Source organism: Paenibacillus sp. P4_A7, from assembly GCF_056402455.1.
Window position 1 is genome coordinate 1 of sequence record NZ_JBFUHJ010000016.1, and the last position, 50,135, is coordinate 50,135.

The window sequence follows — 50,135 nt, forward strand, 5'->3', positions numbered from 1 at the left end:
GGGCATTTGTCCGATATGCAGCTTCAATCTTTACGTTTGGAAAATGTAGCTGTGTATCAACTACTTGATCCGTACAATTGCTGAGACGTACAAGAATTCCTTTACCTTCTTCAGACGGTTTCACATCGAATAGTTGAACACCCTTACCGCTGATCTGAATGAATTGACCGGATGTCACTTCCTTACAATCTATGACTGGTGTTGTCAGTATAGGGGATACAGCCTGGATGGCAGACTGTATCACATCAGCGGGATCAAAGAAACTAAATGTAGACAATACGTAAGTGAATGAGACAAATCCGGGCTGGCGTGCTCGAAAATTTGTATCCCAGTAATTATTCATCGGCCACGCTAATAAGAGCGGATTCTCATGTCTTGGAACACTCTCTTGTTCTTTGCCGAAGTTAAAACCCCCTACTTGCACAAGCGGAGCATCCGGGCAAACCAAGGTTACTCCGTGCTGTCCATCATATACCGAAACACTCTTATCTACCGTCAAATAATCTCTACATACTCCCGGTAATTGCTGTGCATCCAACTCAACAAATTGACCAGCAGTATCATAGTGACACTGCCACTCCCGAACGTTTAATGGAATAGCAAAATAGGTACCTTCGGGAGTCGTAATATCTTGTTTCTGGAAAGAAGCCGTCATCTCAATTTCTGCGCGATAACTAAAAAAGGTAAACCGTTGCTCCAGATTATCCACACCAGGCGCTTCCCAGCAAATGATCAAAGTAGCACTAAGCGCGCCTCGCTCAACCTGGCAAGACTTCATTCTTGAATAGGTTTGTCTTTTAGCCTTCCAGTCATGGTTCCATRCACTAATACCATTATTGCCTTTCTCAACATCTCTCGGAAAAATGGCGCTTCGGTTATTAGGATGATAGTTTGAATCGACAGTCTCCTGTACGTATTGAAACAAGCTCCATGGACTTGTTAGATCAAGCACTTCCCAATCTTGCTGTTTATCATATAAACTCGTAATTCGACCTGTTGAAGGGTCAAAGCTGCATATATGAAATGGGGTTTCAATTCTCCCCTCTTCAGTAGTAACTTCCCTAAACAAAGGGCCTTCTCCAGCCGCTTTAATTATGCCTGAATGTGCATGTATATCTGTAGATAATTCTGCTTCTTGCATAGTAAGATACGGAATTTTTCTCCAACTAAAAGGCGCCAGCTCTACAGTGCCATAGCTTACCCCTGTATGATTTCTTTCGTTGTTCATCAGTACTTGGCGCATTCTGTCTGCGCTAAGATGCTTCCCTTTTGCAGTAAAACTTGAATGAACTCGAATGTCATGCATAATAGGAACAGAAGACGGGTTTACCAATAGTATTCCCTCAGGTTCATCTGATTGCAGTGGATTATTCGCTAATATCTCCATTTGTGTCCCTAATAAGTAACCCGTTAAGCTGTTGGCTTGATAAGCATAATGAGCTTTGTGCATCCATTGAATATCCACATTCAGATGGTCGGGCTCGCTAATTGCGTTGAACACGCCCCAAGTGTGTTCATCGTATAAATGAATTTGTTCCCAGGCTTGTTTCTTCAATTGCATATAGGACGGGTCTTCCTGAGGATGGAAAGCTTCTATGAGTTCTACTGCCTTCATACCTTGCTTCGTTCTCCGATTAAGTTTGCCTTCTTTGGCTGAGCTGCCTGAACCGAAGTTCCAGTAATCCGTCCAATCGCCAGAGTGTACTTGTAATTGCTTCTCATGCTTCTTCACCCTTGCATATAATTGCTCCGGTGTGACAAAGGATATTTTCTGTTCCCGTTGCTCTTCATTCCAAGCTTTAATTAAATACGCTAATTCACGATCTGGTGGATTGTTGTCGTATAACGGCAAATTCGTCGCAGTCAAATAAACAAAATCAAATGGATAGTCTGGATCTGCATCGATCTTCTTCAAATATTGGGCTAAGCCTTCGGCCATAATATTCGTGTCTTTAGCATTAACATGACAAATTTGACTAAAAAGTGAATAATGCTCACCATTAAAAGTTAACAACTTTCTGCCATCCGGCGCTTGCCAATGGAACGCTTTTGGACGAGTTAATGGAAATCCTCCAAAATGAATATTAATGCCCATAATGAAAAACTCCACACCCGCATCTAATAACAACTGACTATAAGGCCATGGTTGGCCGTTTATATCATGATTAATAGCCGTTTTTATCTCAATACCAAATTCAGTACGTAATTGTCTAATCGGATACAGCATCTTTGCTATTTCTTCAGCAGTACACAAAGGTGTGGTGTGCAGATAAGAAGCTGTGATGCTCATTTGACCGTTGTGTAGAAATCTGGTGAAATCTTCTAATTGTTTTGGATTGGCTGTCCTAAGCCAAAGTAATACAGGATAAACGGCTTCACAGGTCCAGCGAAATTTATTCTCTTCTGACCATTCCTCTGTTAATTCGCACATCTCCAAGGCTTGATCAATATACTTTTTTTGCATTTCGAGTAGTATAGGCTGCGCATGCGTATAGCCAACATCCAAATGACTATGATGAAGTACTAGCACTTCTTTTATTTTTGACATCTCTCTTCTCCTCATGCAGTTACTGACCAAAAATCGGGAACTACTCTCACCATCTATTCGATGGATTCCAGTTCACTACATTTAAGGGTATACAGTTTCCCCGTTTCCGTTGCAAAAGAAATAATGTTGCCAGACAACTGCCATTCGATTTTGCGTTGTGTTTCTCCATCTGTTTCCATGATATAGAATTCTCCGGTTGACCATGGGTTAATGATGTGACACATTTTTCCTTTCTCGCTATGAACATTCACATATGTTACATTTTTATCTGTTAGCTCACTAGATACAAGAAAAGCCCCAACTGCTCTTAAGTTTGTAAAGCTGGCATCTTTCTCACGAGGCCATACAGGAAACAATCGAATGACATGCTCATGGCTTTGAATCAGCATCTCGTTAATTGCTGAAGGAACAGCGCTGCAGCACTCGATACCGCCTCCACCGAAGAAGATAAATAAGTTTGGATAACTGTGTTCGAGACACTGACGACGAAGCTCCTGCAAGATAACTTCAGGGTTATATCCGACCCTTGCTGCAGCTGTAAAAATCGTTGGGAAACCGTTATAATCCGTCCATCGATTTATTGTAGTTATTGTATCTTTTGCAACTTCAAGCAACGCCGGGTCTGAATTTAGGCCTATCGCTCCAACTGGCCAAATATGCTGAACGGCAAGTGTATTATCATCGTACCAATCCAGTCCTTGCTCCGTTAACCGGAATATCTTCTTTCCATCACGTTCGTATGTCGGAAAATCACTCATATGCTCAACGATATGTGTCCATTTTTCACGACGATTCTCATCGATACTGAGCTCCCTTGAAATGTCGAGTATCCCTTTGAAGAGCATCCGAACAACTCCTAATGAAAGGATCGGATTCATATCCTCAAAGCCTTTCATCCATTCATCATCGGTATGTGAGTCTGACCATGAGGGAACTTCGTGAACAGCATCTCGGTAAATAACGTACCTGTTATCTTCAAATTTCAAATAATCTTCCCAGAAATTCGCTACCTCAATTAGAAACGGATAAGCAACCTGACCGGCATATTGTAAATCATAGGTATAGTAATAACGCATCAGCATATTAACTGTGCAAAGAGCAGCATTGCTTTTCTGCCCTAAGAACAAATGACCATCCTCATACGATGTATGAACCACCTCTGCTGTCGGCAATCCTTTTGGTCCTATACCTACCTCGTAATATAGCCCTCTGCATTCTAAATACTTTTCAGCATTCTTGCGTCCGGTTGACATATATTCAAGCAACGGCGTATCATAGGGCTCGCTCAACTCGATATGATTGGATGAATAGACTCCCCACCAAGGAGCTTGATAATTATAATTCAAGTGATAATCACCGGCCCAAGCAGGTCTGTCAGTCGTTATCCAGCTGCCGAACAGGCCCGGTGGAAACTGTTTGTTGCGACTGCAACAAGCCATAATGTAATGAGAGCCATACCAAAATTTCTCCAGTAATTCATCGCCGATTTCAATTGCTGACTTTGCCCAGAAGTGACTCCACCAGTCATCATGCTCCGAACGGATCGAAGCAATAACAGTCTCGTCGCAACGCTCTATTCTTCCAATTGATTGTTGTAAGTAGTTTTCCTCATCATGATTCGTCAGTACATAGGCGACGATATATGTTTTTTCCCCAGGCTGCAGTGTAAATTCTCTGTTCCCTTCGGCTAAGCTGCGCATAGCAATGACGCCTTCAGTCGACCATTCCAAATCAGAGCCGATAAACTTTCGTGTCGCCCATAAGCAATCGCTATTATGTCCATATTCGTTATCTGATTCGTTACCTGACTGCGTCCACAAATCCACCTTAATCGGTACAGCCTCACCTTCGCAATTCAGTTCCACTACCACCACATTTTCAATTGCCGAAACCCACGAACGCATGGAGACTGACGTTTTCTCAGTCTGAAATGTTGAGAAAACCTCTGCTTCGAGCAGTCGTTGTTCACAATAATACGAAGCATTGTCCAGTGCAGGGATTTGAATGTCGATTCCCCCTAGTAAACAAGGGCTTCCGTTTTGGTATATTCGTTTTGCTTTCCAAAAGTCGGTCTTCGATATCCATAGACGCTGCTGCACAGGTGAACCGCTAATGACAACACCGACATCACCGTTTCCGATTAAAGGACCATCGACCACCTTGTCCGAAGGTACGTTTTTTGGCGGTTCTGTAAAGATTCCCTTATAACGCTCCATTCTTTCTTTCCATCCATATTCAGCTTGCATTTGGTCATCCTCCTATTGGGTCCCGCTAAATCCCCTTTGAAAAAAGGGGATTTAGCGGGATATTCACTATTAATTAGCTGACTTTCTATCTTGATATCTTAATAGGGCATCATTATAGATTTGGAGAACTTTATCGAGATTGCCGGTCTTCTTAATTTTTTCTTGAAAGGCAGTCCAGGTTGCAAAGGTTTCTTTCCCATTGATGAATTTATTTTGCATCTCTGCTACATAAGTGTTTATCGGTGTCATATTCGTTGCAATCTGTTCTTTTTCATCATCTGTAAACTCAAGATAGGGTTCTCTTACCCAAGGAGGAGTGTAGTCATTCGGGTATGACATATCATTGAAAGCAGTCTCCCAAGGTTTTTCAACAAATGTACCATTCAATATACTAGGGTCTTTAGGAGCAAAATCAACGAAAGCCCAAGTGTCGATTGCCATTTGAAATCCAGGACGGAATGAGGCGCTTGATCTCATTCCATATTTATCACCTTCTGACCAAGGATTAGCTGCATTTTTTATCGTATCAACAAAAGTAGGTTTGCCATTTGTATCTCGAGTAAATGATTCGCCTTCAATTCCCCAAGTAATCAATTCAATTATTTCTGGTTTGTACTGTAGATCTAATAATTTAACTAATTCTTTCACGTTCTTCGATTTGGGATTTACAACCATAGCCGCGTTAAGTTCAACAGTTACTGAATTGAAATCACTTATGCTTTGCCAAGCTGTTCCATATTTCGGGTTGTCAGGAAAAAGTGAGATTACAAACTTTTCTCCTCCCGTTGCCGTTCGACTCCAATCACCAGCTAAGTTAAACCAATTTTGTAAAAGGATGAAATTCACACCTGTCAATGCTTTCTTCTTCGTAGCATCATCGCTATCAGAAAACACCTCAGGATCTAATAGCTTTTCTGAGAATAGTTTATTTGCAAATTGCAGTGATTCCATATAAGACTCTTCTAAAGCTCCATAAACATATTTTTCGCCATTCCAGTATATTTTAGGTCCACCGTTATGATTAGCAAGAAAGATAGGATCAAAGGATTTCCATTGCGAGTTTATTGGGTATGAGTTTGGATATATTTCTTTCAACTTTTTTGCTACTTCATATAACTCATCTAACGTTTTCGGAATTTCCAAAGCATTCTTTTCGAAAATATCATATCTATAAGTTGCTGGGGTATACACACCCATTCCTTTATCTTTCGCCTGTCTAGGCAACGCAATGTTCCATAATCCATAAAACTTTCCATCTGATCGGATAGCCTTAATCTCCCCGTCGGTAGCCTGATCAACTAAACTCATATAATTAGGTAGAAGTTCTTTATATTGGCTTAAATCTAGAAAAGAGCCATCCGTTTCAAACTGTTTATAAATGTCCTGACTCATAATCATAAATAAATCCGTAGTGTCACCACTTGCAAGCAAAAGTTTTGTCTTATCAGCGTATTCACTAATTGGAATATAATTAAATTTAATATTAAGCTTTTTACCCATCAGGGACTCCATCTCACTAAGCCATTTCTTCTGCACAATGGCGTCTTCCATTTTCCCACCAAATGAAGGCAAAGTAACTGAAAAGCTTAGTGTTTCACCTGATTTTGTCGTACTTTCGCCGTTAATCGCTTTTTCTGTATTTGAGGCAGAGCTGCATCCTGCAAGAATAGTTCCAATGATTAAAATGACCGCAAGACAGAGTGAACTTAATTTAGCACGAATTTTCATGTTATCCCTCCAAATTTATATTCATCATTCACTAACCGTTAGCCTTTAATAGCTCCAATCATTACACCTTTCACAAAATATTTTTGAAGAAATGGATATATTAACATGATTGGAAACATAGCTAAGACGACTATGGCCATTTGAATATTTTTAGGGTCCATTTGCATTTGTGCGAGCATCGCTTGCATGCCTGATGTGCCAGAACCTGATTCAAATGATAAAGTAAACAGGTATTTTCTAAGAATTAATTGCAGCGGATATTTGTTTTCGTCATTAAGGTATATAAGAGCCTCAAACCAGCTGTTCCAGCTTCCAACGATACCAAATAGAGCAAAGGTTGCCAGAAGCGGCTTTGATAATGGTACATATATTTTAAATAAAATTTGTATATCGTTAGCTCCATCGATTAACGCTGATTCACGCAAATCAGACGGTAATGATTGGTAAAAAGATCTAAACAATAATACATTAAACGCAGACACACAACCGGGAAGGATCATAATCCAGTAAGTATCAAGTAAATGAAGGTTGCGAGCAAGTAAGTAAGAAGGAATCATACCACCGCTAAAGAACATCGTAATGACTAGAAATATTGAAATGCCTTTTTTTGCCATGAAGTTTGAAATTGTTAGAGGATAAGCCATGAGTGAAGTAAATGTTAGCATAAATAAAGTAGATCCAACCGCGTATACGATGGAATGAAAGTAACCTGAATAAAGAAAGGGATCTTTAAATATGTAACTATAACCATTTAGGCTAAATCCTTTTGGAAAAATCGTAATATCGCCTTTAAGAATATGTTCAGCATTACTTAAAGAAACTGCGATAACGTTCAAGAATGGATATAGCATGGCTACACATAGAAGAAGCATTATAAAAATATTGACTAGGTCAAATATTTTCGAACCCAGACTCTCCTTACCTACCATTTTCGACACCTCCTACCAGATGCTAGTTTCCGAAACCTTACGGCTTAACTTGTTTGCAATGACAAGTAATATAAAAGCAATTACTGACTGAAAGAGCCCAATTGCCGTTGTATATTCAAATCTTGCACCCATGATACCTTCACGGTAAAGAAACGTTCCAATTACATCAGCTACTACATAGGTATCTGGATTGTACAGTAAAAGAACCTTCTGAAAATCAGTTCCTAGAATACCGCTAACAGATAATATTAACAAAATAATCGTAGTCGATTTGATTTGTGGCCAGTTAATATTTAGCACCTTTTTCCATCGACTGGCTCCATCGATACTTGCAGCGTCATATAGTGTTGGATCAACACCGCTTAACGATGCCAAATATAGTATTGTACTGAAACCAATTCCCTGCCAGATACCTGTACTAATAAATATGGACCTGAACCAACTCGGTTCTGAGAGGAAAACAATCGGATCATATCCAAATAAGGATACAATTTTGTTGAATAAACCCTCTCGCTCTGTAAATGACCTAATCATCCCCACAATTATCACTGTAGATATAAAATGAGGCAGATAAGAAATGGTCTGTACAACTTTTTTGAAAACAGAGTTTTTTATCTCATTAAATAACAATGCGAGAATTATTGGAGCTGGAAATCCCCAGAACAAGGAATATATGCCGAGCAATAAAGTGTTCTTAAGAACCCTAAGTGCCATCGGATCATTAAAAAATAAAATGAAATATTTAAACCCTACCCATTGGCTGCCCCAAATACCTTGAGCCGCACTATACTTTTTGAAAGCAATCTGTATTCCATACATAGGAAAATAACTAAAAACCAATACAATTAGCAAACCAGGTAACACCATCAGAAATAAATACCGTTGATTCCAAAACATTTCTGAAAACTTGCGTAGACTCAACACATGGCTTCACCTTCCCCCCCGAATAACATTGATTCGCGAAAAAGTAATCGCTTTCACCACTCCAATTAAGAACCTTTTATTTCACAAAATTCATATTATACCCAACTTCAAACTGTGTCAATACTGTATTATTATGACATCATTTTAACGCATATTTTTGAATACAGAAAGTGATACAACGATTAGTGTGGTTAACTTACGGCTTCACAATGAAACGGGAAATAGGCATACCATATCACTCGGGAAAGGGATGCCTGTTTTGTAGAATGAATGATCACGCTTAGCCCATGAGGCTCAGACTGAAATAGGTTTAATTGAATCACCAATATGTATTTTTGATTTACATATTTGTCCGAAAATATGTTGATCTTCTTTACCATCAATCAAGCTGAGCAATTGTTTTGCAGCACACTGCCCCATCTCATAAAAGGGTTGTGAAACTCCAGTTACATTAAGATTTATTTTACGATTTAAATTCATCGCATCATAGGTTACTAGAGATACATCACCAGGTATATTATATTTCAATTTTGCAAATGAACTGATAGCAGCTTCAGCAATCTGATCATTCGCTGTAAATACAGCCGTAAAATTCATATGTTTCATCTTTTGCTCAAAAACCTCACAATACTCGTCAAATTCTTCCGAAAAATCCTCCTTCCTAGTTGGAATGAATACGTCGAACTCCTCGGAATAATCTAGATTCGAGTCGATAATTGCCTGTTTAAATCCCAAAAACCGCTCATTCATCGTACTCAAATTCGAATTTCGGATAAATAAAATACGACGATGTCCTTTATCAATCAACAACTTTGTAAGATTATAAGCTCCAGCAAGATTATCGCTAGTTACATATGGAATATCCGTATTGTAAACAATTCTATCTAAGAACACGACTTTAATTCCATTATCTTGCAGCATAGAAAAGATTCGATGGTTAATATCTTCATGACCTTGTCTCATAATGGGACATAAAATCACCCCTTCAACTTTCCTTGCAACCGCCCCTTTAACCAGCATTTCCAACTTCTCGAGATTCCGTTCATCACTTGAAGTTAATAGTTGAAAGCCCTTTAGGTACAAGACATCCTCAATCCCTCTTAACGCAGACGACCATAAAGGATTTTCAATGCCAAAAACAAAAGCAGCCACCAAGTGAGTACGATCAAGACTAGTAACCATTTTATCTTCCATGAAAGYACCTCTTCTGCTATCTCTGTTGAGCCATCCTTCCGCCGTTAATTCTTTAATAGCTTTCTCCACCGTATTCACACTTGAATTATAATGTTGAGCAAATTCTCTACTAGACGGAATTCTATTGCCTTCCGTCCACTCTCCGCTTTTAAGTCTATTTTTAATGTCTTCTTTGATAACCATATATTTAACCGCCACACAGCATTCTCCTCAACTGATGTAGTTTCATAACTTTCACTTTAACCAACTGAAATAACTGTGTCAACTTTTTTAATACAACTCGGATGCTGTCGAGGCGTTTTATGCTCTTGTTTTATTCCATCCTGCCATCTTTCGCCATTGCCCAGGGGTATATCCGGTAGCTTGTTTATAGGCTTTGGTGAAGTGATGGACTGAATAAAACCCGGTTAATTCTGAAATTTGTGCCAATGAGTAGCTTGATGTTTCCAATAGAGATGTTGCGATAGTAATTTTGGTCTTCCGATAATATTCCGAAAAGGTTTCACCTAACTCATCTTTAAATAGACGAGAAAGCTGCCTAACTGAGATATGTAGGTGCTTCGCTAAATCCTGAAACTTAATTCTTATCGATACGTTATCTACAATATATAGCTTGGCTTGGTTCAAGATCATGGATTCATTTGTTCTAATCGAAACGATATCCACATCGTCTTCTTTATCGAGAAATAATTCAAAAATAGAAAAGATCAGGGTAAAAGCCATATGCTTTAGCATCTGTCGATTTGCTACGCCATTGTGTCCCGTATTCAATATTGTTTTCCATAAAGACACCATTGTGGATGGGGTTTCTGCTTTTACTACGACGTGTTCCGTTTTAAGCAATCGATGATACCCATTTATCACTTCCATAGATGACCTTTCTTCTAATAACTCAAAAGCAAGATATGCGATTCCAATTCCTACCTCGGAATTACCTTCTATTTGATGCCATATACCCGGCTTAGAAAGAAAACTGTCTCCTTCATGCAAATCATAACGCACACCATTATCGATGTAGTATCCAGACCCGCTAGTTATGTAACAACATTCAAAAAAAGAATGTTTATGAAGCTCGTGAGTATAGTGTTTCTCTAAATAACCCCAATAAAAAACATGAATTGCTGTATCTTCATTCTGTAGATCTAGAGCTATTGTATTAAGTTGATGAATATCCATATACAATTCCTTTCTCTTTTTCATACAGGATCTTAATAAGATGGCAGACTGATATAAAAAAAAGGCTCAGTCATACAAAGACAGAAAGCCAAGTATTTTTGTACATTTGAGTTAAGAATTACATTCATACATTTAAAGGAGACGATTGAAATGACAGCGATAATAAATTCAGCAATGGTAGAGAAATACGATAAAGAGGGCTACCTCATCTTTCCTGATGTACTTGATAGCGATCTAATGAAAGAAGCACAGGAGCATATTCAATGGTTAATAGAAAAAAATCCAAATCTTCGTCCTGAGGCGCTCCATAATGATTTAGTTAAGAATGATCCATTCTGGTTACGACTTGTAAGTGATAAACGTTTATTGGATATCGCAGAAACATTTATAGGTCCTGACATTGCCCTCTTTGCTTCCCATTATATTAGCAAGCCTGCTTTTAATGGTCAACCAGTCCTATGGCATCAAGATGGCAGCTATTGGCCGTTAGAACCCATGAAGGTCATTACCTTATGGTTAGCAGTTGATGATTCCATCGTTGAAAATGGTTGCTTACGTGTTATCCCTGGATCACATAAAATTAAATTACAAGAAATGAAAGGCAGCTTCGAGGTTGAGAACGTACTGAGCTCAGAAATTGAGAAGGAATTTGTTGATGAATCCAAAGCTGTAGACCTCATTTTAAAATCTGGGAGTGTATCCATTCATCATCCAAACATCATTCATGGCTCAAAAGCGAATCACTCCCCGCACCGTCGTGCAGGCTTAACCATTCGTTATATCCCAACAAGCACTCGAGTCTTGAATGAAAATCACAGTATACATTTAATGCGCGGTAATATGGGCGAAGTTAAAAATTCATATCTGCCATTTCCTAAATTTGACGCATCGATTCATTTCAACTTCAAGGATAGCACTAGCTTTAGTAAATAAGGTCTAAATCAATACAAAGAACCGGCGTGTCCAGTCAATATGGACACGCCGGTTCCGATTATTCATTATACGATTATGCCAGTGTAAGCTTAGTTACACGTCCATCGAAAATCCATTCAGCAACATAAACTGAGCCCTTGGAATCTACACAAATACCATGAGGTGAGCTGAATTTATTATCTTTGTAGTAAGGCTTAGGTAAATTCGGCCAGCCTGCTTGTTTGTAAGCCTGTTGGTCTTCACCTAAATGACAGATCAACCGATCATGTTTATCGAAAATCGTAATTCGGCTGTTTAAGTCTGGGAAGAAGAGATCATCCCCATGATAATAAAAGCTGCAAGGCTGGTCCATATCATCAACGATAACTCTTTTGAAATCACCCTGTAAGGTAAAAACTTGAATCCGATGATTGCCACGATCCGCAACATAAACTTCTTCTATACCACTGCGAACATCAATGGAAATACCATGTGGACAGTTCAATTGTCCCAATTCCGTACCTTTTCCGCCCCATGAACGGATATATTCCCCTGCTGCCGTATAGTGGTGAACCCAGCTTTGGCCATAGCCATCGGATACATAAATATCACCATTTGCCGAAACCGCTACATCGGTAGGGATATAGGTAAGCTCCTCATTGTAAATATCAGGACGATCAGGTGTTCCCAATGTCAGCAAGTGGTTTCCACTTAGATCCATTTTCACAACATTATTTCGAGCGGTGTCTGTAATAAATAGGTATTCTGTGCCTTGGTCCATATGGAGATAAAATCCGTGTGCGCCACCTTCGAACTCTTCGCCCCAAGCCGCTAAAAATTCACCACTCTCGTTAAATTTGAAAATGGATGGTTTTCCTGTATGAAAGACATAGACGTTATCCTGTTGGTCAACGACAATTCCATGTGTATAGCCAAACTCTAAGTTTGCAGGTAGCTTTGCCCAGCCTGGAACAAGATCATAGCTGCGTACCGTATTTCCTAATTGCGGAAGTTTGTTAGTTGTCATATTTAATTCCTCTATTCTTTAGTTAAGTTAGTGGTAAGTATTTGTATTAACTATTCTACACTAAAACTCAATTAGTGATAGCGCATTCTTTTATCATATACTCCCAAGAATCACTAGTCTTTGAAATAATAAGACTTAATTTTGCACTATATGGACATTTTAGATCTCAGATGGTCGAAAGAAAAAATCGTTCTTGTTGAAGCAAGAACGACTTTCAAAAAACTATGGATATACAATAGGATTAAGAGGACTAGCGGCAACATCTCCCGGTTTAAGTCCTGGAAACCAATTTGCCAAGTCATTTCTTCGTGCATTACTATCCGGTTCAGCAATAGGTAGCCCATCCGCAATATAAATAATGGTCATTACCTCGCGCATATGTTCCGTTGGATTGCCTGGTGCGCTGTGGAGCGTCCACCCCGAGTGAAACGTAGCGTCTCCAGCTGCCATTGCTCCATAGTTTGCCTGCTCTATACCTTTACCCTCAACGTAATCCTTGAAGGTGCGATGCGATTCATCCGAAATCTCTTGCTTCGTAATAATGCCATTGCCATGAGTAGCGGAAGCAAAGGTCATAGATCCTACTTCCTCCGAAATGGGAACAAGCGGCATCCATAGCGTTATTGTTTTGTCCGTGTCCAATGGCCAATAAATTTGGTCCTGATGCCATGGCGTATGTCCGCCTCCGGGCTCTTTGAATAAGGCTTGATCATGATATATTCTTACTGATGGAACTCTCATCAGATCAGCGGCGACTTTTGCAAAACGACGCGCCATAACAAATTTTTCAACAGATTCGCTCATTCTCCATAGGTTTGAGATCTGAATAAAAGCTTTACCATACGTATCCCGTTCTTCCAACGGTTTTGTGTTGTTGTTTTGTTCTTTTACGATCTCACTGATTACATCGCGATAGATGGAAACTTCGTCGTCTTTCGCTAATGCTCTCACTATTGTATGTCCATCGCGCTGGTAGTTTAGAATTTGTTCTTCAGGGAGATGGTGCTCCTCGGTCAAATCAGGAAGGTTGTTTATTATGCTCATTCAGAATCCGCTCCTCTATATTCATTCTTTCATTACATAGCTAATTGTAAGAGATTTTGACAGTTTAGTCTTTGTGTGTAATGATCGTTTTAGTTGTATAAAATGACTGAATGTAAAGGTGGCTATTATGAATCTGTTTTCATTTACTAACACTCACCCTATTGTCCCCTACATAAGAGAGAGCGATTTCGCGGTACGTTCCGCCTATTATTCTCCTTTCCGGAAACTTCTAGACTATTTGCTTATCTATATACAAAAAGGAGAACTAACGGTCGTCGCCGATGGAACTAAATATCAGCTCCAAGAAGGTCAATTCTGCTTGCTCCAACCCGGAACTGTGCATGATTTACAAGCTTTTGCTGATAATGCAACACCATTTGCTCATATGGACTTTTTCTTCCAAGCTGACAGAGACAAGAGCTTTCCGACAAAGCCAGGACAGATCGATCTACATGCCTTCCAGCATCTCATGCAGCCAAAACTTAACGACTTCGAAGGTTTATCAATCCCAGTTCTCCTAGAGCCCAGCAAGTCTTATCTTTATCGTAATTTGTTATTGGATATGATAGAAAGCTGGCTTAAACCGAATCCTTTATCCAAGCTAAAGGCGCAAACAATAGCTACCCAGCTCCTTCATCACATCATTCAAGACCACTCTAATCCTGACAATCTCAAATCAAGCCATTCTCACGATCTGGATTGGATTCCGTCTTATTTTTCGTTTCATCTTGCCGAAACACTGTGTATAGAGGACTTGGCTAAGCGCACAAACCTTTCCCCTTCTCGATTCCGGGCGGTTTTTCGTGAGCGTTACGGTGCTCCTCCACATCAGTTCCTAATAAACCTTAGGTTGGATCACGCGAAGGAACTGCTGTCCACTTCCACATATTCGATCGCCAAAATAGCTGAATACTGCGGATTTTCGGATGTCAGTCATTTTACAAATATGTTTCGATCACGCGAAGGCTTGTCTCCAGGGGCTTTTAGAGGGAAATAATCCAACTATTCATTACCGCAGTAACAACTTAAGAACCCCTTCTCAGTTTAATTTCTCTGAAGAGAGGTTTTCATAAATCGTTTCCCATTACTTTAATAGCATTATAATATTAATTCCTTTTCTCTAAGTAGCTTTTTTAAAACTTCGCTTGAAGCAAACGTGGCAACTGGCCCATAGAACGTTTGATAAGTAAGTAYGTCACCTAGTAGTGAATATTTTGCGAAGGCCAAGTTCTCATATTCATCCGTTTTAAAAACTAATTCCCATCCCCCCTTATTGTAAGGGATAAATTCACCTTTCTTAACTTCTATTAACCAATACTGATTTGTTGCCAACTTATGTTTTAAATCCTTCATTAACTCTGTTATGACTTTGCTATCTTCCGTCAAAAGGACTTCTTCTGTTTCAATATTTATGTACACTTGCTTTACTTTCTGAAAATCTTGATCTTGCCAAGCACGTTGTCGTTCAAACAACACCTTTCTTACATCATCATCGACATAGTTCCAAATGGAAAATAAAATAATTCCGAATCCTAACAACAAAAAAGTAATAACAACCTTTCTTACCACAGGAACACTTCCATTCAGAATTTTATATGAGTAATTTACCCATAATAACAGACGTGAATAATAACCATCAAGTTGCAGAATCCTGCCAGTCTGCTCAATGAAAGAATGGAGAAGTTACTTCAAACCTTTGAAATAATTCAATTCACAGCTCAAACAGCCGCTGTGCAATCAGTCAGTTGTTAGGGTTTACCTATCGTTTCCTTTTCTTATAAGATATATAATAGATAAGTTATGTCCTTAATCACTTAAAAAAAGACGGATTCTCACTCCGTCTTGATTAAACCTACCAAATCCGCTATTTTCTTGTTCTCCAGATACTGTTCCATCTGACGTTCGGCGTCGATTACAACCTGCTGGATCAGACATTCACTTCCGTGATCCAGGCTGCATTCGAACAACGAAGCGGTTCCTTCGATCGCATGGATGATATCAAGAAAGGAGATATCCTCCTGCTTCCGTCTGAGGCGGTATCCACCGTTTGCGCCTGGCGAGGACTGAATCAGGCCTGCCTTGACAAGCTTGGTCATCATCTTGGAAAGATAGGTTGGCGAAACGCCTAGCCTCTCAGCAAGTATTTGAACACCAACAGGCTTATCAGGCGCCGCTGTTACCAGATAGAGCATCGCATGCAGCGCATAGTCGGTAGCCTGAGAATATTTCATTCGGCACCTCCATTAAAGACTTTATGAGTCCATAATAACTCTAACATTTCTAAAAGGCAAGCAATTGATCCGTACATTCGCTCATTTCATCAGTAAACAAACAGCTTTGTCATAGCGTTATCATTCCTCTATTAGAAGGTCCTTCTCTTTACACCATTCAATAACTAATGCCTTTAGCTTTTTTTCTTTAAATTCATACCATTGTTTATCGACGTCATGTTCTATGATCCTATCTTTAAATCTTCTAAACGCTCCTCTTCCTTGTATAGCTCCAAACAATTCTTCTCGGATCTCAGTTTCACTTAATGTACCGATAAATTCTTCTATTATTTCATACTCATGGTACTCGTTTTTTAATGTGAAATCGAGGTATACCTCATCTTCATCCTCTATAATATTTATTGCTTGTTCAATGTTCTCTCTTTGCCATTCTGGATAATTTTCAAGTGGCTCTTCATCTTCAGCCGCTCTCATCTCTTCTCCCGATAATGTTATAACTTCTCCTGTCTGGGTGTTTATATAAGTATCGGTCTCATCCATTTGCATTTCAATTTCATTAATAAGATCATCTAATTTTACCGCAGCTTTTTTCTTCATTTCATACCTGTCCTTTCATTGATATTAATTCTTCTAAAGCTTTATTAAATGTAATTCCTACTCAACTATAGATAACCGTGAGCGTAATGCTAGTCCGAAGATGGACATCCTCCTATTAATAATAATGAGACCATCTCGGCTACTTCCTCTTTATTATTAGTTACGTTCCCAGAAGCCCATTGAAAGGCACCTTCATGGATGACTTGTGCAAAAATAGGTACATAAATACTCTTCTCGTTATCTGTATACTTGTTTTCTAGACTTTTTAACAAATATGCTTTCAACTCAGATACTATCTTTTCTTGCAATTGCGGTACGACTAAGCCTACATAGCTACTGCGACATTGTATTTTCGGTTGATGATAAAAATCGCATACCGCTAAAACGAGTTGCTTAATACTGTCTTGATTAAATATCATTACACCAGTAGTACGGTTTACGATAGCAGCCGATGCGGAATCTCCCATAATGTGGTCCAATAATTCGTATTTGTCATTGAAGTGCGCATAGAATGTAGCCCGATTAACTTGTGCACCTTTTGTTATATCCGCAACTGTTATTTTTTCAAAATCCTTTTTTGATACTAAATGAAAAAAAGAGTTAATTAACGACTGCTTAGTTGGTGTCATTCGTACATTCATTACTTTTGTTGCTATTTTCTTCACCCCTTACCCGACAATTTATCAGATTTGTCGCTATAGCAACATTCGTACATCGTTTGTTGGTTGTTTCATTAATTTATTGGCTGTATATTATCCATTAAAGCAACAGACGTTACTTTAATATATCATAGACAAGGAGTTCATGAAAATGAAAACTGTTTTAATCATTGGTGCGGGTACTGGATTGGGTTTATCACTAGCCAAAAAATTTGGAAATAACGGCTTTAAGGTAGCTGCCATTTCTCGTAACCCTGAGAAATTATCAATTATTGTAAGTGAACTTAAAGAACTAAATATTGAAGCACAGTCTTATGTAGCGGATGTAACGGATTTAGCTGCTTTAAAAGAAGCCATTCAAACAGTTAAGAAAGATTTCGGTTCTATCGATTTGCTAGAATTCAGCCCTTATGCAGGATGGGATAAATTCACAAATGTGTTAGAAACAACACCTGAAAGTGTATCAGAACAAATAAACAGCTATTTACTGCCTGCGTTCTTTCCGTCAATGAGGTATTACCAGATATGATAAATAACGGTTCAGGTGCAATTCTGTTTACAACAGGAATATCTGCTATATTCCCTTTACCTTTTGTCGGGAATGGAGGCATCGTTATGTCGGGTATTCGTAATTATGCTTCAAACCTATACAATCAGTTGAAAGAGAAAGGTGTATTTGTCGGACATCTTTCAATAGGGACCATGGTACAAGTCGGAACCACAGGGGATCCGGATATCATTGCAGATGCATGGTATAACCTATACGTGAATAAAGACCGCTTTGAAGAAATATTCCCTCAAGGGTTTGATCCGACTCAAATTCCTAATTAATAAAAAAAAGCGATAAGAAAACCATTAAGATGGTGATTGTCTTATCGCTTTTATATGGTTAAAATCATATCCTGAATGAGTTGGTACTGTGCCCACAGCAGTTGAAGCTCCGTCTGAGCTATATCCTTGCCCTGCTTAATGCCTAAAAAACGATTAGTCTATTGCTTGGCCGGTCACCCATTTGTCCACAATCTTTAGCTCTTCCCCGCCTAACCAAAGTTCGTGCGACTGCTGGTTACTATCGCGAAGCTCGTAAAAGTATTGATCCGCTTGCTCATCGTAGCCCTTTGATACTACCTTTACCGAGCTCAGACCAAGTGATTCTTCGTACTTCTGAAGCATCCGCTCCATTGCCGCCTTCGTTTCCTTGTTGTCATCGTACATGCCCAAATGAAGCGCCAGGCTCTCAGTGTCCTTCTGCATCAGCGCCTGCACGTAACGCTCAACTTCCAGCAACGTATAGGGATATTGCCCGATCAGTGGAGAGTTGTACAGCGGCTCGCGCCTGTCGTCATCCTGAATCTGCTCCATCCCCTGGGACTTGGCATATTTAATTTGAAAAGGAATAGAGCGCGCCTTACCGTCCTTCGTACCTGCGATAGTGTAATGTTCAACATAATACTCGTCATTTTGCACGTTAGCCTCGAAAAGCAGCCTCAGGTTCTCCAAGCCGTCAAAGTATAGCAGGAATCCTTCCAACACCTTTGCCATATCAGCCTCGGTATACTCATTCTCCGCATGCGCCATGAGTCCGGACAATGCCTTGGTATCCTGCTGCTTCAATACGCCCAGGAATTTTTCGCCATCCTTCGCGGAGATTTCTTCCAGTGATTGCGTATCATCCTTCGAAAGACTTGCATCATCCAGAAAGATCGATGCCCCTGTCTCTCCAGGTTGTTCCAGCTTCGACACCACCTTTGACGCAGGTGTTACGAGATCCAATGTCGAAGACTGCTCCTTGCCACACCCCACTATTGCCATCATAAACGTTACCGGAATCGCAAGCATCAATGTTACCCTCTGGATTTTCTTCCCCAAATTCAAATCATCCACTCCTATCGGATAAGGTACGTCTAATTGGACGCCATTGCCTCCCGAAAGGTTTCACAACCGCTGAAATATCGTTCCCCATTATGTGATTTTTATTGTTTCTTTCGTACAGGAAAACAAATATCTGTAAATGATTCGTCAGACTCAGGACCATGATTTCGTTCATCGTAGATTTCAATATTGTAAAGACCAGATAGTTCATATCCGCTTTGTTTTAACCACGTAGAGTATAAATAAGCATGCACAGCACCTGCATTATCAAACGGACCTTTGAATGTAAATAAAACATAAGTGTTTGCTGGAATCTCTCTAAAAACCATTCCTACTGGGATGTCCTCATTTGATGAAACTTCAATACCAATGAAGAATTCGAATTGGTCAGTTTCAGGATCATAATCATCTGGGTCCGTTGAAATCCCAAACACTTCGTTTTCATTAACACTATTTATAATTTCTGCTCTTCTTTCGAGAAAGCTTGACGCTAACTTAAGTGTCGTCTTATTCTGTTGCACATCATATAGTGTAATTTTTGTAGCTAAACCCATTAATTTCATTACATGCTTTTCTACAATCACTGCCTCCATATTAAACCTCCATAAAGATATTTTTTCATATAACCATATAAATCTATAAATATCCATATATACACTAATTGCCCATTCATATTATACGAATGTTAGTTCGTACTGTACAGTATTTATTTTAAGCAGTACCACGCTAACCTGTCCGTCAGCTTAACGTCAAGGCTGAGACTCTATCGTTACAATCAAAGCTTTTTTCAGCTACTCAGAGGCTCATCCCATTGTGTTATTAAGTAAAAATTATGATTTRTAGTTGGCAGACATATGAGTAAAATCTAGTTCGTCCCCTTGTAGTCGTAAAGATGCCTCTATACCTGCAAGTCGTAGTAGAACATATGTTCACCACCATAGACGCACACGCCGATTACATGGCGATATCTGCCGCCTTGACTAGTTTGTTCACTACTTTTATTGAGTTACTTTATATTATAAAGTATAATATGCGTATCTAGAAGGGAGCTAATCATTATGTCCAATCTTACGACTTCTTCAATCGAAATAGGAATAAGCACATTTCTCGAGGCTGCTCCGAGACCCGGCGGCGTCACACACGCCGAACGACTCCGACAAGCGGTAGAGGAAATTAATCTAGCTGAGCAAGTCGGTCTTGACGTCTATGCGATCGGTGAACATCATCGCGCGGATTATGCGAGCTCGGCACCAGCGGTTATTCTGGCCGCTGCCGCTTCCACGACGAAACGAATCCGGCTCTCGAGCGCTGTGACCGTGTTGTCATCGGACGATCCGGTTCGCGTGTACCAAGCTTTCTCCACATTAGACGGGCTGTCCAATGGACGGGCGGAAATTATGGCAGGCCGCGGCTCGTTTATCGAATCTTTCCCGTTGTTCGGATACGATTTGGACCACTACGACAAACTATTCGAGGATAAGCTGGAGCTACTGCTAGCGATCCGAGAATCGGAGAAAGTAAGCTGGCGAGGCGGCCATCGCCCCGCCATCGACAACCAGGGTATCTATCCCCGATCCGTTCAGGCGCCGTTGCCCGTATGGATCGGAACCGGCGGCAATCCGGATTCCGCCATTCGCGCCGGCATGCTAGGGTTACCGATCGTCTTTGCGATCATTGGCGGAATGCCGGAGAGGTTCGCTCCTCTAGTCAACCTGTATAAGGAAGCAGCTGCGAAGGCCGGGCACGATGTAAGCAAGCTGCAGATCGCGACACATTCGCACGGCTTTATATCAGATACGACCGAGAAGGCCGCCGAGTTGTTTTACCCGTCGACTGCAGCCCAAATGAACACCATAGGGCGTGAGCGCGGCTGGCCGCCATACACCCGCGACTCGTTCGATGCCGCCCGCAGCCTTCGCGGAGCACTCTACGTCGGCGATCCCGAATATGTCGCGGAAAAGATAGTGCTGCTGCGCAAGAACCTGGGGCTAACGCGCTTCCTCCTGCACGTAGACGTCAGTACGATGCCGCACAGCGAATTGCTGCGCACCATCGAACTGCTCGGCACGAAAGTCGCGCCGATCGTCCACAAGGAGCTTGCTCGAGTGGCCGCGCAGGGCTGAGCTTAACTGTAGATGCCGATTTTTATCGGCAGTCAATAGGCATAAGCAGCGCGTGGGAGCCGGCAATGCCGACCATCACACAGCAAAGGGTCCGATCCAGGTGTAAAACCCTGGATCGGACCCTTTTTCACCCCAACAGTACACTCTTACTAACCGTGGAGAACTGGATCAGCGCCCCACAGAACATCCTAGAAGTCGAATGACTCTTAGAGGCGATGTGGATCCGTCACAGTTTCTTTAAATGGATGCTTATTTAAACGGATTGGATCCGGTAAAGAAGCAGTCTAATTCGTTTAAAGCGTCAGCCCACCGTCGATCAGTACGATGGAGCCCGTCATGTAGCTGGAGCGATCTGAAGCAAGGAATGTGACCAATTCCGCAAGCTCGTCTGGCTTAGCATAGCGTCCCATACGCATATTGCCGATTTCCTCTGGCACGTATCCTCCCGACATGAAAGCCTGTTCTACGCTCTTCGTCAGAGCTGTGTCCACGCCACCTGGACAAATCCCGTTGATACGGATGCCTTTCTTCACATACTCGATCGCCGCGCCCTTCGTCAGACCGACAACCGCATGCTTACTTGCAGAATAAGCGGTTGCGCTGTGCTCACTTTTTACCCCCGCTGTCGAAGCTGTATTAATGATCGTTCCGCTTTCTTGCTGCTCCATCACTTTTAAAACATATTTCATACCGAGGAAGACGCCTCGGACATTGACATTCATAATCCGGTCGAACTCGTTCTCGTCAATGTCCGCAAGCTTCGAGAACTTCTGTACAACGCCTGCATTGTTAAAGAAAACATCGATACGTCCGTAAGTATCAATGGCCGTTTTCACATAACGCTGAACATCCTCACTTTTTGACACATCTGCCTGTACGAATATGGCTTCGCCACCCTGTTCCTGTATCATTCGAGCTGTTTCTTGTCCGGTTTCCTCATTAAAATCGACAACTACGATCTTAGCGCCATAACCTGCCATTTTAAAGCTGCTCGCACGGCCAATGCCGCTTCCTGCTCCAGTAACAATAGCTATTTTATTTTCTAACATTATCGTTCATCCCCTTTGAGTGTTATAGCAGAGGATCTCTGCACTCCTATTGTAATGCGCTTTCATTATTGAAAATTGTATTTATCAATGATTTGTAGTACTTTTTTATTATCTTCTTTTTAATCCTAATCGCACCCTATGGAGGTTCGCATGAATAAGCTCCCCGAACTGGTTGTTTTTGGCCAGCTTCTCTATGATGTTATTGGACTCCCTGTATTTATCATACATCCCGGTCGGGCAATTGAAGCGGAATACGTCGATCCTTCGCTTCACTCTAACCCTTACTTTGCATCCATTCGCGAACAGGTGGTCGGCTACGCATATGCGCTGTATGATGCAGAGCAGCCGATTCATTTTACCCGTTCTAGGCTGCAGTATTTTTTTGTGAATGCTCTTGATGAAAACCAGCTTGCTGGTACGCTCGTCGTTGGTCCGTATATCCATGAAAAGCCACAAGGAGGAGAATGGAACGAGACAGTGAATTCTCTACCAATGGGTAACCGGAGGCAGTTTCTCCAATTGTACGAAGAGATAGCACTACTCCCCTCAGAGCGCATCCCCGCTTTAAGCCGGTTGATTTACTATGCGATTCACAGACAACTTGTCGATTCGTCGACCAACCCTCATGTGAACAGCATGACGTTGCCGGAACCGATTATGGGGAAGAAAGAGCCGGATGCCGAGCTATCGCGAAGACGTCGCAGCGGTATGTTACACGCCAACCTGTCGCATGAGCGCGTCATGCTGCATTACGTGCGCAAAGGAGAGCGGGAACGAATAAGAACATTTGTCACGGAATCCATCATTGCCGAGGACGAGTTTGGCGTGCTGGCCAAGCGGAGTAGGATTCGCAGCGAGAAGAACCTGATGATTACGGGAATCGCTCTGATCTGCCGAGCTGCAATTGAAGGAGGAATGCACGAGGAGGATGCGTTTACGCTGAGTGATTTCTACATTCAGCAGTTGGAGGAGAAGGATTCGCTGCAAGCGATCGGCGCCATCATGACCGAAGTACTGTTCGACTTCGTCGATCGGGTTTCGGAGGTTCTACGTGGTCACTACTCACCTGCAATACAGGATAGTATTCACGAGATCGCCAACCATTTATACGGCGACATTACTCTTGAACGGCTTGCTGAGTGCACGAATCTCAGTCCGAACTATCTATCGAGTCTGTTCAAGAAGGAGGTTGGGCTGACAATTTCCGAGTATGTCCAACGCGAACGGATTGAGGAAGCGAAGAGGCTACTCACGTTGACCGATTATCCGATTGCTGATATTGCAGCATGGCTGAACTTTAACGATCAGAGCTATTTTAACAAGGTATTTAAAAAATGGAATGGTATGGCGCCGATGGTATATCGCAAGAGCGAACGGCGCCCGTCGCAAAAATATTCGAAATGAAGGAATTGATTGGTCCTATTCGATATATAGAGGAATACCGGCCTGCATGGAATTTTCAAGCTCGAACTTGACGATGTTATCCGGATTACTCTTCATGTAACCTTCGGTCTTGTTCGACAAAATACTGACGTGATATTCTCCTTTAGGAATCTTTTTGCCGGAACTGTCCTTTTGATCCCATATGATTGTTGTTCGCATCATCCCCTTTTTCCATAGGACTTCTCCCATAAACGGTTTGGTTGTGAGCGTGCGTATGAGTTTTCCGGAGCTGTCGCTTATTTCGACATTAAGACTGACAGGCTTGGTCGTCACGACGGAATCTTCATCGCTGAGGTTGATCAATGTGCCGGAAACAGGAGTAGGATCACCTAATTTATGATTGACGTTAGTGCCATAAATAGCGGGATTCAACGGGAAACCATAGAACCCTCCTGCGCCCCAGACGGCCACGACACCGCCTTGAACATAGAACCAATCCGTTTTATTCACTACATCAACCTTCATTGTATAACTCTCAGGTGTCTCCATATAAGGGAAGTGAGTCCTGAAGTTGATCGTATCACCTTGCTTTAACTGCGAAAGAGGTAGGTGACTTGGCTGGTAAGGCTCTATAGCGCTGCTCACGCCTAATGTTTTGCCTTTGTTGTCTAAAATGGAAATCACGACGTCCTTGTCTTTAGGTATAACTTTGTCGATTTTAATCGTGCCTTTAATCTCCGGCATATCATCATTCAGTGCAAACTTGACGTCCAGATTGCCCAGCCGAACACTCCCCTCCTTATCCTGAAGTGTCACATCCCGATCATCCTCGTAATAGATATCCACTTGTGCTCTGTCACTACCGACCGGAGCTGTATAGTAGACGGAGCCGCCGATCTCTTTCGCGAAGGAACGCAGCGGCACGAACAGCTGGCCTTTGTAATTCAGAATTTTGATATCATCGGAGTTAAGTGAGTGCTCATCACCCCCTATATGGAAATTGACGTATACAGGAGTTAACTTAGCCCTGACCTCCTCTGAAACGGCTGCTGCTGTGAAGGTAATAATCCCTATCCCGCAAAATAACCCGAGTAAAAATTTCTTGATAATGCCCACTCTCCTTTAATTGATCAAGCTCTGCTACAATATGTGTATATCGCCTAAAAATCGGAAAGTTGCGAACTATACTCACAATCCGTATCTAAGTATCAACAGGTATATTTCATCGTACTTTAGCGCAGAATGCTTCCAGCACGATCCTTGCCGGTATAGGTTCGCCCCCGGTAATCTTCAGAGCAATATAGCACAAAAGTAATGTCGTCAAATTCATTATCCAGCGTCAGCATCACTTTGGGCGACTTCTCTTGATTGACCTTCTGGGTGTCCTTCAAACTGCGGGGGCGTTTTCGAAGCATGAAAAAAGTAGGCCCTTAGAGAGCCTACTTAGTAATTTATATTATGACTGACATACCTTATCTTGTAACTACAGGTATGTAGCTTCGACCAATGTTATTACACATACAGCAAAAGCACCTATTAAATAGTTAAAGGCTCCTGAAGCTCCGCCTTTTTTACTAGCCCTTTCTCTTCCCAACAAGCAATACACTTTTTATCCGTATCGCATTCAAGTGCCTTTTCACAGGTGTAGCAGTATTGAATCATATACTTTGTAATAATGGCATATCTATTCGGATCTGTTATATCGATTACCTCCATGTATTAATTTATTATTGAAAAAACAAATCTATTTCACGTCTTGCATTATCGATAGAATCGGAACCATGAATAATATTTAGAGCTACTTCGAGACCATAGTCCCCGCGAATGCTGCCAGGTGGCGCCTCTGCAGGATTCGTCGGTCCGATTAAGGAGCGAACATTCTGTACTGCTGCCTTACCCTCAACGATTATTGCGAATACAGGGCCTGATGTAATATAATCTACAAGTTCATCAAAAAAGGGCTTGCTTTTAAGATGAGCATAATGTGTTTGTGCGATAACTGGCGTAATGGACTTAAGCTCTGCTCTTATGATTCTTAGTCCTTTCTTCTCGAATCGGCTTACGATTTCACCGATTAATCCACGTTCTACACCATCAGGTTTAATCATCACGAATGCTTTCTCACTCATAGTATTCCTCCTCCTGTTCATATATATCATTTTACAGAATAGCTGATGAAAAGGTTGTGAGAAAAATCACAAAGTAAGAGACACCAATAAAAGAAATAACAAAAAAGAGCTGCCGTATGGCAAGCTCCTGTACTATCGTCCCGTTAGCAATACGGTCGATTATTCTTTTAATTATTGAGTGACTTAGTCGCTTTTATATTCTAAAATATCTCCAGGCTGACATTCTAAAGCCTTACAAATCGCCTCTAAAGTGGATAATCGAATCGCTTTTGCCTTTCCATTCTTCAATATAGAAAGGTTAGCCATTGTTATTCCAACCCTCTCAGAGAGTTCTGTTACACTCATTTTTCTTTTAGCCAACATCACATCAATATTGATTATAATCGCCATGTTATCCACCTCAGACCGTCAAATCATTTTCTGATTTTATTTCAATAGCCTCTTTTAAAAGCTTTTGGAGAACAGCAGCAAAAACGGCAATCACCATGGAAGCAAAAATCAAGACCATTCCGATTACTATGATACCTGGGGCATCGTCTCTCTCCGCTATAAGATAGAAGAGTGGCATGCCTACCACAAACAAGCTACTGATTGTGATTGCACAATATTTTATATTCTTTAAAATTCGTACAGATAATTCCGAGAAAGCATTGTTATTGTCAATATAGCTTAACAGTTTAAAAGCTTGATACAGAGCAAAGTAAAAAGGAATCACCGTTGCATACAAATCGATAAAAACGAGATATTTCAGATAAGTATGATCTGGATACAATTCTACTGCATAATTAGCTACCTCTGGCACCACAAAGATACACAATGCAAGAACTGGGATTCCAATAAGAATAACAGCTACCTTTAAAAAGAGTGTTGTTCCTCGTTCCATAAAAACCCCTCACTTATTATTAGTCTCATGTTATTTTACCATAATTTTATCGTTTTACAATAAATATTTTCTTCTATTGAATACATTGTTATTGTTATGTAGGTATTTTTCGAAAACAAAAAAAAGCATTCCTATTCAATCTTAGGATTGTTCGCTGAGAAGGATACCATATGTGGAAACTCAACTGCTTGAAATTTAAAGTAAACTTGATCTGGGTCCCAATCTTCCCACCCCTTGACCTCTGAATGAATGACAACAGTTACACGGACTTCGGAAAAGTATTTTCCTCCATTGCGATGATACACTTACTTCATAAACAATGTCCTCTAGATTAATTAAGTGTTTCTTTTTACGCAGCCTTCTTTTCATATTACCACCTTTCTTACCAACATAAAGGAATTGCTAAATGCCGTCAGTGGTTTTGTTTGTTATTTTATGCGCAACTTCGTCAATACCAACTACTATACGGAATTTCCATTGTATCGCCCTATTTAATGGTTTATTATCCTGCACGTTCGTATAGCTGAACAGGCTGCCGAATTATTGGCAGCCTGTTGTTATTGTCCATAGTAACATTCAATCGTTATGTGAGATTGAGAGGGTCAAAAATCATCATACTCAAACTAAAAAAAAGAACAAAAGATACTAGACTGAAAATAACGAAGCGTGATTATCTTATCTGTATTTTTCTGAATATTGTTCGATTTTTAATATTAAAATAACTAAAAATAGAGCTATTAAAAACAGGGTGAGGGGGAGGATTATGACTATCACACCTTCTTCTCCTCTAATATCTGAGCCGTCATAATATCCGATAAAATAAACTATTAAATATAAACATGATGCACTTATTTTTATAATGTATGGAAGCATCTGCGCTAAAATTGAATTAATGATCCCACCTAATAGTAGATAAAGTGTTTTCATTTACACGCTCCAATCGAGATTAGAGAAGTTTTTCATATTGTTTTACTGATTTGATAGTGCTTCCTCTTTTGCTTTGAGCTTATCAAGTGTTGATTGAATCTTTTAACGAATGACCTATTTGATTTGGCTCTTATTGAGCGTCCATAAATTTCGGCAACCTTGCCACACTTTAAATCGTTTAAAGTATAATCATTTAGTCTTGGAKGTAATTAGTGTGAGAATTTCTTTTATCTTAGTTATGTTAATACTTTTTTTGGCGACAGGTTGTTCAACAAACAATGATATTACCTCAAATGAACAATGGAGTTATAAAGAAGGTTTTGTTGTTGCGAAAGAGAACGACAGAATCCTAGTAGTGCGTCGGGTTACTAATATCGAAACTCCACTTAGCGATATATTGGAGGAAGCTCAGCCTAATGCAATATGGCTCTCAGTGGACAAATCTGATTACGATTCTGTTTCGGTGGGCGATCAAGTAAGCATAAACATCGCTAACGGGGCGATCGATCAATCCTATCCAGCTCAAGCAGCCGCAGACGTAATCAAAAAATAAATGGTTATTACACCAAAGGAAAGGATAGTTTAATAAAGCGTCTTTTAGTAGGTGATTAATTAAACTATCGTTACCGTTAGATTAGGGAATTACAGATGAAAAATTAGATTTTTCGTTGTTAACTCTTCATTAAAAAAGACGTGACGGCATTATGCCGTTACGCCTTTTTTGTATGTGACCGGGTACATATCTCCCTGAACGAGATCGCCATCTTTACCGCCTGAAGCAATGAATTGTTTAATCGATAAGTATAGGTGTCGCTCATCGTACCGAAAGCGCGTTTCGCCGGTCATTAAGTGAAGCGCCGACGAGCGGCGTACCCGGTCCGAAATGTTAGGACCGCTTCCGTGTATTGTCAAGCTGTGATGGAAGCTGACTTGACCTGCTTTCATGACGATCGGCATAGTCCGAAACCCTTGTCCCTCAGGCACTTTCATTCCATTCTTTTGATTATCTAAATTTTGTTCGTAAAAGTCACTACCATTTAGAAGCCCCCAATGGTTGCTGCCCGGCACCATCATCATGCAGCCGTTCTCTTCGTCAACGTCATCGTAAGCCACCCATGCCGTAAGCAGCGTCTCTGGGTTCTGAAAGCACTTCCAATACGTATAGTCCTGATGCCAACCCACGTTTGAAGCATGTCCTCCGGATTGTTCAGGTTTATGCAGCAGCTGATCGGCCCAGAAACGGATTGTATCCGTCTCCGTCAAAGCAGCGGCAATCTCTCCGATCACCGGATCGTGGGCAAGTGCACGGATCGTTAAGTCAGCATAGCTCGCCATATCTGTTTTGCGAAGAGTTTTCGGGTGACCTTTTTCGTAGCTCCAGATGGCTTCGGGAGGCGTTCCCGTTTCGAATTCGTTCCGGTAAACTCTCTCCATTCTTTCACGCAGCCTGGACAGCCTTTCATCGTCGATAATTTTCGGAGACACCCAGTAGCCATTTTCTTTGAAAAATTTAACGTCATCTTGCGTCGGTATTCCATTTGCATTTGGCAATTCTGCTCATCCTCTCGTCGCGAGTTCACTCTCGCTTATAACATCATTATGACTTGATGCGGGACATTCTGTCTTTGTCTGAAAATATTCAATTTATCCGATTGTATGATATTATCTTAATAAAGGTTGGTGATTACTTTTAATCCTATGATCATTTGTCCATTTGTACGATTCGCGATCCGTGTCCCCCTGCTCGCGGGCGATCGGCATGGTCCTCGGATCTGTTATGTCCCCTCTCTGTATCTCATCGAGTCCGGCTATGGCAGCATCATCTACGAAGACCGCCCGAATATACGGTTGCAGCCAGGAACTTTGTTATTTATCCAGCCTGGTGTATCCCACACTTGGGAGGTAGATGTGGATAGTCCACTCACGTTTCGTTGTGTATTCTTCGAATGGTCCTATCGACTGAAGACGGGGCTACGGATTCCAAATGATTTATTGTGTCAACTTTCCAAGAAATCAGATGACCGTTTATTGGACGTGCAGTTCGACTATGGGATTCCATACTCGCTAGTCGTGGATTCGATCAGCGTATGGAAAGGATTGCTCGAGACGGTAACGTCTGAATTCGAGGCGGTATCTCCCGATTTATCGGTTCTCGATCACGAGGATTATCCAAATTCGTTAGCCATCACTGGCCATTTCCACCTGCTGCTTCACCAAGTCTACCGGTTGGCTAGGCGTCAATCCGATATCACAGATCCGCGTATTACCAAGCTGATAGCGTCGATGGAACGGCTGGCAGGCGGTGAATACGAAGACGTCGAAGGTTGGGCGGAGAAGCTTGGATTGAGCCGCAGCCACTTCCATGTGCTTTTCCGGACGCATACCGGCTTTACGCCCAAATGGTATTGGAATCGGTGTCGCATCAACAAAGCCAGGAACGACCTGCTAAGTACGAACGATACGGTAACGGTGATCGCCGAACGTTATGGTTTTTCCTCGGTTCACGCCTTTACCAAATTGTTTCAAAAGATGGAAGGCGTTGCTCCGACGGTCTTCCGTCGTCAATATCGATTGATCTAATGAATACTTTCCTGTTTTGACATTTAAGTAAGACGAGTACCAACTTTATTTAGTACCTGTTGTTGTATTCCATTATCCTGCCAGTTAGTTTAATAATCGAGTAGGAGGGGGCGCGCCTAGCCCCCGACCTCTCTCACCACCGTACGTACCGTTCGGTATACGGCGGTTCATGAAATATGCCGTAACGAGTTATATCTGTCCTTCAAGCTTTTCAACCCATTGGTTTCCCAATAGTGATTGCCTAGTGCTTTGCTCAGTATCGGACTTCCTGCTGTTCGCCAATACCCTTTTCTGGTATTTCCCCATTCAAATGCTTTACCCCTCGGTATGCTCAAGGATATAAGCCTGTTGACTTTGGTTTTCGGTTGCTTCCATTGTTTCCAAAGGCACATACGCAGCCTTCTTCGAATCCATTTATCCATTTCCTGAAAGAAGCTCGGCGTGTCAGCGAGCGAGAAGTAACCACACCATCCAATAAGGAATTGGTTCATGCTAAAACTAAACCCCAAAAACTTCCGTTTCCATGGGCGATCTACCGCACTTTTGGATTGGTTTACCTTTAGTTTCAACCTCATCTCGATGAATCGGGTAACCGATGCCTTGACTCGCTCGCCTGCTCTTTGGGTTTTCACATAGATGTTACAATCGTCCGCATAGCGGACGAAGCGGTGTCCACGCTTCTCTAATTCTTTGTCTAACTCATCTAGAACGATGTTGGATAATAGAGGACTTAGTGGACCACCTTGCAGCGCTTCTTCCATCGTCGGATTTACCAATCCATTCCCCATGACTCCTGATTGCAGATATTTACGGATAAGCAGGAGAACCTTCTTGTCCATCACTTTCTCCGAAATCTTCAACATAAGACGGTCATGGTTGACGCGGTCAAAGAATTTCTCATTTGCGTTATCCTGCCCGTAAGCTAAATAGGCTGCCATTGTTATCGGCAGCCCTGTTGTCTCACTCTTATTCATTCATTACTTATAATATGAGGTCGTTAGTGGTATAAAAATACCTGTATCATCTGTATGTTTATCGATTGAATAGAACACGGTAACTTCATCTAGACCTGCGATACTAACTTCAATCACTTTTAAACCATCATCAACCGTTACGGTATCTTGTTTTAATAACCTTGAGTTTTTATCTTTAATATTAATTTTGACATCAGTTCCAATAGCAGCCACTTGTAAATACAGGGTTTGGAACTTTTTCTTTGGTTCTAATGTGAAGTTAGAATCTGAAGTACCCATTTGTCTGAAAACTTCGATATAATCCTTGTTTTTGTATTGAGTTAATTTAGGATCTTTAATAGCTTGGTAAAAGATTTGATTCGCGTTAACAGGAGTGCCTTCAACTTTTTCACCAAATAAAACGCTATTAGATGAAGCATCATAATCAACAGCCACATTCAAGGAATTTGCGATGGCTCTGGCCGGCAAATATGTGGTTCCGTTAAAGGTAATAGGAGTAACTTCATTTCCATTTACATCTAACAATTGTGTTTGTTTCCCATTCACCTTTACTTTCAGGTCAAAGTTTAAATAAGCTTGGATTTTCTCCAAGTTGGCACCTGCATAAACTCCTGCGCTAGCACTGAGTAGAAGGGACGCTCCAATCAGAGTTACAATTGTTTTTTTCAAAATGATTCCAATCCTCCTTAGTTCTCAACAAAATGAAAGAACCTTCTAATAATACCATAATTTGCCTCCTGTTGAAACGCTAGATTTTAAAATCTTTATTTGGAAAAGTAGGTAGGATCATATTTACTCAAAAATGACTACAAAACTCCCCGTTAACGTAACAGACTGCCGACTGAGCCTAAATGAGTCAAATATCCCAATGAGTAGTCACCTTTTATATCTGATAAGTATTTATCAATGTATTTTTAATAGTTTAAAAACAAAAAGCCCGATTTCTCAAGCTTTTACATTGAATTATCCTGCCCGTTAGCATAATGACGTACCCTGGCTAAATAATTTACCCAACGGCGAGATATCATCTTCATAGCGATTCAGATTCTTGGTCTCATTCGACAATCGAACTATCTACTTGATAAATTCGGGAACAATCAATTTTTTAAGATCAGCGAATGGCAAGTAAATGATTCGATAACAAAAAAAGCCCAAAATTTCGCGGGCTTCATTCGGACAATGTTCTTAAGCACCGAAAGTTTTTAAGGAGACAGTCGGAGGGGCAACCCGAACACCCCTTCGGCTGTTTGCTTTGGTATTAAATGCTTGAGATTATTCCTTTTCGCCGGTTCCGTCCTTCACTTGGATCATCCGCGTGAAATGAAAGGTTTGGCCGTTGTAATGTAACGTGACGCTTACGGTCGCGACTCCTTTACGGACTGCGAGAACGGTTTTATGATCGCCGACTACGGCTTTTCCTTCCATCACGTTCTCTAACTGAACGGCATCTCCACTCACGGTCCACTCGTACGTGGCGTCCTTCCATGGGATCCGATATCCATTTTCAAAAGTGCTGTTCAATTGCAGTGTCGATTGTTTCCCTTGCTCCAGCTTCAACTTCTCGTCGTTCCATTGATGCGTTATCGAGCCGGATATATCGATGGAAACGGATCCTGCCGCTATATTGCCGACTTTCGCGATCAGAAGAGCCTTACCTGGCGATTTCGCAGTTACGGTTACGCCGTCCTCGGCAACGGACAATACGTTCTCATCCGTGCTTTCGAATCTCGCCTCCGGCACAATGACTAGCTGTCCTTGACCATCCTTCTGTGTCGCGTTGGTCACTTCCGGCTTCCATGTCGCCCCCCTCTGTATGGTCGGCAGCTTGGAAGGAAGCTGAATGATGTAATCCGGCACCGGCTCTAGCTCCGCGTACTTGAGAAGTTTGACGTTATCAAAATACAGCGTCGTGCCCGTCGGGAAGTCATTCATTTGCATGGACAGACGGATGATGTCCTTCACGTTCGCACCGGCGTCCTTGAGCTCCTGGATCGGAATGTTCAGCGTGTTCCATTTTTGCGGCTCCAGCTTGTAGGCTTTCTTCACGGACGTTGCCCAACTGTAGGCGTCGTACATGATTTCGAGGCGAATCGTCTGCTGTACGCCAGTCGGATTGTAAATCTCCATGCTTAGCGCGTCATAGGCGCTCCAGTCTGTATTGAGATAATTCACGTAAGCGCGATCCGAGCCCTGAAGCTTGTTGGAGCCGGAATCAATATACGCCCGAACGGGGCCCCAACCGGCCGGATAGTCTACCTTCAGGACTTGGCTTCCGGTGCTTCCGCCCGGAACGTTCGTGGTAAAGCTGCGCGTGACGACGCCATTGCCTCCGACGTTGAAATCTCCATTAAAGTCCGCCAGTACGGATTCATCCTGCACCGGGCCACCCGGCAGTTGCTGAAGCACGATATCCTGATGGATCGTTTGCCCGGGTACGATATTCACACTCATCGTCCGGGAAATGTACCCTACCTTACTGATCGTAAACGGCTGCCGGATCGCCGTTTGACCGGTTGCCGTGAACTTGCCGTCCGGTTGGGTTACGGCTTGATACCCGTCTCCACCAGTGACGGTTGCCCCGGCAAGGGGATTACCGTTTGCATCCCGCACGTACGACTCCAGGTTTCCGGTCGGCGCCGTATAGATTCCTTTCGCAAATCGGTAAAGATCCGTGTACAGCGCCCGTACTTCCGGGCTCGAGTGGTGGTACAAATCGTAAACGCCGTAGACATCCTGGTAATAGGCGAGCAAGGAATCGTTCATGTATTCGTATTTCACGCCGCCGATCAAATAATTGAGCTGCCTCTGGCGAAACTCGGGATCCGTAATCGCGCGCTGGTCGAATTCGAGTTCGACCCCCTGCCCGGCTTGCTTGGACTGTAGCGCCGTCTCTTCGATCCGCTGAATTGTGGTGTCATTCTGAAAATAGTGGTTCGGCTGCACGAGCGTAAAATCGAAGCCGAAACGGTTTCCGTTCATTTTCTCCCCGGCTCCTGACCACGGAATCCAGCCCAGTCGCATGCCTTGTGCGTTCAGGTATTCCGAGGCGTACCGCACGTTCTCCGCCTCTCCGGTAACCGTCGTGTCCAAATCCTCCTGGAGCCAGTAAAAGCCGGCCAATGTCAAGTAGCGGTAATTTCGCTCCTGGAAGCGAGTGGTCATGGTGTCGACGTACCATTTGACGAGCTCGTTACGCACGGACAGGCTTTCAAGGTTTTCCGATACTCCGTCTCTGTTGAAATCCCCGAAATCTTTGCTTTGGGGATCCGGAAAGGGYATCGTCAGGAATACGTTCACCTTCTTTTCCTTGTCACCCAAGTTTTGGCCGACTTCCGCGACCGCTTGGTCAAGCGCGTCCAGCTGGAGTTTTTTCTCGAACGGCCGGTCCATAGCCCATTGCCAGTCTTCGAGGCGGCCCGGCACCGAATTAGGCACCCAACTGTACCAGCGATGCAGACTGCCACCATTAGGCGACGTTGTGGTTAGCATGATGAACGAATCGTAGAAAGAGTCCAGCGCCTTTCCTTTTTCATCCAGATATCCGACGTAGGGCAGCAATTTTTCTTTCGTGTAATCGCCGACATGCTCTCCTTGATAATTGTCCGGATTGTAATAGCCCGTATAGAGCAGAACGATATTGGAAGAGTGGTTCGACTTTGGATCATCTTTGGGAATGTAGGAAGCGAAAACAGCAGGTATGGCTAAACAGAAGGTCATGACAACGATTAACGGCAAGGTCAACAAGCGTTTGAACGGATTTTTCACATCTTTCATCTCCTTGTCGATTGATAATGCGATTATCGGACCAGCGTTACAGCGTCCAAATAAAGCGTGTTCGGAAGCGTGAACTGCGCCGCCGGCTTTTAGCTTAGCTGCATTCGTCGAATATCCTTGAAGTTAAAATCCGACATGGTCAGCATATCGGCGATCGGTATCTCTTAAGTCGTCCAGCTGTTCGGAGTCAGGCTGAATCTCTTATAATCAGTAGAATGCCGACAACCTCTCTTTCATCAGCCCCATATAAAGTCCGGATACGATTTCCGCCACCGTCCAGCCGGATTCGATCGCCCAGGGTCCCCATCCGAGGTCCGCGGGAGAACCGTATACATCATGCAGCCGAACATCCCACGCCCTTGCCCAAGCTCCGTCGATTTGCCGGTTTGCGCTCCGGATTTGGCATCGGGTTAAGAAAGCGGCCGTCTCTTGCCACAGTGACAAGAACCTTTCGTCCTTCGTCACGAAGTAGGCCTGCATGAATCCAATCGGAAGCCAGTTATTGGAGTAGAGCAAATCCGCGACGGGATCGCCGTTGCGAGTCAGAAGCGAGCTCTCTCCTTGACCCGGCTCATGCCGCATAGCGGCAGCGTATCCTTCGTCCCACTCGAGGTAGGCCCCGCATTCGTGCTTCATTTTCTGCAAATCTTCCGTTACACGGTACAGCCATTCCCGATGCTTGGGATCACCAGTAATCCAGTACTGCCAGCTCAGAGGCAGAATCAACCGGCAATATTCCTCGGTCTCGCTCTGTTCGCGGATTGTATACGGATAATGAGTCATCATCGTCTCCATACCCTTCAAGCCGGTTTGCATAAACGATTCGATGCCCGTCAGCTTATAAGCCAGGAACAAAGCGGCATAGTAGTAACCGTTGTAATGGGCGCATGGAAGTTTCCCGGGTTCTTCTCTCAATTGGGCCATGCGTTCAGGGGTCAGGTTGATGTTATCGGTTCTGAACACCCGCGTCCCGTCGGTGCCCGTCGTGTTCACCAGAAACCGCAAAGCAGCAACCGTTTCGTCAAGTAGCGTCTTGGTTCCGGTATACAGGCATTTCAGCAGCTGCGGAATCACGGCCCGGGCGACATCGTCCTGATAGCAGATGCCCCACGCCTCTTCCGTCCAGCGCACCATGCCGTACAGGTGGCCCGAATCCTTGTTGAAATGATAGTCGAACACATACTGCTGTAAACGATCCGACACGGCGTGGCTTCTCCCGTCCGATTCCATCAGCGAATGCATGAAGTAGGACAAGGCTGCCTCCCCGATGCAATCGACGCGTTTGGTTGGGCTGATGCGCTGGCGGCCGTCCGGATAAATCTCGGTGCCGAGTCCTTCCCACACAGCGCCGCGTCCTTCGTGCTGCAGCATGCCGGAGCATTCGAACCAGGCCATCGCCCGGTCCGCGCAGGCCTTGACCGCCCGCTCCGAGAATCCGCTCTCGCCAGCCGCTTCCGTCGTATAGGTGAATTCAATAGCGCCTGCAGGAATGGATTCCCCTGTCAGCCAATGCACGATGAAGCCGATCAAGCTGACAATGCGGTCTTTCGGAGCGAATCTCGCGCGCAGGAAGTTGCAAATCCGGAAGCAGCAGACGAGCAGCCGGTCCGGCTCTTCGAACCATAAGGCTCGATCGGAAACGTTCCGAAAAAACACTTCATCGAGTTCAATCTGGTCATGCGCCTGGACGGTTGCGTACTGCAACAGAGGCGCACTGTGCGAGCAGCAAGCGATGGCGTGCGGTTTGATGCGCATTCCGCATTGGTCGTCAATCAACATCCCGGTTGTCAGGTCCTCAATTGTCGTGTCCTCCGAGCAGAACACCAGGCGCTGGAATCTCGTGTTTTCGGGCGACTCGCAATAGACGTGCCCGATGCTCGCCATGTATTCCGCAAAAACCCGTTTCCCCTTGCGGATCTCCGCTTCGATAGCGATCCGTTCTCGGGCTGCCAGCAGGAGCGGTTTATCGGACACTCCCCCCAGGATGGCGATCGCACCGAAAGCATGCAGATCCGTTTCCGGAATTTCGCTTGACCGGATAACGGTCAATGTCGGGGACGACTTCCGAAGGATATCAAGCAGATCGCTCGCTTCCTCCGTGATGACGAGAAGATGGGATTTAAGCATGCGATCCTCCCCAATGCGATAGATTCAGATGGACTTGTATCACCTGTGTAAATCTCTCCGTAATCAATTGCGGCCTGGTGATAGCGCTTCCCATGACGACGAATTGCGCCCCCGAATCGAGCTCTTGAATGACTTCCTGCGTCGTGGAAATCCTGCCTTCCGCGGCGACGGGCACTCTCACGTCCTTGGCCAATCTCGCGACCAAATGAAGATCGGGTTTGCTGATTTGAGGACTATATGGTGTATAGCCCGATAACGTCGTCGAAATGTAATGAAAGCCTAACTCAGCTGCATAGACTCCTTCCTCCCAGGTGGAGTTGTCCGCCATGATATACATGTTTCGCCCCAGCAGTTCACGGACGACTTCCTCGAGTGTCTTTCCGTCCGGCCTCGGACGGCGCGTGGCGTCCAGGGCCACGCTGTCCACCCCGGCCGCATGTACGGCCAAGGCGTCCTCTAACGTAGGCGTGATGTATACCTCATCGCCCTCGTACTTGCGCTTGTACAGTCCGTTGACGGGAACCCGAACCGTCTGTTTGACCGCGTCGATATCGGAAAGGCTATTCGCCCGGATCCCGACTGCGCCGCCGAGTTCAGTGGCCTTGGCCATTTCGACCATGTGATGCGAACCGAACAGGGGCTCGTTTTCATAGGCTTGGCAAGAAACGACCAACCCTTTGTCCTGAATCAACTTTCTCATTCCATCCTGCTCCTTAGTGATCCGTCTTGTACCCCGATCCTCATTTCATTCCCGTTATCGTGATACCTTCGATGAACTTGTTCTGCACGAAGAAGTACAGCACAACGATCGGGATCGTGAACAAGGTGGCAGCCGCCATCAAAGGGCCCCAAGCCACGCTGTTTTCACGGATGAACTGCTTGAGTCCGATGGACAGCGTCCATTTTTCCTGATCGTTCAAATAGATCAACGGGCCCTGGAAATCTCCCCAGGCAAAAAGGAACGTAAACAGACCTATGGTGAGTACTGCCGGTTTGGCCAATGGCAATATGATTTGCGAGTAGATGCGGAATTCCGACGCGCCGTCTATTTTGGCGGATTCGGTGAGTTCGTACGGGATGCCGTTGAAGAATTGGCGCACCATGAACACGTTGTACGCCATGCCCGTTCCGAACCAGGTCGTCAGGACGATCGGCCAGTATGAATTCAGCATGTCCGCTTTGTTGAACATGACATATAGCGGAATCATGGTTACCTGCGCGGGAAGCATTAGAGTACTGAGCATGAGCATGAACAAAACGTTGCGGCCTTTGAAATCAATTCGGGCGAATCCGTACGCCACGAGCGGCGAAAACACGACGACGCCGATAACGCTTAACAAGGCAATCCATACCGTGTTCAGCGTGTATTTCAAGAAAGGAATCATGCTTACGGCACCGGTGTAATTCTCCCACTGCAGGCGATGAGGAAGCCATTGGATGGGAATCATGAAAATTTCATCGTCGGTTTTGAAGGAGGTTAGGAACAGCCATGCGAAAGGTGTAAGAAACAGCATGCCGACCATGATCAAAACGAGATGAGAGAATACTTTTCCTCCGGCGGTTTGCGTGTGCATTATTTCTCACCTCCGTAGAAGACCCATCTGGAGGAGGTTTTGAAGACGACGATCGTAAGAATGAAAACGACGACGAACAAAAGCCAAGCCATGGAAGACGCATACCCCATCTTCAGGAACGAGAAGGCGTTCTGGTACAGATAGATGGCGTAGAACAATATTGAATTTTCCGGCCCACCGAGCGACTGGTTATTGGAATCGGCAAACACGTAGCCTTGGGAGAAATATTGGAACGAACCGATCAAGCCCATGATGATGAGAAACAGGGTCATGGGAGAAATCGCGGGCAGCGTAATATGCCAAAACTTCTTCCATACGCTGGCGCCGTCGATCGAAGCGGCCTCGTAATACATTTTGGGAACATCCTGAAGCGCGGCCAAATACATGATCGTCGTCGTCCCCGTCCCCCAGAAGCCCATTAGGATTAAAGCGGGTTTAATCCAATGGGGATCCAGCAGCCAGTTTGGTTCCGGAAGGCCGATCGCGCCCAGGAGCTGGTTGATGAGTCCGTACTGCGCGTTCAAAAGCCACATCCAGAGCAGCGATCCGGCGACGGCGGGAACCAAGGTCGGCAGAAAGTAAACTGTCCGGTAGAGGGAAAGCCCCTTTACGTTTTTATTGAGCAGCATGGCAATCGCCAATGCATACGCGATCTGCGGAAACAGGCCGAAGATCGTGATGAAGATCGTGTTGTACAAGGACAAATACACCTTGGGGTCCTTGAACATTTCGACATAGTTTCCAAGCCCGATCCAGGTCGGAGACTTGAACAGGTTATACTCCGTCAAGCTGTAATAAAACGACATCAAGATTTGATAGAACTGGAAAACAAGAAACCCTAAGATCCATGGACTGATGAACAACAAGCCCACCAAAAGACGTTTCCGCTCTCTTCTCCTTATTCCGCTGTCCTTCTTTATGTGGCTCGCCATGGTACTCCTCCCGATGGAAATCATGCAGGAATAGAGTAATGGGAACCGATCCTCTATTCCTGCAATCCACGTCTCTTATTTACTTTTTGTCCGCGACCGGCTGCATCTTCTTGACGACGTTATCCATTGCGGTTTGGGCCGTGATTTGGCCCTTCAAAGCTTTTTCCGTTTCTTCGTTCAGCGCCTGCAGATATTCGTTGATGTAGATGCTGTTCGGGAAACCCTTCAGGTTCGGGCTCTTCGCGCTCTCATAGTACTCCCACAACGCTTGGGTATCCGGATTTTGCGTCAGCTTCGGATTTTCGAGCGCTTTGATCGCGATCGGAATGGAGCCTTGGAGGGTGTTGTACTCGATTTGCACGTCTTCACTCGTCAAATACTGGATGAGCTTCCAAGCCGCGTCCGGATGTTTGGCTTTGGCCGGAATGAACATGGCGACAGGGCTGACCATGCCGGAGTTTTTCAGCTCGGGATGGTCCTTCGGATACGGGAACGGCGCAACGCCCAGCTCCTTGCCTTCTCCGCGGTTTTTTACGTACCAATTCTCCCAACCGATCATCATCGCCAGCTTCCCGGTCAGGATGGGATCCTGTTCCGTTTCCATGCCGCCTAGACCCGATTTGAACTTGGCGATCGCCGATTCTCCGAATTCCTTATAATATTGCGCTTGGTATTCGATCGAGCTTACGTTAGCCGGTTGGTTCGCTGTCAACTTTCCGTTGCCGTCATCCCAGGTGCCGCTGAAAATGATCGGCCAGAATACGTTGTCGAGCCACGGATAATCGGGAATGAAGCCCATTTGGGAGATGTTTCCTTTGTCATCTTTCTTTGTCAGCTTCTTCGCGATGTCGAACAAATCTTCCAGCGTTTCTGGCGGAGTCGTGACGCCCGCTTCCTCGAACAGTTTCTTGTTGTACAGCAATTTGTTGGCCATGCTCATCGAGATCGGGAAACCGTAGATTTGCCCGTTCACTTTCATCCGGTCCAATGCGGCGGGAATGATCTGGTTCGTGTCATACCCGTCCTTCTTAATGAAGTCTTCCAGGCTCAGAACGGCTCCGGCCGCCGACCACGGCCCTACGTTGTTCCAATAGGTTACGACCAAATCCGGAGCGCTGCCTCCCGAAATGGCGGTCAACTGCTTCTGGGGATCCTGGTTGCTCAACGTTTTGACGGAAATTTCATTTTGGCTCTCATTGAATTTGGATACTACCTGGTCCAGATGAGCCGCACCTTCGCCCGTAAACGGATTCCAGAACTGGATTTCCACCTTTTCCTTCGGCGCCTCGGACTCCGCCGGCGTACTCTCGCTTGCGCTGGGGCTCGTTCCGGTCGATGGGCTCGGATCGACTTCTTTCGCTTTGGTGCACGCTGCTAATGCCATCATGATCATGGTGAGCACCAGCAGTAATACCCAAGAACTTCTTTTTTTGCCGTTCTTCAATTGAGTCACCCTTCCTTCGAGTTTGAAATTCTTTGTTCTTGGAGGAAATATCCCCCCCCTTTTGAATGTAATGGATATATCTTTCAAACGCCTAGTTCTGATTCGCCCAACCCGTTCTCACAAGGCGAAAAAGCGCAGTTCTCATTTGGCCGATCGGTTCTCAACCGCCGTATTCAACGCAAAAAACCGCCATTTCTGGCAGTTTTTCCACCCTTTATCTCTTTTTCATAAAGTCCTGAATCTGCCTCTGGAGCTCCATCTGGATCGTATCCAGCATGCGGCCCGCTTCGTTCTCTAACTGTGTCCAGGCGGTATCCGGATCCATCACTCCGTTAAACAGTGGGGGATAATACTTCTCCTCCAACCGGGTGTATAGTTTGATTTCATTGCGCACCGGTTCCGCGTCGAATTGGAATCCCGTCAGAATATCCGGCTTGAAGTTTTCCGCCTTGCGAATGAACGTTTCGTTCGGATCGTCCGAGCTTTTCTCGATGCGCTCACCCGTAGGATTCCACAGCCATACGAAAGCCGGCTGGATATACCGGTTATTCTTTAAAGAGTATTTATCGGAGCTCAATGGGCTCCAGTTCCTTCCTTCGATACCGTAAACGAGCAGATCATAATTTTCCTTGCGGTTCGCCCAATCCAGGAACCGGATCGCTTCCTCTTTATGCTTGCTAGCGGCCGGCACGGCTATAAAATTCCACTGCGCAAAGTTCGTAATGTTCTCGCCCGGGGTCGCCTCGAAGAAGGTCACGCTTTCCAATTCCCCGTCCGGCACGTTCTTTTTCAGCTTTTGCTGGACGTCATCCGAAACCGCGAACGATCCGGTGGGGAATATGGCCGCCTTGCCACTTACTCCGGGGTCCTGAAAATCCTTGACGCCCAGCACGTTCGGATCCATCACGCCGTCGAGATATAACTTGCGCGTTTCTTGGATCCATTGACGGATGACCGAGTTCTTCTCCTTGAACAGGTTGTGGACCTCTCCGTTGTTGTTCTCGTAGTACAACATTAAACTGTTGCCCAAGGCGTGCGTCGGGCGGATTTGGGTTTGGAAATCGTCATAGTGCCGGAAGGTCGCCCAACTGTACATTTGCTGGCTGGTCGAACCCGCTGCGATCAGCGGAACTACTTCTTTTTCACGCTCCTTCACCTGGTACGCGAAATGGATCAAGTCCCCGTAATTGCGGATCGGCGGAATGTTCAACTTCTCCCGGATGTCTTTCCGCACGAAGTAGGAATGCCCCATGACATGGGAGACGCCCAGGGGAATGGCCATGATTTTGCCGCCGAAACGGTTGGCCTCCCACATTTCCTTCGGTCTGGTGGCCTGGATCGTTGTTCCGTACTTGTTCAGCAGCGAGTCCAGCGGCTCGTAATATCCATCGGCGATCATTTCGCTCAAATGCATCCACGGCGCGTCGAAGACGAGATCCACGTCTTTGCCCGAAGCGAGTGCCACCTGCGATTTGCTGCCGAAATCCTGCCATGGAACGAACTCGAAATTGAGCATGATCGGGAACGATTCGGCCTTCAGCCTTTTCTCGGCCTCCGCGATCACGAGGTCGAAGTCGGGCGAGCGTTCTCCCGGGAGGAGAATCTTAAGCGTTACGAAACGATCTCCGCTGCCCGGGACCGGACTCGAGGAACATCCCGCCGTGCCGGTTAAAACGAGAAAGACGGCCAACAACCACCATACGCTCCGTCCGGTCAACTTCCTTCCCCCCATCTTGCCGTATTTTGCTGCCGGTACTGATTCGGCGTCATGCCCGTCGCTTTCTTAAACGCGGTAAAAAAGTGGCTCCGGGTTAGAAAACCGGATCTCGCCGCGATATCTTCCACAGACATCGCCGTCTGAACCAACAGCTCCCTTACTTTTTCGATCCGGAAATTCAACAGATATTGGGAGAGCGATTGATTCTGCATGTCCTGGAAAAGCTGCCTCGCGTACTTGACCGACAGGGAGATGTGTTTGGCGATATCTTCGGGCGACAGGTTCGGGTCCTGGAAATGGTAATGAATATAGTTGACCATTTCTTCCGCAAGCTTGTCTCTCCGGTTCAGGTTATGACGGTTGGAGAGCTGGTCGATGACTGCGAACAGCTCCTGCTTCAGCCAGCGGTGCAGATCGTCCAGGGTCGTGAACCGGTCGAGCTGTATTCCAATGCCTTCTACGTCCTGCAGGGAGGAGAGGCTGTTGAACTCTTTGACGAGCGAGAATAACAGGACCGTCAGCTGGATTTTGGATTCCGAATATTTCAGGGCCTTCATTTGCGTGAACAAGTCCTGCAGCAACCCGGCCACCTGGTCCTTTTTGCCGGACTTGATGAGCGCGGGAAGCCTGTCTAGGCCCTTCAGTTCGGAGTAGGGCAGCTGCATTTCCAGGTAAACCTCGTAATCCTCTTCCGTGTAAGTTTTATCTTCGCCGCTGATGAATTTGAGCAGGCAGAGTTCCAGCGCGAAATCGTAGACGGAACGCAGGTCGTCATGGATCCGCTGCCTGCCCGTCATGGCGATCGTCACCTGGAGCCTCTGATGGGTTTTGATCTGCTGCTTTATGGATTTCAGCGTGGACTTGATCGATGGTATATCCTGATTCGTCCCGAGCAGGAATACGACGTGATCGCCCGCCATATCGACGGTTTCCAAGGCTCCGCCTTGTTCGGCGAACAATTCCGCGGCAATGTTCCCCATCGCGTATTTTAGCAACTGTCTCGAAGCGAAGTCGTATTTCTCGGTAATGCTCGGGTAATCGTCCATCTTGCAAACTACGAGGAAAATTTCCGAATACCGCAGAAGTTCCGGTTCGCGGACAAGCGCGTCCCTCAGCGTATTATCCATTCTCCCCTGGAGAAGCCATTGCCGGAGGAACTCGTCCTTCACCAGGTTGTGGTGGCTTCTCATCGATTGGCTGAGCCGGTCCATGCGCGTGGACAGAAGTTCGATTCCGCTTTTCAGGATATCGTAATCGTCTCCGCCGCCGAAGATCTCCTGGCCGTTATCTTCCCCCGCCTTCAGCTTACGCTGCAGCTGCTCCGCCAGTTTTCGGAACGGCTGTACGGCCCTCTGGGAATTCCAGATCGCCGCCAGCAGCAGCGGAATGAGCAGAATCAAGGAATAGCCGATGATTTTGTACTGGAACGCCACGGTCAAACGCCGGAATACTTTCATTTCCGTCAAGGAGTACAGGGTCCAGTTCTGAGCCGTGATTTGCGCGGTGTTAACGTGCAGCCGGCCTCCGTCCATTTTGAGCACGCCGGATTCCGATTTGTCCATCAACCTGCGCAATTCGGTCAACATCTCCGAAGATGTCGGTTGGCCCAGCATCACTTGGCCTGATTCGTCCAGAATGAAAATATTTGAGCCGAGGTTTTCGTTGTTCTCCAGCAGTTGCTCTTCCACGGCGCGATTATCCAGTAGCAGAACCAAATAGCCGCTTTCGTTCTTTTTCGCAGGCGTGGAAGGAAGGATGAGCGACATGTGGGATTGGCCTTCGATTTCATGACGGAAAAATTGCAGGAGCGAAGGAGGGTTTTTCTTCACTTTGTCCACGATTTCCGAGTCCGCGAAGCGGTCAAGGGGGATGACGCCCTCCTGCGAATCCATGACCCGGCGATCCAGCAGGCTGATTAAATAAACCCTCTGAATAAAAGGTTCCGTCGACATATATTCTGTGATCGTGTTCAGCAGTTCCATATCGGTGATGGGCGACCGTTTTGCCGAAAACCATTCCTGAAGAACGGGATCGTCGTACATGTGCAAACCGTAGGACTTCAATTTATCCAGAATGAATTCCGTCCGGCTCGCGGTCTGCGCCAATTTGTTCTTATGGAACAAATTCATTTGGTTATCGGCGTACTTGGAAAATTGGTTGGATAAGAATATAGAAAATAATAGAATAGCTACGGTGAATATGATGCCTATCCACAGATACAAGCGCACGTAATTTCTTGTTAGCAATGGCCGCATGTTTTTCCCTTCTCCATTCACCGTGCGGATTTGTATTCGTTTTCATTTATAACTATATTATTTTGTGTCGCGTTTATATAGGCCTGGGTCAATATATATCAAAATCGTACGGACCTGGTTAATTGGTTATGTAACACCTAACCTCTGTTGTAGAAACTGGTTTCATAACCAAAGGTCGAAAACGTCGTATATTTGCACCGCAAAATGTTTTCTCTTTTAAACTGCGCGGTTAGCGGAAAGGCTGACGATATTTGCAGCAAAAAAAAAGAAAATAACATCCATCTTTAAAAAGAATTCCATGATTTCAAAGTAGGGTCATTCTTTATATGGGCTGACTTTTCGAGCACTTCTACTGCTTGATAAAAACTAAATTTATTTTGTCCTACAAACTCTATACCATCTTCCGAGAAATTCGAAACGTTCCCCATTGGAAACAGAATAAATTGATATTCACCAATTGCCATATTGGTCACCTCGAAAGTAAATGAGTGCTTATTACTAATTCAAGATACTTCCATGTTATCCAGCCCGTTAGCTCAACGAGGCTGCCGTTCTATGCTGGCTGTCTCGTCCTGTTGTTATGGAACTAACGTTCCTCGTTAATTTAATAACGACAAAATCATTCATCTGTTGTGTCGATACCCACTCCCCTAATTTGAATTCTCAGATGGGATGGGCGGCGTTGACTCATATCGTCAGGCCCGGGTATAAATTCCTTGTTTTTAAGCCGTGATTCGAATACTCTTTTTTGACAACTTCTATTTCTTTCAACATTTTGGCCATTGTTGTAGCAAAAGCATGACATCCAGGAAGTTCTTCTACGAGACCAAAATAATAACCCGAACGATTATTGCTCTCAGGTATATATTCGAAAATGAAGTTGTAGCTCCTTGTCATGTAATTTGCAATATCTTTACTCTCACATCCCCAACCTTTAAGAGTTATTCTGTAACTGATTAACAAACAAATGTACTCGTTAAATAATTCGTTTAGGGAGTTTCAATATCCTTCCAGTTTAACAAAGTGAACCCCCTAAACACCACGCTATCCTGCCCGTTAGCTTAATGAAGCACGTCAGTCTAACACTTAATTTTTGGCTAAGACTTTATTTTCTTCTGACAGAGAATATGAAAATACCACTGTGGCACCCTTATTCACTCAGGTCTCTACGAATCATATAGCATAGAAATATTTTCTGCTATTTCGAATCATCCACTTATATTGTGTCAAGCGGTTTCTTAATGTTCGTTTAATAGAGAGTAGTCAACAATGATGTGAGGAAGGAGGGGGTTGCAATGATCGGAGAACGTATTAAGATGCTACGCAAGAGAAATGGCTTATCACTGACCGAACTCTCCAAAAGAGCCGGTGTCGCGAAATCTTATTTAAGCTCCATTGAACGAGGGCTTCAACAAAATCCTTCGATTCAGTTTCTCGAAAAGGTAAGCGCTGTATTGAAGGTTACAGTTGAAGAATTTTTGAATATCGACCAGTCTGAGCAAAAGGTTGATCATCTTGAACATGAATGGTCCGAATTGGTAAGAGAGGCTGTGGCCTCTGGTGTCAGCAAGGATCAGTTTAAAGAATTTTTGGAATTTAACAAGTGGAAAATCAAGCGCGAATAACGTTTTATTTGTTATTAAACAGCCGTTTCTTGAGTGTCATCCTTATCACTTTCCTGAAGGCACAGAAAAACTTTACGCACGTCTTCTTTCGTAAACCCCATTGATCGAGCGCTTTTTATTAGGGCTACCCATTCCAAATCCAAGTCCTGATTATCCTCTGATTTTACAAGTCCCATAATCCTATGTCCCCCATTCATTCTGGGACGGTTGCACCACTGACTCCTTGCGGTTAAGGTGCCCAGATACTAATCGCATTTCAACGTCTCCCTTTTGCTGCTTCATTTGATTTCTTTATCTATTATAAATCAGCTCTTTTACGCATGTTATCGCTTCATGTCTCACAAAAATGATAGATTATTACATTCTTTGTCGAAATGGTTGTAAAGGTCACATAATGCTTTTTTACTTGTCTTACTAATTCACTTGACTTGGGATAGTTCTTTTAACTTTCCTGCCCGTTGAACAAACATGAGGACTTCAATTATGGTATTTTCGACTGATTTCTTTATTTTACTCACATTAAAAAAGGGCGATGCAGGAACATCGCCTTTAAGCTACGGCAGAGAATGATGTGAGATGATCTTAACATCTTGTCCACCATCCCCTCATTTATAGCGTATGTGGTTATACTCAAAATTCTTGGACTTATAACAGCTGTATTCAATACTTAGAAAAATAGATCTTACCCTTCTTCAACTATCCTGCCAGTTGAGAAGACGAATATATAGGTTGCTGATAGCTATTTTCTTGATTTTGGCTTATAAACCCCGCCTTCTCATATAAATCGATAGCTTGTTGTTTTCTTTTTCTACTGTTAAAGATATAACCCTACATTTACGGTGTTTTTCTTTTATAAATTCAAAAATTTTATTTAAAGACTGTTTTCCATACCCTTTACCTTGAAGTACCTTATCAATCTGAATCCACCAATCCAATAATTATCATCACTGTTTGGTGTATAGCTAATATAAAACGCACCAATAATTTTATTATTTTCATACAAAACATACGGGTCTAAAGCCTCATCCCAAGGTTCTATAAAAGCAAACGCTAGTGATTCTGCAATATTTGGAACAAAAGATTTTTGACTTTCGTGTACTGATAGTTCAAATGCTTCTTCCCAATTGTTCTCAACAACAGCCATACTGAAAGGCTAACTCCATTACAATCATCTAATCATTTTCGTCCTCATATCCCCATCGTTCCAGAAGCCATTTATTTTCTATAATATCATCCTCAGTTAATCGGCCCAATTTCATTTTGGCAAGAAGAATGAGTTCTTTACGACCTGTGTACTCGAAGTCCTTGTAGATCTCCTGGTTCTTCTTATGGAATAGATGGATTTTCTCAGTAAGTTCGAAATATGGAAACACCCCTGATTTCCAATCCAAAAAAGATTGATACAGGGGTTCCAGAGCTTGTTCCGTTACCAGTTTGTGATACTCGTCAATAATTTCACGCTCTTGCTGTCTTTTTTGTTGTTTAGAAGTTAATTTGCTCTCCAAGTTTATTCTCCTTTTTTGTATTGAACTATGGCGCCCTTTTAAAGACATACCGCCGTTACTTAAAAGCAAAGGACGCTAAAAGAACCGATGATAAAGTTAGTAAGAAATGGCCATTCGTCTAGTCGGATGCGTATCGGTTACGAATGAGGCTTTACAGGAATCCTCACGCTTGCCAGATACTTCTTCAACCACACTTTGCACTCGGTCGTGAAGTACACCTACTCTGCGTTAATCCCTTGCCATTGACAATTGCAGAGCAGTTCTCCCAGTTCAGGTCCTCGATGTTTACCTTCTCGATCTCTCCAACTCTACAGCTGGTACTGTATAAGAACTCAAGTAAAGCTCGTTCTCGGAAAAAGGGATCGAACAAAACGAATTCAATGTTCTAAGCTACTTCGCTTTAAGCGGGCAGATTGCTTTGCCAAATATTCCTTTAGGAGTAGTAGTGTGACCTCCGAAATATCAAGATCGCCAAGGTCTGAAACAACATCTATAGTTGAAAGCATATGCTTTGAGTGTGCTTGGACTAAATCCCTGTATTCCTTTATCGGCTTCAAACAGTCTCCACAATTCTCATAAATTCATAAAAAAACCTCCCACTAGACCTATTACATCTAGGGTTGCTCCAATAAGAGGTTTAATCTGTTTTTAATGTTTGCACTTAACTAACGTCTCCCGTTAGCATTCCTGTAGAGCGTTATTTTTCCGCTTTGCAAAAAAACGAGCGCCTCGGTACGATGGAAGTACGCAACGGGTCATAGCCCTAAAAATTCCATCATCCAGGAGGACGCTCTATTATGAAGTTTAAATCGCAAGCGAGACAAAATCAACTCATTGAAAAAATTACTGCTCAGCATTTAGTTGTCGGGATCGACATTGACCAGCAGATGCATGTTGCGCGCGCTGTAAACTTTCGTGGCATCATTATCGGAGACTACTTATCTTTTTCKAATGACGAGGAGGGATTTCACAGTCTCTTGCTATGGATTCAAAARCTGCAAACCAGCCATAATTTAAGCGTATCGTCGGGATGGAACCAACCGGGCACTCCGATTTTTTTGTATAATGGCTCATAAACCAAGTAAAATCAACGTGTTCTCAATAGCACTAATTTAATGATCAATTTATTTTTTTCGAAATGGAGACGAATTTAAGAAGTTCATCGTAACCGTTAGCGTTAATCAATCACTTCCTGCCGTCGGAATCGATTCTCGACTTTACTTATGTCAGCCTTTCACCGCGCCCATTGTCGCGCCTTCCATCAACAGCTTCTGGAACAGAATGTAGATGATAATGCACGGTATCATAGAAATTGTTACTCCCGCGAACAGCGTCACCCAATCGGCGGTATACTCCATCTGCTTGTTCGCAGAATACATTTGTACCGCGATCGGATACTTCTTAGGATCGCTTAAGTAAATGAAAGGTCCCATAAAGTTATTGTAGAATCCAAGAAACTTAAATACGGCAACCGTAACAATACCCGGCGTCGATAGAGGAACGACAACCCGCCAAAATCTTTGGAACAGCGTGGCGCCATCCATCGTTGCGCTCTCTTCCAATTCCTTCGGCAGAGAGCTCATAAAACCACCCAGAAGCATGAGATAAAATACACTTTCCCCTAGGCTGGACAATAGAATTAAACCTGTCAGGCTATTCGTTAATTCCAGTTCCCTCATAACCACGTACTGAGGAACGAGAGCATTTACACCAGGTAGAAATAAGGAAAGCATAATCAAGCCCCAAATTACTTTTCTCCCCTTAAACTCCATACGCGTCAGCGCGTAAGAATTGAGCGTCGTGAAAAAAATACCGAGTACCAAGCTTCCGCCCACATAATAAAAGGTATTCAGAAGCGACTGGCCAAAGCCGTATTGGTTCCAAGCCTTCGTATAGTTCTTCCACTGCAACTCCGTTGGCAGCGCCCAGATGTTCTGAAAAAATTCCGGATTGCTCTTAAGTGACTCATAGAAGACCCAAGCAAGCGGAAAGAGAATCGTCAGCGCCCATAAGAATAACAGGATGCGCCAGATGACATCCATAAATG

At 43.8% G+C, this 50,135-nt stretch carries 47 protein-coding genes, 2 pseudogenes and 1 riboswitch; of the genes and pseudogenes, 10 read left to right on the forward strand and 39 right to left on the reverse strand.

Going from position 1 to position 50,135, the window contains the following annotated elements:
• From AC1DWN_RS04445 to AC1DWN_RS04475, 7 genes are all read right to left on the reverse strand, one after another.
• The coding region (locus AC1DWN_RS04445; RefSeq protein WP_477557734.1) for a glycoside hydrolase family 38 N-terminal domain-containing protein at positions 1–2,548 on the reverse strand (2,548 nt) is incomplete at its 3' end.
• 53 nt (positions 2,549–2,601) lie between these two features.
• On the reverse strand, positions 2,602–4,794 hold the full coding sequence (locus tag AC1DWN_RS04450; protein WP_477557735.1) for a glycosyl hydrolase family 95 catalytic domain-containing protein: 2,193 nt from the start codon (positions 4,792–4,794) through the stop codon (positions 2,602–2,604).
• 69 nt (positions 4,795–4,863) lie between these two features.
• Positions 4,864–6,522, reverse strand: coding sequence for a type 2 periplasmic-binding domain-containing protein (locus AC1DWN_RS04455; protein WP_477557736.1), 1,659 nt, complete (start codon positions 6,520–6,522; stop codon positions 4,864–4,866).
• Positions 6,523–6,560: 38 nt separating this feature from the next.
• Positions 6,561–7,451 (reverse strand): carbohydrate ABC transporter permease, encoded by an 891-nt coding sequence (locus AC1DWN_RS04460; RefSeq protein WP_477557737.1) that lies wholly within the window; start codon positions 7,449–7,451, stop codon positions 6,561–6,563.
• A 12-nt stretch (positions 7,452–7,463) separates the two neighbouring features.
• Complete coding sequence (locus AC1DWN_RS04465; protein WP_477557738.1) at positions 7,464–8,375, reverse strand: ABC transporter permease; 912 nt, start codon at positions 8,373–8,375, stop codon at positions 7,464–7,466.
• 294 nt (positions 8,376–8,669) lie between these two features.
• The gene (locus tag AC1DWN_RS04470; RefSeq protein ID WP_477557739.1) at positions 8,670–9,767 is read right to left on the reverse strand and encodes a GntR family transcriptional regulator; all 1,098 of its coding nucleotides are present in this window, start codon (positions 9,765–9,767) and stop codon (positions 8,670–8,672) included.
• 102 nt (positions 9,768–9,869) lie between these two features.
• On the reverse strand, positions 9,870–10,745 hold the full coding sequence (locus tag AC1DWN_RS04475; protein ID WP_477557740.1) for an AraC family transcriptional regulator: 876 nt from the start codon (positions 10,743–10,745) through the stop codon (positions 9,870–9,872).
• 150 nt (positions 10,746–10,895) lie between these two features.
• Between AC1DWN_RS04475 and AC1DWN_RS04480 the strand changes: the two genes are divergently transcribed.
• Complete coding sequence (locus AC1DWN_RS04480; protein ID WP_477557741.1) at positions 10,896–11,678, forward strand: phytanoyl-CoA dioxygenase family protein; 783 nt, start codon at positions 10,896–10,898, stop codon at positions 11,676–11,678.
• Between the two features lie 73 nt (positions 11,679–11,751).
• Here AC1DWN_RS04480 and AC1DWN_RS04485 read toward each other — a convergent pair whose 3' ends face one another.
• Together AC1DWN_RS04485 and AC1DWN_RS04490 are read right to left on the reverse strand one after the other, a co-directional pair.
• Positions 11,752–12,684: an NHL repeat-containing protein gene (locus AC1DWN_RS04485; protein WP_477557742.1), complete on the reverse strand. Its 933-nt coding sequence runs from the start codon at positions 12,682–12,684 to the stop codon at positions 11,752–11,754.
• Positions 12,685–12,906: 222 nt separating this feature from the next.
• Complete coding sequence (locus AC1DWN_RS04490) at positions 12,907–13,728, reverse strand: phytanoyl-CoA dioxygenase family protein (RefSeq protein ID WP_477557743.1); 822 nt, start codon at positions 13,726–13,728, stop codon at positions 12,907–12,909.
• Between the two features lie 127 nt (positions 13,729–13,855).
• On the opposite strand from AC1DWN_RS04490, the gene AC1DWN_RS04495 reads away from it, so the two are divergent.
• Positions 13,856–14,725 (forward strand): helix-turn-helix domain-containing protein, encoded by an 870-nt coding sequence (locus AC1DWN_RS04495; protein WP_477557744.1) that lies wholly within the window; start codon positions 13,856–13,858, stop codon positions 14,723–14,725.
• Between the two features lie 101 nt (positions 14,726–14,826).
• On the opposite strand, the gene AC1DWN_RS04500 is transcribed toward AC1DWN_RS04495, so the two are convergent.
• The 4 genes from AC1DWN_RS04500 to AC1DWN_RS04515 all read right to left on the reverse strand — a co-directional run bounded on the left by AC1DWN_RS04500 (position 14,827) and on the right by AC1DWN_RS04515 (position 17,221).
• Positions 14,827–15,297, reverse strand: coding sequence for a hypothetical protein (locus AC1DWN_RS04500; protein ID WP_477557745.1), 471 nt, complete (start codon positions 15,295–15,297; stop codon positions 14,827–14,829).
• A 263-nt stretch (positions 15,298–15,560) separates the two neighbouring features.
• A complete protein-coding gene (locus tag AC1DWN_RS04505) occupies positions 15,561–15,959 on the reverse strand; it encodes an RrF2 family transcriptional regulator (RefSeq protein ID WP_477557746.1) in 399 nt (132 codons plus the stop codon).
• Positions 15,960–16,079: 120 nt separating this feature from the next.
• Complete coding sequence (locus AC1DWN_RS04510) at positions 16,080–16,556, reverse strand: UPF0158 family protein (protein ID WP_477557747.1); 477 nt, start codon at positions 16,554–16,556, stop codon at positions 16,080–16,082.
• An 89-nt stretch (positions 16,557–16,645) separates the two neighbouring features.
• Complete coding sequence (locus tag AC1DWN_RS04515; RefSeq protein ID WP_477557748.1) at positions 16,646–17,221, reverse strand: TetR family transcriptional regulator; 576 nt, start codon at positions 17,219–17,221, stop codon at positions 16,646–16,648.
• A gap of 145 nt (positions 17,222–17,366) precedes the next feature.
• Here AC1DWN_RS04515 and AC1DWN_RS04520 point away from each other — a divergent pair, with 145 nt between their 5' ends.
• Together AC1DWN_RS04520 and AC1DWN_RS04525 are read left to right on the forward strand one after the other, a co-directional pair.
• A complete protein-coding gene (locus AC1DWN_RS04520; protein ID WP_477557749.1) occupies positions 17,367–17,744 on the forward strand; it encodes an SDR family NAD(P)-dependent oxidoreductase in 378 nt (125 codons plus the stop codon).
• The gene (locus AC1DWN_RS04525) at positions 17,741–18,046 is read left to right on the forward strand and encodes a dehydrogenase (RefSeq protein WP_477557750.1); all 306 of its coding nucleotides are present in this window, start codon (positions 17,741–17,743) and stop codon (positions 18,044–18,046) included. Before AC1DWN_RS04520 ends, AC1DWN_RS04525 begins: the two co-directional genes overlap by 4 nt.
• A gap of 153 nt (positions 18,047–18,199) precedes the next feature.
• Here the strand turns inward: AC1DWN_RS04525 and AC1DWN_RS04530 are convergent, their stop codons facing one another.
• Together AC1DWN_RS04530 and AC1DWN_RS04535 are read right to left on the reverse strand one after the other, a co-directional pair.
• The gene (locus AC1DWN_RS04530; RefSeq protein WP_477557751.1) at positions 18,200–19,090 is read right to left on the reverse strand and encodes a hypothetical protein; all 891 of its coding nucleotides are present in this window, start codon (positions 19,088–19,090) and stop codon (positions 18,200–18,202) included.
• A 98-nt stretch (positions 19,091–19,188) separates the two neighbouring features.
• On the reverse strand, positions 19,189–19,680 hold the full coding sequence (locus AC1DWN_RS04535) for a GyrI-like domain-containing protein (protein WP_477557752.1): 492 nt from the start codon (positions 19,678–19,680) through the stop codon (positions 19,189–19,191).
• Between the two features lie 465 nt (positions 19,681–20,145).
• Between AC1DWN_RS04535 and AC1DWN_RS04540 the strand changes: the two genes are divergently transcribed.
• A complete protein-coding gene (locus AC1DWN_RS04540) occupies positions 20,146–21,210 on the forward strand; it encodes an LLM class flavin-dependent oxidoreductase (RefSeq protein ID WP_477557753.1) in 1,065 nt (354 codons plus the stop codon).
• Between the two features lie 293 nt (positions 21,211–21,503).
• Here AC1DWN_RS04540 and AC1DWN_RS04545 read toward each other — a convergent pair whose 3' ends face one another.
• Complete coding sequence (locus AC1DWN_RS04545) at positions 21,504–22,262, reverse strand: SDR family NAD(P)-dependent oxidoreductase (protein WP_477557777.1); 759 nt, start codon at positions 22,260–22,262, stop codon at positions 21,504–21,506.
• A 147-nt stretch (positions 22,263–22,409) separates the two neighbouring features.
• Here AC1DWN_RS04545 and AC1DWN_RS04550 point away from each other — a divergent pair, with 147 nt between their 5' ends.
• Positions 22,410–23,663 (forward strand): helix-turn-helix domain-containing protein, encoded by a 1,254-nt coding sequence (locus AC1DWN_RS04550; RefSeq protein ID WP_477557754.1) that lies wholly within the window; start codon positions 22,410–22,412, stop codon positions 23,661–23,663.
• Positions 23,664–23,678: 15 nt separating this feature from the next.
• Here AC1DWN_RS04550 and AC1DWN_RS04555 read toward each other — a convergent pair whose 3' ends face one another.
• The 6 genes from AC1DWN_RS04555 to AC1DWN_RS04580 all read right to left on the reverse strand — a co-directional run bounded on the left by AC1DWN_RS04555 (position 23,679) and on the right by AC1DWN_RS04580 (position 27,581).
• Complete coding sequence (locus AC1DWN_RS04555; protein WP_477557755.1) at positions 23,679–24,758, reverse strand: flagellar hook assembly protein FlgD; 1,080 nt, start codon at positions 24,756–24,758, stop codon at positions 23,679–23,681.
• A gap of 116 nt (positions 24,759–24,874) precedes the next feature.
• Positions 24,875–25,057, reverse strand: coding sequence for a hypothetical protein (locus AC1DWN_RS04560; protein WP_477557756.1), 183 nt, complete (start codon positions 25,055–25,057; stop codon positions 24,875–24,877).
• 312 nt (positions 25,058–25,369) lie between these two features.
• Complete coding sequence (ndk, locus tag AC1DWN_RS04565) at positions 25,370–25,771, reverse strand: nucleoside-diphosphate kinase (protein WP_477557757.1); 402 nt, start codon at positions 25,769–25,771, stop codon at positions 25,370–25,372.
• Between the two features lie 183 nt (positions 25,772–25,954).
• Positions 25,955–26,161: a helix-turn-helix domain-containing protein gene (locus tag AC1DWN_RS04570; protein ID WP_204820728.1), complete on the reverse strand. Its 207-nt coding sequence runs from the start codon at positions 26,159–26,161 to the stop codon at positions 25,955–25,957.
• 10 nt (positions 26,162–26,171) lie between these two features.
• Positions 26,172–26,654 (reverse strand): DUF2975 domain-containing protein, encoded by a 483-nt coding sequence (locus tag AC1DWN_RS04575; RefSeq protein ID WP_477557758.1) that lies wholly within the window; start codon positions 26,652–26,654, stop codon positions 26,172–26,174.
• A 675-nt stretch (positions 26,655–27,329) separates the two neighbouring features.
• The gene (locus AC1DWN_RS04580; RefSeq protein ID WP_477557759.1) at positions 27,330–27,581 is read right to left on the reverse strand and encodes a hypothetical protein; all 252 of its coding nucleotides are present in this window, start codon (positions 27,579–27,581) and stop codon (positions 27,330–27,332) included.
• 214 nt (positions 27,582–27,795) lie between these two features.
• On the opposite strand from AC1DWN_RS04580, the gene AC1DWN_RS04585 reads away from it, so the two are divergent.
• On the forward strand, positions 27,796–28,134 hold the full coding sequence (locus AC1DWN_RS04585; protein WP_477557760.1) for a DUF3221 domain-containing protein: 339 nt from the start codon (positions 27,796–27,798) through the stop codon (positions 28,132–28,134).
• A 149-nt stretch (positions 28,135–28,283) separates the two neighbouring features.
• On the opposite strand, the gene AC1DWN_RS04590 is transcribed toward AC1DWN_RS04585, so the two are convergent.
• Positions 28,284–29,132 carry a phytanoyl-CoA dioxygenase family protein gene (locus AC1DWN_RS04590; protein ID WP_477557761.1) on the reverse strand — a complete coding sequence of 283 codons (849 nt, stop codon included), beginning with the start codon at positions 29,130–29,132 and terminating at the stop codon, positions 28,284–28,286.
• 129 nt (positions 29,133–29,261) lie between these two features.
• Between AC1DWN_RS04590 and AC1DWN_RS04595 the strand changes: the two genes are divergently transcribed.
• The gene (locus AC1DWN_RS04595; RefSeq protein ID WP_477557762.1) at positions 29,262–30,161 is read left to right on the forward strand and encodes a helix-turn-helix transcriptional regulator; all 900 of its coding nucleotides are present in this window, start codon (positions 29,262–29,264) and stop codon (positions 30,159–30,161) included.
• A 167-nt stretch (positions 30,162–30,328) separates the two neighbouring features.
• Here AC1DWN_RS04595 and AC1DWN_RS04600 read toward each other — a convergent pair.
• From AC1DWN_RS04600 to AC1DWN_RS04650, 11 genes and pseudogenes are all read right to left on the reverse strand, one after another.
• A pseudogene (locus AC1DWN_RS04600) lies at positions 30,329–31,060 on the reverse strand (reverse transcriptase domain-containing protein); the annotation flags it as partial.
• Between the two features lie 78 nt (positions 31,061–31,138).
• Positions 31,139–31,804 (reverse strand): stalk domain-containing protein, encoded by a 666-nt coding sequence (locus AC1DWN_RS04605; RefSeq protein ID WP_477557763.1) that lies wholly within the window; start codon positions 31,802–31,804, stop codon positions 31,139–31,141.
• 603 nt (positions 31,805–32,407) lie between these two features.
• Positions 32,408–34,900, reverse strand: coding sequence for a DUF4855 domain-containing protein (locus tag AC1DWN_RS04610; RefSeq protein WP_477557764.1), 2,493 nt, complete (start codon positions 34,898–34,900; stop codon positions 32,408–32,410).
• Positions 34,901–35,116: 216 nt separating this feature from the next.
• On the reverse strand, positions 35,117–37,036 hold the full coding sequence (locus AC1DWN_RS04615) for a hypothetical protein (protein WP_477557765.1): 1,920 nt from the start codon (positions 37,034–37,036) through the stop codon (positions 35,117–35,119).
• Positions 37,029–37,736 carry an N-acetylmannosamine-6-phosphate 2-epimerase gene (locus AC1DWN_RS04620; protein WP_477557766.1) on the reverse strand — a complete coding sequence of 236 codons (708 nt, stop codon included), beginning with the start codon at positions 37,734–37,736 and terminating at the stop codon, positions 37,029–37,031. Before AC1DWN_RS04620 ends, AC1DWN_RS04615 begins: the two co-directional genes overlap by 8 nt.
• A 40-nt stretch (positions 37,737–37,776) precedes the next feature.
• Entirely contained in the window at positions 37,777–38,610 is an 834-nt protein-coding gene (locus tag AC1DWN_RS04625) for a carbohydrate ABC transporter permease (protein WP_477557767.1), read from the reverse strand.
• Entirely contained in the window at positions 38,610–39,542 is a 933-nt protein-coding gene (locus AC1DWN_RS04630) for a carbohydrate ABC transporter permease (protein ID WP_477557768.1), read from the reverse strand. Before AC1DWN_RS04630 ends, AC1DWN_RS04625 begins: the two co-directional genes overlap by 1 nt.
• 79 nt (positions 39,543–39,621) lie before the next feature.
• Complete coding sequence (locus AC1DWN_RS04635) at positions 39,622–40,986, reverse strand: ABC transporter substrate-binding protein (protein WP_477557769.1); 1,365 nt, start codon at positions 40,984–40,986, stop codon at positions 39,622–39,624.
• A gap of 214 nt (positions 40,987–41,200) precedes the next feature.
• Positions 41,201–42,703: an extracellular solute-binding protein gene (locus AC1DWN_RS04640; protein WP_477557770.1), complete on the reverse strand. Its 1,503-nt coding sequence runs from the start codon at positions 42,701–42,703 to the stop codon at positions 41,201–41,203.
• Complete coding sequence (locus AC1DWN_RS04645; protein WP_477557771.1) at positions 42,700–44,958, reverse strand: cache domain-containing protein; 2,259 nt, start codon at positions 44,956–44,958, stop codon at positions 42,700–42,702. The genes AC1DWN_RS04640 and AC1DWN_RS04645 overlap by 4 nt, the downstream gene beginning before the upstream one ends.
• Before the next feature lie 284 nt (positions 44,959–45,242).
• Positions 45,243–45,422, reverse strand: a complete 180-nt coding sequence (locus AC1DWN_RS04650) for a hypothetical protein (protein ID WP_477557772.1) — start codon at positions 45,420–45,422, stop codon at positions 45,243–45,245.
• Positions 45,423–46,253: 831 nt separating this feature from the next.
• On the opposite strand from AC1DWN_RS04650, the gene AC1DWN_RS04655 reads away from it, so the two are divergent.
• Positions 46,254–46,583 (forward strand): helix-turn-helix domain-containing protein, encoded by a 330-nt coding sequence (locus tag AC1DWN_RS04655; RefSeq protein ID WP_477557773.1) that lies wholly within the window; start codon positions 46,254–46,256, stop codon positions 46,581–46,583.
• Positions 46,584–46,597: 14 nt separating this feature from the next.
• Here the strand turns inward: AC1DWN_RS04655 and AC1DWN_RS04660 are convergent, their stop codons facing one another.
• The 4 genes from AC1DWN_RS04660 to AC1DWN_RS04675 all read right to left on the reverse strand — a co-directional run bounded on the left by AC1DWN_RS04660 (position 46,598) and on the right by AC1DWN_RS04675 (position 48,088).
• Complete coding sequence (locus AC1DWN_RS04660) at positions 46,598–46,759, reverse strand: anti-repressor SinI family protein (RefSeq protein WP_477557774.1); 162 nt, start codon at positions 46,757–46,759, stop codon at positions 46,598–46,600.
• A gap of 16 nt (positions 46,760–46,775) precedes the next feature.
• Positions 46,776–46,858, reverse strand: a riboswitch (cyclic di-GMP riboswitch).
• A gap of 483 nt (positions 46,859–47,341) precedes the next feature.
• Positions 47,342–47,518: a GNAT family N-acetyltransferase gene (locus AC1DWN_RS04665; RefSeq protein WP_477557775.1), complete on the reverse strand. Its 177-nt coding sequence runs from the start codon at positions 47,516–47,518 to the stop codon at positions 47,342–47,344.
• Positions 47,455–47,727 carry a hypothetical protein gene (locus AC1DWN_RS04670; RefSeq protein WP_477557779.1) on the reverse strand — a complete coding sequence of 91 codons (273 nt, stop codon included), beginning with the start codon at positions 47,725–47,727 and terminating at the stop codon, positions 47,455–47,457. The genes AC1DWN_RS04665 and AC1DWN_RS04670 overlap by 64 nt, the downstream gene beginning before the upstream one ends.
• 28 nt (positions 47,728–47,755) lie before the next feature.
• Complete coding sequence (locus AC1DWN_RS04675) at positions 47,756–48,088, reverse strand: hypothetical protein (protein WP_477557776.1); 333 nt, start codon at positions 48,086–48,088, stop codon at positions 47,756–47,758.
• A 797-nt stretch (positions 48,089–48,885) separates the two neighbouring features.
• Between AC1DWN_RS04675 and AC1DWN_RS04680 the strand changes: the two are divergent.
• Positions 48,886–49,136, forward strand: a pseudogene (locus AC1DWN_RS04680) (IS110 family RNA-guided transposase); the annotation flags it as partial.
• Positions 49,137–49,314: 178 nt separating this feature from the next.
• Here the strand turns inward: AC1DWN_RS04680 and AC1DWN_RS04685 are convergent.
• Positions 49,315–50,130, reverse strand: coding sequence for a carbohydrate ABC transporter permease (locus tag AC1DWN_RS04685; RefSeq protein ID WP_477557778.1), 816 nt, complete (start codon positions 50,128–50,130; stop codon positions 49,315–49,317).
• Positions 50,131–50,135 lie beyond the last annotated feature (5 nt).

Excerpts from the sequence above, each read along its gene's own strand:
- AC1DWN_RS04510 (WP_477557747.1), bottom strand. The coding sequence starts at position 16,556 with ATGAAGAAAAAAGCTGCGGTAAAATTAGATGATCTTATTAATGAAATT.
- AC1DWN_RS04570 (WP_204820728.1), bottom strand. The coding sequence starts at position 26,161 with ATGGCGATTATAATCAATATTGATGTGATGTTGGCTAAAAGAAAAATG.
- AC1DWN_RS04625 (WP_477557767.1), bottom strand. The coding sequence starts at position 38,610 with ATGCACACGCAAACCGCCGGAGGAAAAGTATTCTCTCATCTCGTTTTG.
- AC1DWN_RS04520 (WP_477557749.1), top strand. The coding sequence starts at position 17,367 with ATGAAAACTGTTTTAATCATTGGTGCGGGTACTGGATTGGGTTTATCA.
- AC1DWN_RS04535 (WP_477557752.1), bottom strand. The coding sequence starts at position 19,680 with ATGGAGGCAGTGATTGTAGAAAAGCATGTAATGAAATTAATGGGTTTA.
- ndk (WP_477557757.1), bottom strand. The coding sequence starts at position 25,771 with ATGAGTGAGAAAGCATTCGTGATGATTAAACCTGATGGTGTAGAACGT.
- AC1DWN_RS04560 (WP_477557756.1), bottom strand. The coding sequence starts at position 25,057 with ATGCTTCGAAAACGCCCCCGCAGTTTGAAGGACACCCAGAAGGTCAAT.
- AC1DWN_RS04475 (WP_477557740.1), bottom strand. The coding sequence starts at position 10,745 with ATGGATATTCATCAACTTAATACAATAGCTCTAGATCTACAGAATGAA.
- AC1DWN_RS04525 (WP_477557750.1), top strand. The coding sequence starts at position 17,741 with ATGATAAATAACGGTTCAGGTGCAATTCTGTTTACAACAGGAATATCT.
- AC1DWN_RS04495 (WP_477557744.1), top strand. The coding sequence starts at position 13,856 with ATGAATCTGTTTTCATTTACTAACACTCACCCTATTGTCCCCTACATA.
- AC1DWN_RS04630 (WP_477557768.1), bottom strand. The coding sequence starts at position 39,542 with ATGGCGAGCCACATAAAGAAGGACAGCGGAATAAGGAGAAGAGAGCGG.
- AC1DWN_RS04655 (WP_477557773.1), top strand. The coding sequence starts at position 46,254 with ATGATCGGAGAACGTATTAAGATGCTACGCAAGAGAAATGGCTTATCA.
- AC1DWN_RS04650 (WP_477557772.1), bottom strand. The coding sequence starts at position 45,422 with ATGGCAATTGGTGAATATCAATTTATTCTGTTTCCAATGGGGAACGTT.
- AC1DWN_RS04485 (WP_477557742.1), bottom strand. The coding sequence starts at position 12,684 with ATGACAACTAACAAACTTCCGCAATTAGGAAATACGGTACGCAGCTAT.
- AC1DWN_RS04615 (WP_477557765.1), bottom strand. The coding sequence starts at position 37,036 with ATGCTTAAATCCCATCTTCTCGTCATCACGGAGGAAGCGAGCGATCTG.
- AC1DWN_RS04455 (WP_477557736.1), bottom strand. The coding sequence starts at position 6,522 with ATGAAAATTCGTGCTAAATTAAGTTCACTCTGTCTTGCGGTCATTTTA.
- AC1DWN_RS04460 (WP_477557737.1), bottom strand. The coding sequence starts at position 7,451 with ATGGTAGGTAAGGAGAGTCTGGGTTCGAAAATATTTGACCTAGTCAAT.
- AC1DWN_RS04575 (WP_477557758.1), bottom strand. The coding sequence starts at position 26,654 with ATGGAACGAGGAACAACACTCTTTTTAAAGGTAGCTGTTATTCTTATT.
- AC1DWN_RS04540 (WP_477557753.1), top strand. The coding sequence starts at position 20,146 with ATGTCCAATCTTACGACTTCTTCAATCGAAATAGGAATAAGCACATTT.
- AC1DWN_RS04645 (WP_477557771.1), bottom strand. The coding sequence starts at position 44,958 with ATGCGGCCATTGCTAACAAGAAATTACGTGCGCTTGTATCTGTGGATA.
- AC1DWN_RS04450 (WP_477557735.1), bottom strand. The coding sequence starts at position 4,794 with ATGCAAGCTGAATATGGATGGAAAGAAAGAATGGAGCGTTATAAGGGA.
- AC1DWN_RS04670 (WP_477557779.1), bottom strand. The coding sequence starts at position 47,727 with ATGGCTGTTGTTGAGAACAATTGGGAAGAAGCATTTGAACTATCAGTA.
- AC1DWN_RS04550 (WP_477557754.1), top strand. The coding sequence starts at position 22,410 with ATGAATAAGCTCCCCGAACTGGTTGTTTTTGGCCAGCTTCTCTATGAT.
- AC1DWN_RS04480 (WP_477557741.1), top strand. The coding sequence starts at position 10,896 with ATGACAGCGATAATAAATTCAGCAATGGTAGAGAAATACGATAAAGAG.
- AC1DWN_RS04490 (WP_477557743.1), bottom strand. The coding sequence starts at position 13,728 with ATGAGCATAATAAACAACCTTCCTGATTTGACCGAGGAGCACCATCTC.
- AC1DWN_RS04660 (WP_477557774.1), bottom strand. The coding sequence starts at position 46,759 with ATGGGACTTGTAAAATCAGAGGATAATCAGGACTTGGATTTGGAATGG.
- AC1DWN_RS04620 (WP_477557766.1), bottom strand. The coding sequence starts at position 37,736 with ATGAGAAAGTTGATTCAGGACAAAGGGTTGGTCGTTTCTTGCCAAGCC.
- AC1DWN_RS04505 (WP_477557746.1), bottom strand. The coding sequence starts at position 15,959 with ATGAAATATTCTCAGGCTACCGACTATGCGCTGCATGCGATGCTCTAT.
- AC1DWN_RS04580 (WP_477557759.1), bottom strand. The coding sequence starts at position 27,581 with ATGAAAACACTTTATCTACTATTAGGTGGGATCATTAATTCAATTTTA.
- AC1DWN_RS04685 (WP_477557778.1), bottom strand. The coding sequence starts at position 50,130 with ATGGATGTCATCTGGCGCATCCTGTTATTCTTATGGGCGCTGACGATT.